Raw genomic sequence first — 53,684 nt, 5'->3', positions numbered from 1 at the left:
CTGTTAAATCGATGGTGCCACCGGCTTCAATCACCTCTGGCGTTACCGCTGGGGTGTAATCATCCTTTTGTGGCGTTTCTGGTGTTGTCACAGTTACAGGCACTTGAACAATTTCAGTTGAACCATCCGGATAAGTCACTTCTATAATGCCTGTGTACTTACCGGGTTTGTTTAGATCGATCGTTCCTTCTGGCGTAATGTCCTTAAGGATTGGGGCGCCTGGATGTTTTGGATCCACTACATAACCTGGAATCGTCACGTTGTCTGTTAAATCGATGGTGCCACCAGCTTCAATCACCTCTGGCGTTACCGCTGGGGTGTAATCATCTGTTTGAGGAATCTCTGGCTCAGTTACTGTCACAGGAACTTGAACGGTTTCAATTGAACCATCTGGATAAGTGATTCTTACAAGACCTGTGTATTTGCCAGGTTTTGTATTATCAATTGTGCCGGCAGGAGTAATATCCTCAAAAATTATATCTCCAGGGTATTTTGGATTCACTACATAATCAGGAATGCTAATATTATCTAGTAAGTCTGGTGTCCCTCCTATACCAATAATCTCAGGAGTAATTTGTGGAACAAAAACATCTGCTTGAGAAGCTTCCGGTGCTTTTACAGTAACTGGCACAAAAACAATTTCAGATGTCCCATCTGGATAAGTCACTTTAACTTTACCCGTATATTCTCCAGGAGTTGTATTATCAATCGCTCCAGGCGAAGTCACATCCTCAAAAAGAGGGACACCTGGATATTTGGGATCTTGAATATATGTGGGTATAATAACATTATCTATTATATTAGGGGTTTCTCCAATTTCTATAACTTCCGGTGTCACCGCTGGATCATATACATCTGATTTCTTATCGACTACTGTAACTGGTACATCAACAATCTCAAATGATTCATCTGGATAAGTCACTTTAACTTTACCTGTATATTCTCCAGGTTTTGTATTATCAATCGCTCCAGCCGATGTCACATCCTCAAATTTAGGGACACCGTTATGTTTTGGATCCTGCACATAGTTTGGAACAGTTACGTTATCTGCTAAATCAATCGTATCTCCTACTTTAATTATCTCCGGAGTTACATTTGGTTCATAAATTGAATCATGAGGAACGTCTGCAGCGGTTACCACTACAGGTACTTGAATAGTTTCAGAACTTCCGTCTTGGTAGGTTACTTTGACCGTACCCGTATATTCACCAGGTTTTGTATTATCTATCGAACCGGCAGAAGTAATATCCTCAAATGTTGGTTTTCCATTATAGTTAGGAACAGTCACATTGTCGATTAAGTTAACTGTCTCTCCTACTTTGATATTCTCAACAGTTGCAACGGGAGCAAATGTATCTGCTTCATTTTTTAACCTCGCGTAGAAATTATCAATGGCTATCACGTTTCCCGTATTTACCGTTTCTAATTGAGCAATATACATTGTTTCTCGTGGTAAATTAGCAGGTACATCAAATGCTTGATCTGGAAAAACTCCATTAGCTCCAACAGTAAAAGGGGTTCCTTCAAGAACTAATTTTGGAGCTTTTGATGAATCTTCAGGAACTTCATACCAACGAACAATGTATTCGACGTCCGGTACTGCTCCAGTAACTTTCGCATTAGCTTTATTACCAGGTGCTGCATAATTATCAGTTGAATCATAATTAGTGATATCAAGTGATGGGATAGTGTTTCTTAATACAAATTGGAAGCCAGCTCCTTTAAATTCATCTCTTCCTGAAGAATTCGTTTGAGAATATAATAAGGCTGTTGTAGGTTTACTTGAAGTAGCGAAATCTCTGAATTCAGAATCATATCTCGATACGAGAATGTAGCTTGGCGCATCAAGTCCTCCTGTATCATATTTAAGATTTTTCCCATTGTAAAATTGACCATCTAAAGTTGAATTGGAGAAGACTGAAACTTCTTTACCAAACTTATTCCCTTGAGGATCAGCTACTGACATATTCATAACAACTTGATGCCATAGAGAAGCATTCTTTCTTTGCTTAATTCCTAGCATCTCTCGGACATTAGCTATGTCAAACTTGAAATCGCCATATTGATTGGTTTTTGTTTTATAGGTAACCTTATTATTAGGATTCAAAACATCTTGAATAGTCAGATAGACGGTCATATCTTCAGCAAATTTATCACCGGTTTTTTCTTCATAAGCTGGATATTGTGAGGTAATTCCAGGTACATAACCAGCTTCCCAATAAACATTTCCAACAATTGTTTTATCATTTGCATAATTCGAATGATCGATATCAGTAGTTAATTTTTCTGTTTCAACAACTTTATTTTTATTATGTTGCGTTAATTGATCTTTAGGTTGTAAGACTACCGCTACATCTTGAATTTGCATGGTTGCAACGTCTTGCAAAATGGGTGTCCATATACCATTAATTCCTTGACTATAGCCTCCCCATTGGCCAGGGTTACCATTACTTGTCTGCACATTGTCATATTTATTAGTATTTAACCAATTTTGGTCCGCCCAAATACGGTATTTAAAAGCAGAATATAATACAGATTCCAACTGTTTACCCAGAAATTCGTGATTTGTTTTCGTTCCGTCAGGATTTTCAACTGTGAATACCCCTGGATTTACTGCAAAGTAACCATTATCATTTGATTTGAATGTATAAATCGGCGACAAAGTACCATCTCTATCCATCCATTGAATATATAAAGGTACGTTCCCCACTAAATAATCTTGATTATTAATCAAATTTTTATCATTAACCTGATGGTTATTTTGAGATTTAATGAGTTCTTTATCGCCATTATATATTCCTGTATTTCCTGCATTATCGACATACGTTCTGCCACTTAAATGATGTTTTAAGTACTTGAGATCATATTCTCCATTTTGCATTTTGTTTTCAATACCGATTACATTCTGATCTGCTGGCAGAATATTTGCTCGTGCAGCAAACGTTTCTGGAGTAGGCGTTGTTTCATCTTGAGAGGTATTGCTTAAAGCTTCCTCTGAATTCAAAGCTTTACTTTCAGTTACTACTGGTACATCTTCTTGATTAGTTGCAATTCCCTCTTCTGATCCCGTTTTTTCTGTTGCTGAACTTACTAGGCTGTCTTCTTTTATCGAATCTGCTAAAGACATAGCTTTATTTGCCAAGGTTTCAGCTTCAGTCGCTGAAGCTTGCGCAGCTTGAGCTGATGCTAAAGCCTTTGTTGTTCCAGCTTTATTTGCTGCTTCTTTAGCTGTTTCTGCTGCTGCCTGAGCCCTATTAAAGGCAGAGATAGCTTCGCCCGCTGCTTTTTCGGCTTCCATAGCACTTGTCGCTTTTGAAATTTTTTCAACGGCTATTTCTGCTTCTTTTGCGGCCAAAGCAGCTTCTATCGCTGCTTTTTCAGCAGCTATTTCTGAGGATAATGTATCAGCTGGTAACTCTTCTAATGAGACATCATCTTCTGATGTACTGGTTTCTTCTGATGTAGTCACTTCTTGTGAAGTCATTATCTCTTCGTTAATTATTTTATCTTCTGATTCATTTACTAAATCAAAAGATGCTGCTTCATTTAAATTATTTTCCTCGGTCAACTGGTTTTCTGCTGCTTCATCCGTCGGCACTTTTGATGAAACTTCTTCTGAAATATTTTGGGCAGAGACACTAATTTGACTACCACCTGCAAAAATAAAAAAAGATGAAATCAAAACAGAACAGGACCCAAACGCAAACTTTCTAATTGAATACTTGTTGTCCTTATTAGATAGCTTCCTCTGTTTTAAAAATTCATTATTTTTCCCAACCACAATATCACTCCTGCTTCTTTTTTTAATATTGCGACATCTTTTTCAGTATAGCGCCAATACTATAATAATATGCTATTATATCCTCTTGATTTAGTCAAACAATTACTGTATAATTATTTATTTATTTTTTGATAGAATATCAGATATAATATGAATGTTTGTACAGCAACTATTAAAAGCCTTTTTTAAAAGAATCATTTTTGAGGGTCTCTAAGATAGCAATTTGTCTATAAGCCATAATTTACATAGTCATTGAGATATTTTTCAATATTTATTAGTTTCATATAAGACATTTTTATCTAGAATATTTAAATTTTTCAGTGATGTTACTTTAACCTTCCTTTTATCTCATTCGATAAGTGCCTATTGTTGACGGCTTTTTTTTGATCCTTTTTTTCAAACTATGACTATAGGTTTTAGATTATAAAACTTCAACCTCCCCCTATAGTTGCCCACTTTGAAGTGGCTAATATAGGGAGAGGTTGCACTCGTAAATAAAGTCTTTTTTAATTGTTTTCTATTTAAAATCTGTGATTTTTTCAGCTGCTAAACGGACCGATTGATGACCCACTTCTTTTGCTTTTCCAATTGATAAGATTAATACAGGTACATAGCGTTCTTTATCTAAACCGAACGTTTCCGCTAACAGATCATCTTCAAAACCACCAATTGGATTTGTGTCATAGCCATGTGAACGAGCCACTAACATCAATTGCATAGCTGCTAAACTTGAATCAATCTTTACTACATCATTCATTTTTTGTTTTGTAAAACTCTTATAGTAAGGTATTATAAGTTCTAATTGCTGATCTTTTGTTTCAGCAGGCATTTTACCTTCTCTAACAGCTTGATTGTATATTTCTTCACCTAATTCATAACACTTCATATCACCAAAAATTAATATCATAGCCGATGAGGTGTCGTTTTGATTAGTATTAAAACGGATTAGGGGTTTTAATTTGGCCTTTTGCTCCTCACTTTCAACGACCACAAATCGCCAAGGTTGCATATTGACTGACGAAGGAGCTGTGGTAGCTTCTTGGATCATTTCCAACATCTCTTCATGACTAATTTTAAAGGTCTGATTATAATCGCGAATCGATTTTCTTCCAAAAGTAATTTCCGAAAAATTATTATTCACTACCTCTTTTGACATATCTTTCTCCTCTTCTAGTTGACTAATTTACTTAATAATTCCAATAATGTTCGAGCTTCGCTTTCGCTTAAAGCTAGCTCAAATCTTTTATTTGCTTGATAATGTTTCTCTTCACAACGTTTCAACGCTTCCAATGCCTCATTAGTAATTTGAACAAAAACTTGTCGGTTATTTTCTTTGTTTCTCTCACGAATAACAAAGTGGTTTGCTTCTAAAATTTGTAGGTGTCGCGTTATCGCTGCCCTGTCAATTTTCAGTTCTTTTTGTAAAGTGGTTTGAGAACAGGGGCCTTTTACTTTTAAAACCATCATTAATTCATATCGCGTGATACTAAAACATGTTTCATCTTCAAACTTAGTGATCATTTCTTGATTTGCCAATTTTAATTGGTAAAACAACTTGCTCACTTCTCTTAAGTTCATTGAAGCCTCCTTCCGATAATTGTTCTATCAATTGTTGACTAATCAAGTATAAACCATTTATTTAATTTTATAGAATATTTTGCTTTCAAATTCAAAAATGCTCTCCCTATCAGTCATAGAGAGAGCATATTTGAATTATTTAATGCACTATTTTATTTAAAATCTTTTAAGTTATAGAAAACTTTCTTGCCATTGTATTGAGCTAATTCGCTTAATTCATCCTCAATACGTAACAATTGATTATATTTTGCAATACGGTCTGTACGTGATAGAGAGCCAGTTTTAATTTGTCCCGCGTTGGTTGCCACCGCGATATCCGCAATGGTTGAGTCTTCTGTTTCTCCCGAACGATGAGAAATAACTGCTGTATAACCTGCACGTTTAGCCATTTCGATCGCATCAAAGGAAAGACCTCTTGTATATTTAAATCTATTTTAACTTAAAACATTTGCATAAATCAATAAGCATTTTACTTATGTACTATGTAATTAGAGACTGAATGTATTTAGTAATACATTCAAAAATACTTGTGACGCCGTAAATAAATATTCATGCTTATTCCCATCTTTCATTATATTTAAGTGCTTAAACAAAATTTAGTTTAACTTATAGCTTAATGGACAAATCGAAATATTTTATTTAGCAAAAGTAATTAAAATTCAAAATCAAGTTGTAACTCAATATAATATATTAGTTATTTTTAAAATAGTTGTTAGAAAACGTTATTAAACCTTCTCCATCTTCAAGTTCTATAAGGTTAACGGTGAATAATAAATCTTCATGAACAACTAAAAAAAATATGCCGTAATCATTTAGTTCAGGTCTTTTATTAGAAAGCTCAAAAATTTTTTCTCCTAAGTTGTATTTAATCTTAAATTCTTTAACTTTAATATACTCATGTCTATCTTTTGATTTATATTGTTCTTCGGCTAAAAATATAGTTCCGTCACTCTCAACTTGTAAGGTATCTAGACCTAGATCTTCATGTTCTCCATAATAATAATGTTGCGTAATTTTGTTTATTGATTCATATAGAATTGCACGCTGTCCTTCAACAGGTAATATATAAAAATCCTCAATAGTTTTGATGGACTCGTCAACTTCATAAATTTTTGATCTTTTATCTTTAATACTAACTTCATTGTATATACCATTTAAATCTGAAATATCATTGTTTTGGGCGTAAACTATTTTCGAAGTGTTAATAAATAAAATACTAAACCCAGTAACAATTAAGATTAATTTTTTCATATTGCACCTCTATTTTAGTTAATAATTAATTAATTTTGAATACTCATCATAGATTATATGACATTTTTTAAAAGAAAAGAAATTCTTAATTATATGAATCATTTCAATGTCCAAGTAAGTGTTGTAATTTACTGCACAAATTATTAGGCTGATAATTTATTTCTTAAATTTCTTTGTTTATTAGATACACTAATTTTCTAGTTACTTCGTCACCTTCATCTATTTCTAAATTGGTAATTTTTTAGTCGATTAATAATATTAAATTAAATTGCTCTCTTTTTTTCATAATTATACTTTGGCAAGCTACCTTTATAAACTCCTTAAGATTTAGCAGCCTCCATAACTGCCTTTGTCTATCTAACATTTTGTTTCAGCATCCGAAATATAGCTAAACAAAGAAGTTAACATATCAAACCAAACTTTATCTAGGTCTAATATCTAGTATTAAAGCTGAATAAAGGCTCATCATATATTATTATTTTTTCCCTTTATCTATTAAATAACTCTAATATTTTCATAATATTACTATATTTTAAACGCTCTACTAATATTTCTCTTTCTAATTCTACTAATTATCTTTCAATGATTTTCTTGAAATCTGTCGCAAGAGTATACTATTCTGGGAAATACAATTAATAGATTTAGTAAAATTATAGTCATCAGAATAATTGGAATTTCATAACAAACATGCCTTTCTTAATTTTTTTATAGTAATAATTATTTTAACATTAGAACAAGTTATTATAAATCATAGTAGTATCTTCTAAAAATTTATCAAAGACAGATTTTCTACAAATATACACTTCATTATTACTTCTCGTTAATGCAACATACAATTCATTAATTATTTTTTGCGATAAATCATCTGCATTAAAATCGTCCTTTAATAATTTTTCAAAAGTCCCTGTCAATATTATCAATACCCTTGGATAAGTATCTCCTTTTGAATATCCCCAATTTATTGCTGGTTTATATACCATTTTTTTACTATTTTTATTTACTAATTTAACGCAATTAATATCTACTAAAAGTTTATTTAATTTTTCACTATCTGTTACTTCTTCAAGAATTCCATCTACTGAATTATTAGATTCAATAGAAATATTCAACTTATTCTTTATTAACTGACATACTACGTTTGGAACTCTTATACTCTTTATTAATGAGTTTCTATCGATTGAAATATGCGCTGGTAAAGATTCAATATATTTTTCTTCACTAATATAAACATTATTTTTTTTAAAAGGATTATTACTTTTAAAATTATTCATTGAAACTGAATGTTGAAAAAAATCACCTACTGCAGTAATATTTATTAAGTTTGATTTTAATAACAACAACAAAATTTTGTAATCGTAACCTTTAAAATCTTGAAATTCATCAACATATATAATATCCAACAATGAATCTAATCTTTTCTCTACTGTCTTCCAAATATATTTTTTCTGTTTGAAAATTAACTTAGAAATTCTATCAGAATAATATTTATTATTAGCAGGGTTAATATAATGTTCAATTTTTGAATCTTTTATGTAGTATGGATTCCGTTTTTTTGTTACTGGATTGAAAGTGTTTTCTGGAGGTTTATTAAATATATCTACTCCCGAGCTTTTAACGTTTTCAAATGACAATAAAGGTTCAATAGGTCTTAATAGCCATGAATAAATGAATGAACTAAAAGTAGTCACTCTAATATTCTTTGGTATACTACCAGAAAATCTTTTTTCTAATTCTGAATATATATTTTTAACATTTTGTCTAGTAAATGTAATCAATAAAACTGATTTATTCTCCTCAAAATCATTAGCTATATAGTAAGTTTTACCTGAACCAGCTCTAGCTAGTACAATCTTTCCAGCCATTCTATCCCCTCTTTAATATATTTTGGAACTTCTAAATTAGCCATAACAACATCATCACTGATTATTTTCATTGCTGAATTTGTTTTTTGTTTTAACATACATGCTAAAGCTTTACTTTCTAATTTAACTTTTTTATAATCAAGTGATACTCGGCTATTTTGAAACAAACCGTCCAGTAATTCTTTATTTTCTTCATATAAAACTTTTTCAAATGTATATTCTTCAACAGAATTACAGCATTTAATATTAATATTTATACCCATATGTTTAAATTCTTCATTACATTTCTTAATTTCATCTATGCGTTCTTGATTACCATCATTGTCAGTAATTATTAAAATTTTCTTTTCTAACATTTTACCAATCTCAACGAAATTTTTATAAGTAATGCCAGACATTGAAATTACATGAATTCCTGATTTATCTATACTACTTTCAAATATTTTCTTATAAAACTCTGGTATGTAAATGTATTCAGTAGCCCCTTCAACAAGAATAACTTTACTAGACAATATAAACTCAAGTATAAATAAATTATCTGCTTTAAGAAAAAAATCAGACACTTCTTTACTCAAATTATTAAAACTTACGGCTGTTGTTTCATTTATCCAAATAGTATTCTTCAAATTCAATCTTGAAATCACTAATGGATTATGAGAACTAATTATCATTTGTAAATTATTTGAATGTTTTTTTATTTCCTCTATGAGTTTACGAGTATTTGTATGACTTAAGTGATTCTCAGGCTCCTCTATCATAATTAAATTAGCTTCGGTTTGAAGAGCAACTTCAGTTTTGACTAAATTCTCTTTACCTTTTCCCATATTCTGTATAGAAATATTATCTTCTTTTATATCAATTAGTTTTTCAATACTTGATTTTTTCTCATCAATTCCAATTGTCTGGTTTCCAAAAGATAATATTTTATTTTCTTCATCTAAAAATTCATTGAAATGCTGTTTCAATTTGTATGACAATTGTCTTTGATATTTATCGTCAATTCTAGATTCAAAAATCTGTTTTGCATAACTTCCATATATATCATGTCTTGACAGAGAGTTATCAATTAATAATGATTTTAAAGGGTTTTTTCTTTTTTTATACGTACTACCCTGGAAAGTTTTCCATTCCAATTTATATAATTCTATTGGAAGAATTGTATTAACAGAAAAATCAATGTTTTTAAAATCTTGTTCAAAATCACTATCAAATCTGTAAGCAAAACTAATTCCGCATTTCTGTTCCTTGCTATTCTTATAAAGCAATCCCATAAAATCTTGCTTTAATAGCTTATTCTCATCATCAAAGTTTATAAATATTTCAATTAATATTTCTGGCAGATTATTATAAATCGGATTATTTTTAAACTTATTTAATTTATTCTTATTGAAAATTTGTTCTGAATTCATAATCTCAAAATATCGTTGATTAATAACTAAATCAATAGCATTAATAATTGTACTTTTACCAGATTCATTTTCTCCAATTAAAACATTCATTTCTTTATTAAATTCAACACAATAATCATTAAACTTTTTATATCCGTCAATATAAACTTTTTCTATATACGCCATATTTATTTCCTTTCAATATCTGAAACTCTAAACTTTCTCAAAATACTTATTTATACTTTGAAAGTAAATTAATTTTTAATAATACATAATCCAAATTCATTTCATTGTGTTGCCGTATTTTGAATGTTCTTTAGATAAAATTATAATAGTTCATTATTAAATATATTTTACCTAGAAGTAACGGAACCGCTTTTTTATTTAATATGAAACTTTACCGCATAGTATTTACAAATATTTAATTTTAGCATTTTTAATCTATAATTCTCTTTTTAAGTAGAATTTAGTTGTTCTAAAACTTCATTTTTGAAAGTAACCGACATATTATTCTTCAAGTTTTAATTTTTATGAAATTTTATATCTCTTCTCTCAGAGTGTTTAAAATTAGCATTGATTTCTTCTTCAATATAATAATACTGTATATAGTTCATTTTATCGGTCTATGCGGCTCATAACAACTCTTCATTTTAAAAACGGATTGCGATTCCCATCGGAAAAAGTCCTATAAATTTAACAGTATATATTGATGTTAAAAAAACCTACTTTTTATCCTTAACATAGAAAATTTAGAACTAGAATGAAAGTTGTTTGAATACGATCTAATTTGAGTTCACGAGTTAATAACATCAATTTTATTTTAAATTTTTTCTTTTATGTTATAAAAGATCTCTTTTGATATATTTAACTAATTTGTTCAACTTATTTCAGACACGTAATAGAAATCTTATAGTGTTATCCAAATATTTAGTTAAGATGCTTTATGCCCTCACGTTTACAATTCATGATTTTTTTAATATTGTACACTTTTATTCCTTTTAGCAATGCAATTTTATAATTTATACAAATATTAAATAAAAATTTATTTCATCGAACGAATAAGGGTACTACATTGATGCGGAAATAATTATTAGTTAGTCTATGAGTTAATTATCCCCCACCTAAAATTAGTAATAAAAAAACCTAGAATTGAGAAAACTCGATTCAATAGAATTAATCTAAAGTATATTTTCTTAATGGAAATTCGTCATTTTAATTAAGCACAAAAACCTTTATTCTTTTTAACCATTCTTCAGACTATTGTCATTATCTATTTTTTTAATAGTTATTGAGACACTACCCCATATACCTAATCCATGAACTGCAACATTTATAACTTTAAAAATTAATTGTATATTTCATAAAAGAAAAAGAAAATTTTAATGAATTTAAAATTAGAGTTAGTAATGTTATATTCTATATAGATATATTTTAAAAGATATTATATAATACATATTGATTTCAAATTTTTCAAAAAGGTAAATTTATAAGATTTAGTCGCATAATGAAAAACTTTGATTTTAAAATATATTTATAAATTTAGGAGATGAGAATTAATAATGCTTTTAGAGATTGGTTGTCTTTTATCTATGTTCATAGTAGGGTTCTTTATGATAATTGCTTTTATGGGTGGTGGTGGTACTAGTGCATTAATAATTGGACTAGGTATTATAGGTTTAGCTATATACCTTATTTATGATTCAAAAAAAACAGAAAAAAGAAATGAAAAAGAAGAACTTGAGGAAGAAAACAGATTTTGGGTTGCTAAACGATCAGCTACTAAAGTTATTGAAGATCTTATTATAGATGAGTCTAAAAAACAATTTAGTTTCCGAAAATTATTGCCACAACATTTTTCCTTTTCATCATTAGATTCGGTAAAATTGTACACAGGTAGTAAACAAGAAGCAACATTCGAGAGGAGAAATTCCAACTCAATTTTACTTTCAGACCAATTGATTGATAAAGCTATAGATCCAAAATGGAATCAAATTGAGGGTCAAACCAGTGTAGAGATTGCTGAAAGTGTAATAGTTTCTTTTACTATACTAGAGAATAGTAATTTCAAAAGATATGAAGTTACTTGTGGAAAAGGATATTATGGAAAACCGGTAAATAGTCAAGAATATAGAGCTGCACTTGAAACAGGTGAAAGATATGTAAGAGAACTAACCAATATCATAAAGGACTACAGATAATATAGGTTTGTTTAAGTCAGAGATTTGACATATTCATTTACAGTAATATTCCTTCTAGATTCATTTAAAATGAATTTGAAGGGATATTTTTTTATTTTTTATTTATTACAATATCCCTATAATTGTTTTATTTAGCAAATTGTTTGAATGAAGAGAAGTATATAACCATTTGATTAGGATAGAGGGAAAATATTATTTTGGTATGTACAAAGTTTAAAATCATGAATTTTAGTTATTAAATCAGATTAAAACAAAGTTTTTATGGGTGCGAAAATGAAAGTAGAAAAAGAGAATACCTAAAAATATTACTTGAAAATTTCGAAGTCAAAAGTTTGTAGTCTTATTTACTGCAATAATAATAGCAAACAAATTGAAAAGTTGTTTTCAGAACCTATAGAAAATTTGGTGACAATGTGGATAGATACTTAAAAGTCTTTTGAATAAAGTCACTTGGATCATACCTAAAGACCAAACTCAAAATTAAATTGACTATATATGTATAAGCAAATCTATTAACTCATAAGTGTTATATTAATTAATGTAGAACACGGGGTGATATAATTGAAACTTATTCTTACAGAAAAAATAACAATATATAACGGAAATTTATTCGAAATCTTAACACAAATTGAGGATGACAGTATTGATGTAATAGCAACAGACCCTCCTTTCTTTTTATCCAATAGAGAAATAACTTGTCAAAATGGAAAGATGGTCTCAGTTGATAAAGGAGACTGGTATAAAACGACCTTCTCTATTGAGGAATTTTAACGAAACTTTTTAAAAGAAGCCAGAAGAGTTTAAAAAAAGATGGAACTATTTGGGGTTTTAGTACTATACACAATATAAATTATTTAGGTCATTTGCTTCGTGAACTTGAAATAAAAATTATTAAATAATATTACTTGGCAAAAATGCAATATTGCACCTGATCTATCATGTAGAATGTTCACTTATTACACTGAAACAGTTATCTGAGTAAAGAAAACTTTTCAAAGTAAACATTATTTTAATTATTAGTTAATGAAAGAAATTTATGGCAGAAAGCAAATGAAAGACGTTTGTATTACATCAACAATAATAAAATGCGAAAAGTTTTCGGAAAATATCCGACTCAAAAACCTCTAGCGTAATGCAACGAATTATTTTATCAAACAATAAAAAAAGGACATTATTCTAGATTGCTTTATGGGGACTGGAACTACTTTAGATGCAACAATTAGACACAATAGTTGATTTATATTTTAAAATATCCTGAATTAAAAAACTCAAGAGATTATTACTTAAGTTTAAGAGCAACCGATAGAGAAGAACGTTATGAATCAATGACTGAGATTGAAAATGTTGCTAGGTTAATTTACATGCTTATAGTTAATTTCAAAGGTCTTTATAGAGTGAATAGTTAAGGATAATTCAATATTCCATATGGAAAATAATAAAACCCGAAAATTGTTAATGAAAGTTTCTTAATAGCTATAAACTAATTCTTTAACAACTCGAACATTCAAATGCTTAATACTCAGTTTGTTAATGCATTAACCACGGTTAATCAAGGAGATTTCGATTACCTTGACCCTCCATACATACCATTATCAATTAGCAGTTTCGTTACATTATATACTAAAGAAGGTTTTATATCTCAAAACCAAATAAAATCACGAAATACCTTTATTGATTTGATAGTAAAGATGTAAACGTTATGTTGTCAAACTTAGAGCGTCCATTCATTTATAAGATATTCGATGATTACAAAGAAATTATTATGGTAATAAATGCTAATCGAATGATTAATGCAAATGCTAAAAAAAGAGGGGCTATTAATGAAGTTATAATTAAAAATTAGTAATTTATTAATAAAATCTAGTGTTGAAAATTAAAAAATAAGAATAGGCTATTAGTTAATAAGAATTTAATTAACTAATAGCCATTCAATTATACTTTATCATATTAATCAACTAGCATCTGTAAACTCTTCATTCTTTATTTTTCCAGAATTAACATTATCATCTTTAGTAACAAACCTTTTCATAAAGCTAGGTTTCTCAGCTAAAAGTTTATTCCATTCTTTTTCATTTTCTCTTGATATAATTTCAAAGCCATCTCTATTGACCTTATATAAATTAGAGTCAATTTCCAAGCTTTCGTCAAGTTGATTAGGTGTTAAATCTGATTCTTGGTATGGTATTATTCTTTTCACCTTAAGGTATGAATAATTTGGAGGAACACAATTTTCATCAAAGTAAGCAGAACACATAGAAACAAAATCGTTTAATTGCCTACTGTGATAATATTTTGAGTAATAATATGAAATTTTACTATCCTGATTGTCCCGCTGGACAGCTATTCTATTTAGAATTTTTAAATCTACAAGTTTTTTCGCATATTTTCCAAAAGTTTTTCTGTCAATGTGTGCTCTTTCTGCTTGTTTTGCATGAGATTCATAATTAATAACTTGCAAGAGACAATTAAATTTGGAGTAAGGACCTAGAACATCATCGACATAGTTATATTCTTTTTTATATGCGTTAATTCTGGAAGCTATTGTTGCATATGTCGCAAGTAGATAGAATTTTTCGTTATCTTTGAATTGATGACCATCTACTATTGAACTAAAATATGTTTGTCGCATTGAAGAGAAAACATGATTTTCTTCTTCACCATCTTTTCTTCTTTTTATATTACTAATATAAGATAATCTCTTGTCTTGATAAATTTTAATTAAAGAATGCTTTTCTAATTTTTTATTATCCTTCAATTTTTCCCCAGTGATACAATCTACAATAGATATTACCTTGTTCTTTCTTAAATTTTCTACAGACTCGAGAACCCTCTTATAATTTCTAGAAAGATTTCTGAATCCAAACCTTGAAGCAATCATAAATGGAGTTATCTGATGCGTATAAAGAGCAAATGAAGTAAAATCTTTTACATTAAAACTTGATATCACTACTAAAGTAGCAATATCTTCCATACATGTAAAAAGATTATAGTCTTTATTATTAATTATTTTTGATTCTAAAAAACCTTTCTGTCCTATCTCAAAATAATCGGTTCTGGTTGGATTGTCTGACGTAAGTGTATAACTTCTCATGGGAGCTGTAAAATTACTCTCTCTTTCCTTTCTTAACATTTTATTTCGATTTGTTTCTGCCAATTATCCTCTCTCCTTTATTTATTTTTTTAAATTTGTTAATAATATAATTTAGTAAAATTAGTATAATTTTAACTTGAATCCATTTTTTATTTGTGTTATAATAAAATTGGTTATTAATGTATAATTTATAGCAATTATAACATATTTGATGCGATTTGTCAAGTGGAATCGTATTTATTCTTCTTTGTCAAGCTTTACATTAAATTTTCAAACATTAAGATTTAAGTAGATATATAAATAGTAAATAAAAACAGTCCGCTAGAGCTGTTAAACTTATATTTCTATTTCTGGTACTCTTATTAAATAGGGTACTGTAATTTGAGTCCATTTTAAAACAATAGTATGCAGGACTTACTATCTCTTTATTCTAAAATGAAAATAATAAGCATTAAGGAACGTAGGTTGTTCTCTAATGCTTATTATTTTCATTTTACTTTTAAAGGTTATAATTTATAAGATTTTTAATATCTTGATATGAGTTAATTACGTTTCAATTTTTTTACCATTTGCATTAGAGGAGTGTTCTCTGACATATGATTAATTATTTCTTCATCTGTTAATGAATTTAAATACAATTGAGTAGTTTTTAAGTTTGAGTGACCTAGTAATCGACTTATTATATACATATTAGTTCCTGATTTTAATAAATTCTGAGCATAGTAATGTCGGAGACTATGACACGATTTTCTTTTGACTTCTTCTCTCACTCCTACTGAAATTGCTGCTTCTTTTACAACTAGTTCAAGCAATACATTTGAACGAATCATATTTCCAGATTTAGTGAGAAAAAGGAAATCATCTAACTCTCTCTGAACTCGCAAGTTTTTGAAATAATCATATTTAACACGTTTATACTTAATAATCCTTTTTCCTAAGTAAGGAGAAAGCGGTACAATTCTTTCTTTATTCCCTTTGCCGCATACAATTAAATATCCATCTTTCACTCTATTATTTCTTATTCCTCTTAATTCTGATGCCCTTAAACCTGTATCTGCAAACATTTCAATAATAAGTTTATTTCGAACTTTTAAGAAACCTTTCCCACTATAATAGTCTATCATTTTAATTACTTCTTCATCAGAAAATGTGGTTAAAACTAATTTTTCTTCTTTTAGTAGATTGACTTTTAACATAATATTTTCTGATATATATCTTTCTTCATATGCATATTTAAAGAGAACCTTAATAGATTTTAAAATTGTATTGATATAAGAAGTTTTTCTACCTGACTCCTTTAAATATAGAATTACTTCATTCATAGCTACCTTACTTACCTTCTCTACAGAGTATATCTCCTTGTTCTTTAACAAACTAATAACTATCGCTATATTTCTATCATAAGTTTCAATCGTTCTTGGAGAAAGATTCCTTATCTTACAATCTATTAAGAATTCCTCTTTCAAACTTTTTAATTCCACACAAAAAAACCTCCCGTTTATTTTTTAATAAACAAGAGGTTTTCTTAAAACTATTTGTACGTACTTTTAAATAGAAACATAATTAATTTTAGCAATACATACAAAAGCAAGTATCGTATATAAGATTTAAGTTAATATATAACTTCTTATTTAAAATCTTTTAAGTTATAGAAAACTTTCTTGCCATTGTATTGAGCTAATTCACTTAATTCGTCTTCAATACGTAACAATTGATTATATTTAGCAATACGGTCTGTACGTGATAGAGAGCCAGTTTTAATTTGTCCCGCGTTGGTTGCCACCGCGATATCCGCAATGGTTGAGTCTTCTGTTTCACCCGAACGGTGAGATATAACTGCTGTATAACCTGCACGCTTAGCCATTTCGATCGCATCAAAGGTTTCAGTTAAGGTACCAATTTGGTTCACTTTAATCAAGATTGAATTTCCAACACCTTCTTCAATTCCGCGTGAAAGGATTTCGGTATTAGTAACAAATAAATCATCTCCAACTAATTGGACTTTATCACCTAAACGTTCAGTTAATAACTTCCATCCTTCCCAATCATTTTCATCCATACCATCTTCAATTGAAATTATTGGGTATTTATTAACAAGCTCTTCAAGATAGTCAACTTGTTCTTGAGCTGAGCGTTTCTTACCGCCTTCTCCTTCAAACTTCGCATAATCATAAACACCATCAACATAAAATTCTGAAGCGGCACAGTCAAAACCTAAATAGATATCTTGACCTGGCTTATATCCAGCTTTTTCAATTGCTTTAAGAATTGTTTCAACGCCATCTTCAGTTCCTTCAAAACGAGGCGCAAAACCACCCTCATCACCTACTGAAGTTTCTAAACCACGTTCTTTAAGGATTGATTTTAAAGCATGGAAAACTTCTGCTCCCCAACGTAAACCTTCTTTAAAGTTTTCAGCTCCTACAGGTAAAATCATAAACTCTTGGAAAGCAATCGGAGCATCGGAGTGTGAGCCACCGTTGACAATATTCATCATAGGTACAGGTAACTCTTTAGTATTAAAACCACCCAAATATTGGTATAATGGGATATCTAAAAAATCAGCGGCTGCACGTGCAACAGCAATCGATACGCCTAAAATGGCATTAGCGCCTAATTTACCTTTATTTGGTGTCCCATCCATCTCAATCATCATTTGATCAATTGCTTGTTGTTGTAAAACATCAAACCCTAATAAAGCTTCCGCTAAAAAGTGGTTTACATTGTCGACCGCTTGGCTGACACCTTTACCACCATAGCGTGTTTCATCACCATCACGTAATTCTACTGCTTCATGTTCCCCAGTTGATGCCCCTGAAGGTACCATTCCGCGTCCAAAAGCACCACTTTCGGTATAAACTTCTACTTCAATAGTAGGGTTCCCTCTTGAGTCAAGAACTTCGCGTGCGTAAACATCTGTAATATATGGCATTTTATTCGCTCCTTTAGTTTGATTGAAACAGTCATCGTTTCAATCATATTTTATTGTTTTAAATCTATAAATTCAATCAAATCTCATTCATGTTTTATCAAACTCTTACTTGTCATTTCTTTCGGCTGCTCAATTTCAAGAAGTTCTAGCATTGTTGGTGCTAAATCAGATAAGATACCATCTTCTCTGAGTGTAAGGCCCTCTTTAGTCACAATTACTGGAACCGGATTGGTTGTATGAGCCGTCATCGGCTTTCCATCAAGTGTGGTTACTTCATCAGCGTTCCCATGGTCCGCTGTGATAATTGCTGCTCCACCTTTAGCAAGAATCAAGTCAACGATTTGACCTAAACATTCATCAACTGCTTCAATGGCTTTAACTGTAGGATCGAGCATACCGGAATGACCAACCATATCCGGGTTAGCAAAATTAAGAATGATTGCATCGATCGTATCTTCATTAATTTTATCTATCAATGCGTCCTTGACTTCATAAGCTGACATTTCAGGTTTTAAGTCATAAGTAGCTACTTTAGGAGAAGGAATTAAAATACGTTCTTCTCCCGGAAACGTTTCATGACGGCCACCTGACATAAAGAAAGTGACATGAGGAAACTTCTCAGTTTCTGCAATACGTAACTGCGTTTTGCCTGCTTTCGCTATCGCTTCTCCAATCGTATTCACTAAATCAACTTTCTTGAAAGCAATTTCGGCTAGAACATCTTTTGAATATTTAGTAAAGGTTACAAATTGTAAATTTTTTGGTCGAGTGGATGTGTCAAAACCGTCAAAAGCTGGATTACTTATAGCCGTTGATAGTTGAATTGCACGATCGGGGCGGAAATTATAATAAATGACGCTATCGCCTTCTTTAATGTGTCCTTCTGGATCTACCACAAAAGGTTGAACAAATTCATCATATACTTCTTGATCATAAGAAGCCTGAACTCCTGCTTCAGCAGAGGCATATTGAGGTCCTTGACCACTAACTAAAGCATCATAAGCTAATTTAACGCGGTCCCAACGCTTATCACGGTCCATTGCATAGTAACGTCCAGAGACCGTTGCAATTTCACCAATTCCTTTTTCTTTAATAAAACTTTCTGTATCTCTGATAAAACCAATCCCGGATTGAGGCCCAACATCACGTCCATCTAGAAAAGCGTGAATATACACTTTGTTTAAATCCATTTCTTTGGCTAACTCAATTAAACCGAAGAGGTGATTGATATGTGAATGAACACCACCGTTAGAAAGTAAACCCATTAAATGCAGTGCTCCACCATTTTGCTTAGCGTGCTCGATGGCCTTAGTGAGTTCAGGAATCTGTTTTATACTTCCATCTTGAATGGCCTTATTTATTCGTGTCAAGGATTGATAGACTATTCTTCCAGCTCCGATATTCATATGTCCTACTTCAGAATTACCCATTTGACCTTCCGGCAAACCTACATTTTCTCCTTCAGCTTCTATTTGTTGATGGGGAAATTGTTTCCAGTAACGATCAAAGTTGGGTTTATGAGCCGCTTTAACGGCATTCCCATAGGCTTCCTCGCGAATACCAAAACCATCGATAATAATTAAAGCAATAGGTGCTTTTGCCATTAGTTAATCGCCTCCAATAATGATAAGAAAGATTCAGGTTGCAAACTAGCTCCTCCCACTAAAGCTCCGTCAACATCTGGGCAAGCGAGGTACTCTGCAATGTTTTCTGGTTTAACTGATCCGCCATATTGAATACGAACCTGATCAGCTACCTCTTGGTTAAAGTTTTCTGCAACTATATGGCGAATGGTTTTACACATTTTCTGAGCATCATCTTTAGTTGCTGATTTACCTGTTCCAATAGCCCAAATTGGTTCATAAGCAATTACCAATGATTGTACTTGTCCTTCCGTTAATTCATTTAAAGCTGCCGTTATTTGTTGGCCTACAAATTCCTCAGCATTTCCGGCTTCGTAGGTTTCGAGCGTTTCTCCGCAACAAATAATCGGCTTCATTCCATTACGAAAGATAGCATGAGCTTTTTTATTAATCTCTTCATTGCTTTCGTGAAAATACTGGCGACGTTCAGAATGTCCGATAATTACATAATCAACCCCAAGATCTGATAACGTTTTCGGACTGCTTTCGCCCGTAAAAGCCCCTTCATCTTCCCAATAACAATTTTGCGCCGCTACTTGTAAATCAGTTCCCTGTACAGCTTCGGTCATAGCTTCTAAGAAAATAGCAGGAGCTCCGATCACTGCATCGACTAAATCATTTGAAGGGATATCTAACTTGACATCTTCAATAAAAGCCCGCGATTCTTTAGCTGTTTTATTCATTTTCCAGTTTCCAGCAATAATTGGTTTGCGTGACATAGTTTTCTCCTTTTCTAAATTATTTATCATTGATTGAATCCACGCCAGGTAATACTGCCCCTTCAAGATAAGTTAAGGAAGCTCCCCCACCTGTTGAAATATGCGTAAATTTGTCTTCGTAACCTAGTTGACTAACAGCGGCCGCAGAATCTCCACCTCCAACAATCGTTGTTGCATCTTCTAATTGTGCAATAGCCTCACAAACACCTATGGTTCCTTTCGAAAAGTTTTCCATTTCAAAAACACCCATCGGTCCATTCCAAACGACTGTTTTGGCTCCTGCTAGAGTTTCTTTGAATAATTCGACTGTCTCTGGTCCAATATCCATACCCATATAATCAGCAGGAATATCCTCCGAAGTGACGACTTTGGTTTCCGCATCGTTAGCAAATTTTTTAGCCACAACATTGTCAATCGGTAGTACTAATTTGCCGCCTGCTTTCGTCATAATTTCTTTAGCTAACTCAACACGGTCTGGTTCACAAATCGATTGTCCAATTTCAAAACCTTTAGCTTTGAAAAACGTATAAGCCATACCTCCACCAATAAGAATTTTATCCGCTCGGTCTAATAAGTTTTCAATCACCTTAATCTTATCAGAAACCTTGGCACCACCCAAAATAGCTACAAAAGGTCTTTGTGGCTGATCTACTGCTTCGCCTAAAAATTTAACTTCTTTTTCCATTAAGAAACCCACAGCTGATTCTAAGTGAGAAGCAATCCCCACGTTCGAAGCATGGGCACGGTGGGCTGTTCCAAAAGCGTCATTAACAAACAAATCACCTAAACTAGCCCAATACCTACCAAGCTCAGGGTCATTGCCGGATTCTTTTTTACCTTTTACATCTTCAAAGCGCGTATTTTGAACCAATAGTACCTGACCCTTTTGCAAGTCTTTAACCGCTGATTCTAATTTTTCACCACGTGTCTCTTCAACAAAAATAACCATTTGCCCTAATAATTCTGATAAACGATCTGCTACAGGTTTTAAGTTGCGATCTGCTTTATCCAAATCCTCTGCCGATTTGATCTTACCTAGATGTGAAAATAAAACAACCTTGGCTTGATGATCAATTAAATACTTGATTGTATCTAGAGCAGCTACAATTCGATTATCATCTGTAATCTTATCGCCATCCATCGGAACGTTAAAATCGACACGTACTAATACGGTTTTGTTTTCAACGTTTAAGTCTCTAACAGTTTTCTTAGCCATTCTTCTTCCTCCTTATGAAAAAAGCGGAGAAGCGCGTTTGCTTCCCCGCTGGTGTGGGTTTTTCGATTAGTTTAGTTCAACAAAATATTCTAAGGTTGAAATCATGTTTGCTGTAAAGCCGTACTCATTATCATACCATGATGCTGCCATGACGATTTGATCATCGCCTTCCCCCATTACTTTTGTAAGTGTTGCATCAAAGATTGATCCAGCTGGATAACCAATAATATCAGCAGAAACAATTTCATCTTCTTCATAGACAAAAGCATCTGATTCATATTTTTTCATCGCTGCATTGACTTCTTCAGCTGTTACTTCCTTATCTAAGACTGCGTATACCTCAGTTAAAGAGCCAGTAATTGTTGGAACACGTAAAGCTGCACCATCAATCTTGCCATTTAATTCAGGAATTACTTTTCCAATTGCTTTAGCAGCTCCAGTTGAAGCTGGGATAATTGAGAAGGCACCTGCACGGTTTTTACGTCCACCTGGTGAATCTTGCAATTTTTGAGTTGCTGTATAAGCATGGACAGTCACCATTTGGGCAGATTTTAGTCCGAATTCTTTGTGTAAAACATTCACCATCGGAGCTAAACAGTTCGTTGTACATGAAGCTGCTGAAACAATCACATCATCCGCTGTTAAAACTTCGTGATTTACACCGTATACAATTGTTTTCGTTTCAGGCGACTTAGCGGGCGCTGAGATTAAGACACGTTTAGCACCTGCATCGATATGGGCTTGAGCCTTTTCTGCTGAATTGTAAAAACCAGTACATTCTAAGACAAATTCAACCCCTAAATCTTTCCATGGTAATTTTGCTGCATCCGGTTCAGCAAAAGCTTTGATCTCTTTACCATCCACAACAATCACATCACCTTTAGCTTCTACAGAATATGGAAAGCGTCCTTGCGCTGAGTCATATTTTAATAAGTAAGCTAAATCTTCGTTATCTGTTAAATCATTAATTGCTACGACTTCTAAATCGGATCCTTTTTCTAAAATACGACGTAATGCTAAACGTCCAATTCGGCCGAAACCATTGATTGCGATTTTTGTTGACATATTGATAATTTCCCCCTTAGGATATTTTATTTAAATTGGGTAACCCCATTTAAAACAGCTTTAGCGAGACTTTCATCACAGATGAGCCAGGTTTGTTTTGGCATCATCTTGTAGAAAGCTCGGGTAGCAGAAGCTTTTTGTTCACCTGCTACTATGGTTAATAATAACGGAAACTTTATAACATCTTCAAGTTGTAAGCCTAGACGTGGAATAGAAAAAACAATTTTCCCATCAGCATCATAAAAAATACCAAATGCTTCACCCACTGCTTGACCTTCAATAATTTTCTTTTCTTGTTGATCAGTCAATTTTCTTCGATGTGACATAATCTGCGCAGCACCTACACTTAACAAAAGACAGTTAGCTGTTCGGCTTAAATCCAAGGCTTTTTTTATCGCTGGATCTTTAACAATCTCCTGGCTTAATTCATCAGTCAAACGATCTGGAACGTACAAGGGAACATAATCAGCTTGTGTTTCTTGAGCCATTATACCAGCAACCGTATTCGATTGAATATGGAAAGACCCTTCCATTCCGCCACGACTAGGTACGAATGATAAATGTCTATTTTGCGACAATTCTTTGGTAAAATACTGTCCTACATTTGCTAAGGTCGATCCGCCTGTAACAGCCACAACAGCTTCTTGCGGCAATTCTTGACCTAGAATCGTTTGTACCGCTTCAGCTAGCATTTGAAAGACTGTTGGGTCATTTTCGACATTGCCAGCCACTACCCAACAATTTTGAATTTCGAGCTCTTTCGCTAAGAACGCCTCATACTCTGGCAAACGATCCTGACCCATTCTTAATTGCTGAATAAGATGACCTACTCTTTGCCCCTCATCAGTAATCCGAATTCCTGCACGACTAACGTCTACCAGTTCTTGATCGCGTAAAACTTTTAAATTTGTTCTTAAAGTCCGCTCGGATAAATTGATTTGCTCCGCTAAAACCTTACGACCAATTCGTAATTGATGTTTAGATAAAGCCTTTAAGATATTTAGACGAATATCTAACATCTCATCTAATTCAGGCGCAAGTGTACCTAACACATCGATTAAATCCATCCCAAGCCTCCTATTGGTCGTTAAGCGACCTAAAATAACAAAAGAAGAAAAGCTTTTAATTCTTCTATATTGACTATTTTATCACTGTATACTCTAAATTACAATAAATACCCTTTGTTTTGTTGGTCGTATAATGTCCTGATTCGCTCTAAACTGGACCTAAATATATTTATCCGCTATCAAAAACAACAAATTTTTTTGTTAACCAAAAAGAGCAACTCTTATAAAAGACATCGGGTTACTATTAAGAGAAGACATTACCGCTTTTCTTTGCGATAAAACCAATAGGAAGCCATACTCACAACAATTACACCACCAAGCGTAATTACAAGAAAAGCCCATTCTTTAATGGCCGCTGGTAATAGAATTGTTAATATGATTAATGCACCCATTAAAACAAACACTTTACCTGCCAAACGGTGGGTATGATACCACACATGCTCATTCGCTAAGGTCCATGGGGTCCGAATGCCCATAAAATAATTAAATTTTATCTTAGGCATAAAATTACCTAAAATTATGAACAAAATCCCTAGACTACCTTCTATATAGGAAGGAAGTTGGTTAATCCAGTTCAAAATATAAGCTCCCATAACAATTTGAGTAAAAAGAAAGAAGAAATTCGTCGCAAAAATAATCAGATAAAAATGTTTTTCAAAACGCTGAAAATTTTCACGTTTTGGATCGATGTGTTTCAACATTTCTGCTAAAAGATTAAGCCCAATCATTAAACCAGGAAAGAATAAGAGACTTGTTTTGGAACCATATCTATCCACATTCCCCGCTATATCAAAATGCGTAGGAACGGTTTCAGGAGCATTTAAAAAGAAATAACCAGCAAGTATAATTGATATAAGTACAAGTAGCCAATTTTTTAAAATATATTTTGAAAAGCTATTCATCATAAGATCAGACCCCTTCTATTTTTCTAAATTAATTAACCATTGAATAACGCTATCTAAAACTGAAGTATTTAATTCATAATAGATAAATTGACCTTCTCTTTTATCAATTACTAAATCAGCTTGTTTTAAAATCGACAAATGCTTAGAAATTGTTGAACCAGCAGAGTTAAAGTGCCTGACAATCTCTCCAGCAGTTAACGGCCCAGGTCTCAATAGTTCAAGAATTTTCCTTCGATTGGGATCACTCAAAGCTTTAAAAAGCATCTGAAAACTCATTGATGTCACCTCCGACTTAATATTCTTTAATTTAGACATTTAGCTAAATAACTAATTATTATTTTAACATATTCCATCTTTAAAACAAGGATTCAAAAAAGCACTAGCAGATAGCTAGTGCTTTAAAAAATCATTAATTTTTAGTCTTTCTTATTTTTCTTATCTTTACGACTAGACATTACTTCATCCACTAAACCATAAGCTTTTGCTTCTTCAGCCGTCATAAAATTATCTCGGTCAGTATCTTTTTCAATTACTTCAAGTGGTTGGCCAGTCGCTTCACTCAAAATTTCATTTAAACGTGTTCTAGTCTTAAGGATATGACGAGCCGCAATTTCGATTTCAGTGGCTTGGCCTTGCGCTCCCCCTAATGGTTGATGAATCATTACTTCAGCGTTCGGTAAGGCAAAACGTTTGCCTTTGGTTCCTGCAGCTAATAGGACAGATCCCATTGACGCTGCTAGTCCAATCACGATTGTTTGGACGTCCGCTTTAATAAAGTTCATGGTATCATAAATGGCCAACCCAGCCGTAACACTACCACCTGGTGAGTTAATATATAAGTAAATATCTTTTTCAGGATCTTGAGCATCTAAGAATAACAATTGTGCAATAACTGAATTAGCCATGTGATCATCAACTGGACCTGATAACATAATAATTCGATCTTTTAACAAGCGCGAATATATGTCATAAGCGCGTTCTCCGCGTGAAGTTTGTTCTATTACTGTTGGTACTAAATTCATTATATGTCCTTCCTTTAATCAGAGTATTTCAATTTACTTCAATAGTATAACGGATTAGGTCAAGAATGGTCAAGTTTTATGATCTTCTACCTGATCATAAAATCATTCGCTGATTAGATTGGAAAGTAGAGATTTATCAGTATATCAGACCCCTTTGCTTCCAAATAAATTTGACCTCTTAATTTCTCAACAACTATTTTGATTATATTTAAGCCTAAGCCCGTATTTTGTTTTGTCCTCGACTGGTTGTTTTTAGGTTGATAGAAGCGATTCAACCAAGTATTAGGATCTTCATTAATTGGTTGTGAAAGTCGATTACAATAAATGATTCTAACGACATTTGCATTATCTGGTAAAACTTCTCGTTTTGTTTGATTAATTAAATCTTCTTGCTTAAGACTTGTTAATTCTTCCTCAACTTTATGGCCCGTCAATTTTATTTTTAAGTAATCCTTGCCATGATCTAACACATTTTTTACTAAATTATCTAGCGCGTGGTTCAACAGTCTGACATCCGATGTAATTAAAAAACCACCGTCCGATAAGTCCAGTTCAACTTCGATATTAGCCGTTTTTAACTGATCATAGAAAGACAAAACATGCTGAGTAATGATTTCATTTAAATTCAAGATTTCATTCTTGTATTCAAACTCTGTGTCTTGCAACCTCTCTAATAAGAAAAGCCGATCCAACAAATTTTTTAAATGATCGATTCTTTGATAGATAATCTGAAAATAGCGCCGCTTGTCATTCTCATCATCGCTTGTTTCCATTAATTGAAGATAACCCATAAGTGAGGTCAAAGGTGTCCTCACATCATGGGAAAGATTAATCATTAATTCTTGCTTTGAACGTTGCTCAATTTGCAATTCTCTATATATATTTCTTTCTTTAATTAATGCCAAATTTATCCTTTTAACAAGTTCATTCATTTCTGATGAAAAAATCTCTTGTGTCAACAATTGATTCGTAGGGGATTTACTGATAGCCTTTAATTGCTTCGTCAAATCAAACACTTGACGCCGATAGTAATAATGATAGCAAATTATAGCTAGAATTATCAAAATCAATAACAAATATATCATTGACGGTCCCTACTTTCTATGCTCTAATGTTCAAACTTAAAGTCTATTCGATAAATATACCACCTATTCAAGAGATAAAGTACCAATAGGTATATAACACCCATACTTACCACTGACATGGCTTGCTCTGCATAATTTGGACCCATTGACATTAGCTTAATAGAGAATAATTGTTTTGTAAGATCCAAACCAACAATATCCCCTATAAATCCAATGATTTGATTGTGAAAACCTGCTCCCATTAGGCAAGCTAAGACAATGATTGCCACTTTACTTTGTAGCAATAAACTTAAGGTTACTGTCACCGACATAATAATAAGGTACATAAGAGCTTGTGGCAATAGTAAAGCTAAATGATCTTGCCAATGAATAGGAAACTCTATTTGACCTGTCACACCGGCCATTAGGACTGAAAAAGCAATACAAACAACTTGAAATATGAAGAATATTAACAAGGCGACAAATAGTTTAGAAGTCACCCATTTCCATTTCGCTCCTTTAATAGCTAACATATTTTTTAAATAACCAGAAGAAAAATCACTTTCAATAAAAACAGCTGAAAGTATATAAACAAAAAGAAGGCTCAAGCTGTAATTAGCAATTAAACTATCGGAAAAACGATAGGCTTTTTTTTCTTCTTGAATACTTGTTTCGTACTCTTCCTCTGTTAAAATTTCTCCTTCTTGCATCGATTTTATTTCTAACTTAAAATTACCTTCTTCATTGCTTTCTTTCGAAGCCATTGATAGCTGATAGTCCTCGTAAGATTTGTGTGTTGTTACATAGCCGCCATAAGTTAATAAAGAGAATATCAACGATAGGATCAATAGCGTAATCCAAGTAGCGTTCATGTGCAACAACTTATAGGAATCAAAGCGAATAAAATTAACCATTATTGTGACCTCCTGTTAAGCGGATAAAGTAATCTTCTAAGCTCGCTCGTTCAACTACCAATTGTTCAAAAAGAATGCCTGAGCGAATTAATTCATGACTAATTAATGACGGATTATCTAAGTGTTCATATACACGCAGTTCTGAATCGCTCACTTGCTTCATTTGATGAAGATCAAATTTTTCTTGTAAATGTGCCATTATTTGGGCCTGATTGCCACCCTTAATCCGAATAAAATCTTGATTAATCTGATTTAATTCCTCCATATCTGCCTCTTTTAATAAGGTGCCTTCATTAATAATACCAATTCGAGTCGTGAGTTTCGCCAATTCACCCAAAATATGACTAGATATCACAACCGTAATATGACGTTCGCTATTCAATTTAAGAATCGTCTCGCGGAACTCACTAATACCTTGCGGATCCATTCCATTGGTAGGTTCATCTAACAACAAAATATCCGGATCTCCTACTAAAGCTAAAGCAAGACCTAATCGCTGTTTCATGCCCAATGAAAATTTTTTTACTTTCTTTTTCTTAACTTGACTAATGGGTAAACCTACTAAATTCAATAATTCTTCTATATAATTTGCACGACGAATTCCATACAATTTACATTTTAGTTCAAGGTTCTGCCCAGCTGTGAGTCCCATATAAAGTCCTGGCGCCTCAATTAAAGTGCCAATTCTTACTTGAAAATGGTCATTTTTAGCCATTTCTTGGTCTTGAATCCAAACCTTTCCACTAGTCGGTAGAATCTGACGATTAATGATCTTCATTAAGGTTGTTTTACCAGCTCCATTACGACCAATCAGACCATAGATATCACCCGATTGAACATTCATACTGACATTATTCAATGCAAACTGATTCTTATAAGCTTTACATAAATTTTCACTTTTAAGAATGCTTTCCATCTTCTTCCCTCCTTTGTTATCTATATTATAGCCTCCTTCAAAAATAAAATGGCAAAGGAAAAACAAAGAAAGTACTAAGAAAAGGTTAAGATACAAACATAAAAGAAAATAAAATAAATTGATATATTCAATACAATTTAACTATTTTTTATTTTCCAGCGAAATCAAACGGAAACCAATTCCCCAAACCGTTTCAATCCAAGGTCTTTTACTTATTTGATTTAATTTCTTGCGTAAATTTGACATATGAACAGTTAACGTCTTATCATCCGCCAAATAGTCTGCTCCCCAAGCATATTCATAAATTTCAAACTTTGAAAAAACCTTCTTTGGTTGACTTAATAATAATTCTAAGATCCTTCTTTCTTGAGGCGTTAAATTTAATTCCTGCCCTTGATAATTAATTGCTCGGGTCTCAAAATCAATCATTAACCCTTCGAAATTCAATCTCTTATCCGATGTTTTTTCCTCTAAACTAGTTTGATGGCGTTTAAGACATACTTGAATACGCGCTTTTAATTCTTTAAGATCAAACGGCTTCACCAAGTAGTCATCTGCTCCAGCTTGTAAAAGTTCTACCTTGTCATCAACTTGTTCCTTAGCTGAAATAACAATCACCGGAATGGATTTTTCCCCACGAATTATTTTAAGTAGGTCTAAACCTGATAACCCAGGTAACATTAAATCTAATAATATGAGATCAAAATTTGATAGCTCGAATAAAAGTTGACCTTCGCTCCCTGAATAAGCAGGAGTCACTAAGTATCCTTCCTTCGTCAAAGCTTCTAATAACATATTATTAATCTGTAAATCATCTTCAACAACTAAAATCGATACCATAAGCCTACCTCCTTCTTAAATAGTATATCAAAAAACTAAAATGTTGGTCTTATAATGTATAGCTAATTCTTTTATCCATATACGAGAAAGATATATTTCGAAAGATCATCCAAATTAAAAATACATTCCATATAAACTGAAAAGTTATATTAAAAAAAGCTTAACTTGATTTAAAAAACAAGTTAAGCTTTTTTTGATGAAAGAATGAAATTTCAAGGACATTTTAAACGCTATTTATTTATCTTTCGTATTATAACGAGACTAATTAAAACTAACAGCTTTTATTAATTTTTTTACTATATTCAGGTACCATTCCTTTAAACAAAATTATCTTTCTTGCTTACACTTCTTTGATATAAACCTAGTCCACCAAGCAATGTTAAAACAGATGCTGAAAAAATTAAATATGGATCGTTTTCACCTGTCTTAGGCAAAGATGTACTAAGAATAGCTGATTTCGTAACCTTTGTGCTTTCATCACCATTTTTCACACCATCATTAGGGCTACTGTCGGCGGGAGTACCCTCACTCGGAGTGCTGTCGTCTGGCGTCTCTTCATCCGGAGTGCCATCATCTGGCATCTCTTCATCCGGAGTACCGTCATCTGGCGTCTCTTCATCCGGAGTACCGTCATCTGGCATCTCTTCATCCGGAGTACCGTCATCTGGCGTCTCTTCATCCGGAGTGCCGTCATCTGGCGTCTCTTCATCCGGAGTGCCGTCATCTGGCATCTCTTCATCCGGAGTGCCGTCATCTGGCATCTCTTCATCCGGAGTGCCATCATCCGGAGTGCTGTCGTCTGGCGTCTCTTCATCCGGAGTGCCATCATCCGGAGTGCTGTCGTCTGGCGTCTCTTCATCCGGAGTGCCATCATCCGGAGTGCTGTCGTCTGGCGTCTCTTCATCCGGAGTGCCGTCATCTGGCATCTCTTCATCCGGAGTACCGTCATCTGGCGTCTCTTCATCCGGAGTGCCATCATCTGGCGTCTCTTCATCCGGAGTACCGTCATCTGGCGTCTCGTCGTCAAGATTAATTAAAATATTTTCTTCCTTAAATCCTAATTCCACCATTTTATTTTTGATGTTATCTGAAGCAACTTCTATTTTAACAGTACCTTTTATATTATCCGAAAGGTTAAAACTATCCTCTGCAAAAGTGGCATTTTTCGCCTTAATTATAATTTTTTTCAATGATCCAAGAGGACCAGCAATAGTACTATTTGAAAATTCTTTGACTCCTTCTCCAAAAATAATAGTTGTTAAAGAATCTAAGCCATAAAAAGGATTCCTTCCTAAACTATTTAACGATTTTGGTAATTCAACGCTCTCTAAAGATGGCATATAATAAAAGGCCAACCTGCCAATTTCTTCAAGTCCCTCATTTAGTTTAATTTTTTCTAACTTATCTGCATTTTTAAACGCAAAATCTCCTATTCTTTTAACATTTTTCCCGAATATTAACTCTTTAAGATTATCATTATTGTCAAAAGCATAATCGGCTATAGACATTACTTTTTCAGGAATCTCATAGTTTCTTTCTACTTTACTTGACGGATATTTTATAAGATTTTTTTCATCTTTATCAAACAAAATTCCATCTATATCTTTAAAATTATTATTTGATGAACTCACCCTTATTTCTTCTAAATCAGAAGTTGTTATAAAAGCTTCTTCTCCTATTGAGGTAACCCCTTTAGGAATGTAAAGTCGCTTCAATTTTTTGTTTGAAGAGAAGGCGCTCTTACCAATAGTCTTTAAATTAGAAGCTTCTCCAATTTCTAAATCTGTTAGATTCTCATTAAATGAAAAAGCTTTATCTCCGATTGTTTCAACAGAATCCGGAATTTTTATATGTTTTAGATTTGAGAAATAAAAAGCTTCTTTTCCTATATGCTTTAAGTTAGACTTTGGCAAAAACTCAACATTTCTGACGGTTTCAGCTGAAAAAAATGCTCGATCTTGGATCTTCAAGATTGAGTTGGGTATGATAACCTTTGAAACATTCGGACCCATTCTCTGACCAGATACTTCTTCAATTACACTATAGAATGCATTGCTAGCAATTTCCGTTACTGTAAATGTACCTTTTTCATTTTGAATAACATCAGAAATTCTTAAGGTATCATCATTCCATATGAGACTTTTTTCACCATCACCTAATTGAACAGTTCCTACTCCGTCTTTATATGATAAGATTTTATAAACTAGATTCTGGTTATCTGTAATAATACTTCCTAGGATTTGAGCGTTTTGATCATTCACGTAGGTTGATTTTAAATTCTCTTTCGAAAGATTAGTGTCAGTTTCTGAATAACTCTCCAAACTATTATCAGATTCTCTTGAGGTCGTAGGCGCAAGTATTTCTGACGACTTATTACCTTCAAACTCTGTTTCTTTATCTTTAGAAACATTTATTGGTTTTTTAAGACCAGAATCTAATAATTTTTCTCGGTCTTCATTATTGATAATACTATCCTTATTTTCATTTTTTATATCGTTTTTATCAGAGCTTTTGTTTAAATCGTCTTGATTTTTTTCGTCAAGAGTCTCTATTTGATGTCCCTCTGAAACCAGAACATCTTTTAACTCGCTTCTTACAGTATCGCTTTCAGATGAAGCAACTTTATTATGTATATTCTCTATAGATACCTCTATATTACTTTCATCTTCAGCAAATATCGCAGACTGCGAAACCAAAACAAAACTACTTATTGTTAACATGCTACCGATTAAGAATTTATTTTTATTCATAAATTTCCTCCAAAATCTATATTTTAGGTTAACCTAAATAAATAATTAGGTAAAACTAAAGATAGCATTCCTATTAAATTTTGTCAACGAGTGAATGATAAGTTCTCTCAAATTTATAACCTGATCCTGAGCTTTAGGCTAATTTGTGCTCTCTAAAAAGATTCTTTCCATAAATGTTTTATAACTTTATGGAAAGAATCTTTTTTAAACATCTAACTACCACAAAAATTATATACTCTTATAACATTGTTGGGTTTATAACTGTCACACCATTTATATTTTATCCATAATCAAGCTTTAGCAAACGGAATATCTCTATTTTGTTAAAGCAAGTACCATTTTGCTACTGAAATATTATCTTATTTTTTACTCTATCAATATTTCTATTCATAAACTATCAGACTATTTTGAGGATTACACTAATTTCTTTTAGCAACAGTGACACACTTTGCTTTTCTAATTTAATTTTTTTTAATAAGCAATAAATTAGTGTTCCAATAACACACAATTTTTCTTGCTTATTAGAAACGTCTACATAAGTCTCACCCTCTGAAAATCGAGGATATGTTATCATGATATTCATTGACTCATATTTGATTATCAAAAGTTAACTACCCATTTCGAGATCCATTGTCTCTTTATTCAAGCCTGATTCGAAACGAATATGTTCATTCTAATATCCATTCTAAGTAACTGGATAATGGAATCCTTTTGCTCCATCACGAATAGTTGTATATGGGGCTTTTTGAGAATAATCACCAGTTTCTGAGAGATCCTAATAATAATGGGTTGTATTTATATCTAACTCTTCAGCGATCGCTTTATATAGATATTCAATAACATCATCTAAGGTCATTGGGCCTTTAGCCTCCTGATGTCAATTTTGACCCAGAAAGTTTCTTATCCGTTTAATAACCGTTAACTTTTGGTTCTCGTTTCTCTTCTTCTGGCTGAGAAGAAGTTTACCAATTGAAAGCCGTTTGAATAGTTGGATTAACCTGTTTGAATGTGATTAGGCGGCAACTTGCTCATTTTTAATAATATCAACAACAGCAGGGTTTTCTGATAAGAGCTCACTTTCTTGGGTTGAACTAACAATCAGACTCAGTAGTTGACTGGCAAATAATAAAGAATCAAATAATGGTTCAATCAGCTCTTCTTTAAATAAAAAAAAGACCGGTTTCCCGATCTTCGTTGTTATTATTTGGCTGTTTCTTCTACATTTTTTCCTGCGTAGAAACCACAATTTCCGCATACACGGTGGCTCAATTTCATTTCTCCGCACTCAGGGCAAGCATTCATGCCTGGAACACTTAATTTGAAGTGAGTACGACGCTTTCTTTTGACTGCTTTAGATGTTCTTCTTTTTGGTACTGCCATTATTTACACCTCCTGGTAGTTGATGACCTTTAATTATCTTGGTCTGTTAATAACGTTTTTAAGGCTGCAAATCGTGGATCAATTTGATCCTCTTCTGCTTGGTTTTGAAAATTATATTCTTCTTCGGGTATGACTGCCCAATCTTTACCTGAAGGAAGATGGATATCATCCTCTGCAATGACTTGTTTTGGTATATTCAAAAGAATATTATCAACAGCTGACGTTGCAAGGTCAATATAGTCATGTTCAAGAACAATAGTTGTTTCTTCATAATCTTGGGCATTAAAGTCTAAGCTTCTATCAACGTAGCGTTCTCTTACATTGATAGACAAGGGAACTACTACTGGCTTTAAACTACGAGTAGAAGGCAAGGTTACATCCACATCAAATTGACAGTGGAGCACAAACTCTTCATCACGCAAAAGGAAATATCCTTTAGCATGAACTTCATCTATATCGATTATATCCGACTTACGTTCACTCATTTGGGATTGAATATCCATTCGCTCATCAAAGGAATAAATACCATCACGACAAACTTCACGTAATTGACGAAGGGTCCATTTCATATATATCACCTCTAAAACGACAAAATAAATTATACTTAAGAAAAGACAACTTGTCAATCACAATAATCAATTCGAACCCATGAATAGTATAACTGATTAACTCATTGAATACTAGCTTACGATTCATAGTGTTTTTTTAAATATATAGGATGCTTACCGTTCACCTGCTCCTCGATATTCTTTATTGGATTGGCTTGAAACACTCGATCTAAGCGCAAGGTTAAATGGTAAGAATTAATTATATCTTTAGATAAATTTGAAAAAAGTCTTATATTTTCAGATTCAAAACCACTTAGAAATTGTCGACCTGCTTGATTGAAAGCCAGAATCCGGATAACTTGCTGATCTTGGCTCTTATCGAGGTAAGCTTGCCAAGTAGTTTGATCAATATTTAGTAATACCATCATTAATAATCGTTGCACAGCTGATCGCGTCCAACGTGTTGAAGTAAGGCTATCCACTAAATCACTCCAAGAATGGGTTCGAAGATTTTGTTTATAGATAGCAAATTCCATTCCTTCTACCATCCCTTGAATCTTTGCAAGGCCCTCTGTTCCCAGTACTAAAATGGCATAATTGAGTAATTGATAATAATCTTGCCATTCAACTAAGGAATGTTGGAGTTTTTGCCAGGTCATTATAGGAACATTAACTGGGTTCAGCGTTCCTGTTTGGGCTTCTTTTCTAATTTGGCTACCTGAAAGCATACTAATTGGTTGCAGTTCATAAGGTAGGTGAACCCATTTAATAAGTTCTTGACTTGCTTTAAGACGCGGTATAACCAAGGGCTTAATATCCGATCCTTCTAGCGCTTTTAAATATTGTAACCCTAGCATGTGATTCCCTGCCGAAAGATTAAAATTAAATTTTTTATTTTTCTTCTTTAACTCATGATTTACAGCGTCATGATAAGCTGCAGGATAGGCTTTTCCCTCCTTGAGTCTGACACGAATTTCTTTTTGTAAATCACTATCGACTGATTCTAAAAAATCCAGATACGCTTGTAAATTTTCTAATTGAGCAGACTCTGTTCCAAAAGTTAAATAATCAACCTTTAAATGCTTCATTATCTCGACGGCAAAAGACCCAAAATAATCCGCTGACTGAAGACTCGATTTAAGAGGCAGTTCGAGCACTAAGTCAGCACCATTTTGAAGAGCTAAATCGGCTCTTTGCCACTTATCAAGAATGGGGAATTCGCCTCTTTGTACTACGTTGCCGCTCATCAAGACAATCACACAATCTGATTGGGTCAAAGACCTTGCTTTTTTTAGTTGGTAAAAGTGTCCATAATGAAAGGGGTTGTATTCTGCTATAATACCTATGGTTTTCAAGGCTTATTCCCCCTTTTGACACACAAAGAACCAGCGATCTGCTTGCTGATCTTGAAACTCATGGTAAAGTCGTTCACCAAATTGCACCCTAACTTGTATCTGTTGAGATAAAAAACCAGCTTCATTTAAATACTTTATATAAGTCGTCAAAGGATAGGTTCTTTCTTCTAAATCCACTTCATGACGCGTATACAAGGCTTGTCTACCTTCAAAGTGGGAGTAATTATAGACTGTCAGTTCATGAGTAACTTTTAACTCATCGGGATCTGTGAAAGAAGTCCATAAAAGAGCGCCGTTTTCATCCTCGTCATGATAAGAAAATTGATCAAACCCTTGACTCAGTTGATAAGGCGTCCAAACATCAAAAAGCAATCGTCCGCCGGGTTTTAAACAATTAGCCATTGAAAAAAGAGCTTGCTTAAGCTCTTCTTCATTTGCCAAAAAACATAACGAATCAGCATAACAAGTCACTAGGTCATATTTGCCTTGTTCTGCTTGGAGATTCAACATATTCCCTTGTTGAAAAACAAGATTATCCAAAATATTTTTTGAATGCTCTTTAGCTTCTGTAATCATTGCTTCATTTAAATCGATACCCTTTACCTGTGGAAAGTGTTGTACTAATAGACGTGTAAAATAACCTGTTCCACAAGCAACATCTAAAACAGCTTTAACCTCTTTCCCTCCACATTCTTGAGTAAAAGCCAACCAATGATCATATGCACTTAAATCATTAAAACGGTCATAAATCAAAGCTACTTCGGTAAAGCCCATTAAGGATTCACCCATTCAGAAATATCAACTAATGGCGCGTCTCGCCAAATTTTTTCCAAATTATAATGGCTTCGCTCTTCATAATGGAAGACATGAACAACTATTTCGTAAATATCAATTAAAATCCATCTTCCCCCATCTTTGCCTTCAGAACCTTTAATATTAATCTTTGCCTGATGACATTTCTCAATGATTTCATCCACAATCGCATTCAATTGGCGATCATTTTTAGCATGCATAATCACAAAATATTCAGCTAAAGGAGTCATTTCACTAACATCTAAAGCCATTATATCTTGTCCCATACGGTCATCGGCAGCCTTTACAATCACTTCTAATTTTTCTTTACTTGATAACGTCATAGTTCCTCCTAAATAACTTTATTTTCTTGATAATGCTTGATCCAACTATTATAAACTTCAATCTGTAAAGGAAAAAGATATTCTTGTTTCTTCATCAAGCGTTTAACCGTCATTCGCATTTTTAATAAGCAAGCTTTGTCTAAATCAATAAGGCTCAATTTTCTAACTTTATTGACGCCTTTAAAATCACGACCTTCTTCCGTATAGTCAGCAATGTAAAGAATTTTAGCAATTTGTGACATTTGATGCCAACCTGTTGTATGAGCAGCTACCGCCTGAATAACCTCTTCATCCTGACATGCTAAATCTCTTTTTAAAATTTGTGCTGCGGCGAAACCATGCCAAATCCCTTCATTCGCTTCATCCAATCGGTCATCTGACCAAAATTCTTTAGCTAAGAGTAACATCGTGTTTGCATCAATCTCTTTGGCATAATCGTGCATCAAGGCCACGATTGAGGTTTTTTCTATATCTGCTCCATATAATTCAGCTAACTCAAGCGCTTTTTTCTCAACTCTCATAACATGATTAAACCGACTTTTAGATAAGCGCTTGTCTAATTGATTAATTAGTTCCTGTCGGCTCATATTAATGAGATTTTGTTGATATATCAATTCTTCTATCATAAATGCTCCTCTTTCAACTAATCCAATCGACGATAAAGATTATGTTGATGAATATATTCCATCACAGTTTCAGGTACTTGATAACGAATCGATTGTTCCAGATAAACTCTCAAACGTATTTCTGTTGAAGAAAGTTCTACCAAAGGACTGTCTACCCAAATAATTGGATAAGATCCGCCATATACTTCTTCATTTGGACGTCGAACCCCTACAAATTGAACGATTGAAGCGAGTTCACTGATATCGCGCCATGTATCTAAATCATTAGCTGAATCGCTTCCGATAATAAAATAAAAGTCACTTTCAGGATATTTTTTAATGAAATGTTTCATCGTATCCACCGTATAGTTTTTGCCACCGCGATTCACTTCATAAGCTTGTAACTTAAAAAGCGGATTCCCTTCAATGGCTCTTTGAACCATTTGTATACGGTGTTGCGAAGCAATCGTTTGTTTACCTGGGGCATGAGGGGGTTTGGCAGTAGGCATGAACCAAACCTCATCTAAATCCAATTGCCTTCCCACTTGCTCAGCCATTAATAAATGTCCTAAATGTGGCGGATTAAAGGTTCCGCCTAAAATGCCAATGCGTTGGCGATCATGGTCGGATGATAAAACTTCTATCTGCCCTAAAGTCGCGAAGGCACATTCTCTCTCTAGGGTTAAAATCGTTTGCTCGCTAATGATCGTCCGCATGAAGGTCTCCTTTCTATTGGATGTTTGCTATTTCTTCACTCAGTCGCTGATATTTTTCTTTGCGCGAAGGGCGATAAAGAATGGCGGTATGCCCCACTGTTTGAATTATCACCGCATCAATGGACTCCGCAATTTGTTCAGCAGCTTGGTTAATTTCTTCATCTGAATTTTGTAAGATATTAAATTTAACAAGCTCTCGTTTCTCAATTGCCTCATTGACTTGTTGAATAAAAACATCTGTTACTCCTAATTTACCGACTTGAAAGATTGGTTTTTCCTTTTGAGCTTTCTTCCTTAGAAACTTAATTTGTTTTTTATTTAATACGGTCATTTTGACTCCTTTTCTAGTTAAAAAACTTATTAATATTTAAATTATACTTTCTCTTTGTGAAATTTGAACATTTTGAGGTGCCCAAACTCTAATTTGAACGGGTTCATTTACGGTAAACCAACCTAAACCTGCAATTGCTATGTCTTGATTTGGGTTTAATTGGAAATCACGTCCCTGTAATTTTGGAAAATCACTTAGCTGATCTTGATAAGGGGGGCTCAATAGTTGGCCCTTATGCTTTTGATAAAAATCATCAGCTTTTTCAGTTTTAGTTCGATGAATATAGGCATCATTTGATACGTAAAAAGTAAAAGCCGTCTTCTGACCTGCCGAAAAGTCTATGCGACTTACTCCTGCTAAAAAGAGCGTTTGTCCCGGATTTAATTGGAAAATCCTAGGTTTAATCGGTTGACTAGGCAATAAATTTTTCACACCTTTGCGATCTAAATAATGAGCCATTTGATTTTCTTTAATAATACCGGGAGTATCGATAATACCTGTTGTTTCCGTCAAAGGAATGCGAATCATATCAAGTGTCGTCCCTGGATGATCCGAGGTAGTGATAATTTCTTTTTCTCCACCATAATGGCGTAGCAATTGATTAATCAAGGTTGACTTTCCAACATTGGTGACTCCCACGATATAGACATTGTGTTGCCGTACTTCTTGGTCAATACGGTCGATTAAAGCTTTCAAACTGGCTGGTTTATTTGCAGAAAGTAAATAGACTTCTTCTGGTTTCAAACCATTTTCAAAGAAACGCTGTTTTAACCAGTGAGTAATACGCGCTAGCTTAATTGATTTAGGTAACAAGTCCGCCTTATTTGCTACTAAAACAAAAGGTTGAGAACCGATAAAACGTTGTAATCCTGTTAACATACTCCCTTCAACATCAAATATATCAATCACATTCACAACAAAAGCGTCATCTTCTGCAATGGAAGAAAGTCGATCTAAGAATAAGTCATCCGATAATTGAATATCTTGCAACTCATTATAATGACGCAATCTAAAGCAACGCTGACAATAAAAGTTCCCCTCTATTTTTTTCTTTTCTAGCGTAGAGGCTGGTAAATACCCCATCTCTTCTGGATTTTCACTTTGGATTTCAGCTCCACAGCCAATACACTGGTAGTTTTCTTCTAAATTATTCACTTCTTTCAAGCTGGTCCCCCCAATCTCCGTGGCGATCAATCCCTATCCATTTAAGCGCCATTTTTTCTAGATTTCGATTAACTAAAGTATATATATTATCATTATTAACAATTGGTTTCACTAAGAGTACTTTTAAGCCTAAACTCCTTGCGCCTATTACATCAGTCATAATTTGATCACCTACAACTAAGACATTCTCTGGATCAACTTGCATCGCTTTCATAGCTAGTTGAAAACTGCGCCTCAAAGGTTTTAAGGCATGACCTAAATATGGTATTTTTAAAGGATTAGCCACCCGGTGAACTCGTTCAGGATGATTATTCGATAAAACAAATAATTTTATCCCAGCTTCTTTCATACTTGTAACCCATAAGGCTAATTCTTGTGTATGATCTAAACAATTCCATGCCAGTAATGTGTTGTCAAGGTCAACAATTAATCCTTTAATTTGTTGGTTCATTAAATCAGAAGGTGTTAAACGGTAAATTGAATTAAGACACCATGTGGGTTGAATCAAATTTTTCATGATTCCTCCTATACCTTTATATTTTCTACATTGATAACTTTCGTTTGTTCATTCTTAAAATCATTATAGCATATTCTTTGTAGCTTATACGCATGATTCACTAGGTCTGTTCAGGTATATTTGTCATTCGACTCTCAATAACCTTTGTAATTTCACCTGGCAGTTTGTTCATCTGATAAAAGCATCTAACTAAAATAAAAGAGGCCTGAGGTTTAATTGTCCTCAGGCCTCTTTTCTAATCATTAAATTTAACCTAGCAGATCAAAAATTTCAATGGCTACTAAATCAACATTATCAAAACGGAAAACGGTTCCCGTCTTAGATTCTGTCATTTCAAAAGCATCATCATTTGGCAAATAAGTAACTTGGCATTTTTCAATCCCATCTAATTCAAATCGACGAACTTCAACTTCATCTTTTGACTTAGCCATTGTTTCTAATCGTTGGATAATTCCAGTAAGTACAGATGCTTTCATGATTTCCTCCATTCTTCACCACGAAGATAATATTTATTATACATGGTATAGTAACAAACTGAAATGAAATTGCAAGAAAAAAATCTTGGTAAATACCCATAGAATAAAGCTGAAGATCGCTATTCTTGATCCCACCATAGTTTAATCAAGGCTTGTGTTCCCTCATTTTCATGCCCTTCACTGGCGAGCTCTCGGTATAAATCATAAGCAAGGCTCGTGCCTGGTAAATCTAAATGAGCTTTTTCTGCTTCTTCAAGCGCTATCCCCAAGTCTTTTATATAATGTTTAACAAAAAAGCCTGGTGAATAATCTGCTTTTAATATACGCGGTCCATAATTAGCTAAAGACCAATTTTTAGCAGCACCTCCTGTTAAGGTAGCAATTACTTTTTCTAGATCTAGACCGTTTGCCTTAGCATATCTTAACGTTTCAACCATACCAGTCATAGTACCAGCGATCATAATTTGATTACTAGCCTTAGCGTGTTGTCCTGAGCCTGCAGGTCCATGATGTTGAATACTTGCACTAAATGTTTCTAGAACCGGGCGCACTTCATCAAGAGTCGAAGCATCTCCGCCCACCATCGCGGTTAATCGACCTGCTTTAGCGCCCAAATCCCCGCCGGAAACTGGGGCATCCAAAACGGTTACGCCAATAGCCTTGCCTTTTGCTGTCAATTCTTGAGCCAAACTTGGACGTGAAGTAGTTAAATCGATAAAGACTTGACCTGAGCGTGCTCCTTCAAACAATCCATTTTCACCTAGATATACCGCTTCAACATCAGCAGGATATCCAACAATTGTTAAAACGAGATCACATACTTGAGCAATTTCTTGGGGTGTATTTTGCCAGACAGCACCAAGTTCAACCAGTTTATCAGACTTGGACTTAGTACGATTATATACATAAAGTGGATAACCCGCTTTCAAAATATGCTCAGCCATCGACTGTCCCATTACGCCTAAACCAATAAAACCTACTTTAATATTTTGATACATTATACTTTCCCTCCAATGACAATTTCACGAATAATATTTTTTACTTTACCAAAAACCCGATCAAAAATACCGTTTTCTTCTTCAATATAACGCTCAATTATTTCTTGATAGAATGCCAAAACTTGGTCACCAAACTTTTCAGCTGATATTTCATAAAGATTTTCTGGATTGATTGGACGCATTTGATTGGAATCTACCCTTTCTAAGAAATCTTTAGTCGCCTCAACCATTGGATATTCCTCGGTATACAATTTTCCAAAAGCTTCCTCTTGCATGACCGTCTTAAGATAATCATTGCTTTTAGCAATAATAGGACAACGATTGACAATCGCTTCTAAATAAGTTAACCCTTGAGACTCCGACTCTGAAGCATTTAAATACAAATCAGCCATTTGATAATAACGCCAAACTTCTTCGTGGTCGACAAATCCAACAAACCGTACATCTAATTCGTGCTTCCGACTAAATTGTTCTAAGTTTTCTCTTTCTGGACCGTCGCCAGCAATAACTAGCTTTAAACGAGGATCATTTTCTTTCAATTCACAAAAGGCCTGCAAAACTTCGAGTATATTTTTTTCTTTGGATAAACGAGATAAAGATAACAATATACGATCATCATCCTTAAACCCAAGCTCCTTCTTGAAGCTATTAGCTTCTTCCGGTTTAAAAGTTGGAATGTTTACTCCTGTAGCTATGATTTTGATTGGAACATGAATACCATAAGACCTTAATGTATCCTTCGTTAATTGGCTAGGGGCAATGACTGCATTCGATTGATTACAATATTGCCGTGAAATTACTCGAACATGGCTGGCTTGAACTAAAAGTCCATCTAAAATGTAATGGGTATAATTTTCATACATAGTATGATACGTATGTATATTAGGAATTCTCAAACGATTTGCTACATATTTCCCAGCCAATCCCATACTAAATTCAGTATGTGTATGAATAATATCCAAATTCATAGAACGTGCGATTTTTAAACAGCGATCAAAGCCTCGGTATGCAATTCTTCGATCAGAAAAACTTAAAAAAGGGATACTCGAGATTCTAACAACATCTGCTTCGGCCTCTGCATTCGGGTCAGTCGTGGTAAAAATAACCACTTCATGCCCTCTTGCCCTTAGTTCTTTCGTTAATATTTTGATTGAAGTTGATACACCACTTAATTGAGGAAAGTATGTATCCGTAAACATGCCTATCTTCATAATGCTTCCTTCCTAAAAAGCTTATTTCTATTCACATCTATTATAGTAAATGTTTTTCAAACTTAACAGGAATTTTTTTACTTTAAAAAAAGACCCGGCTTGATCATCTGTATCATAAACATTCTTAAATGTTCAAATAACACAAATTATCAATTGGGTCTCAAGCCAGTTTTAGATCTACTTAAAGATTTCTACTGCGCTAAATAATTCTTAACTAAGTCTAGTACTTCTTCGGATGAACTACATTCCTTAGTAACACGCTCAGCCAACTCTTTCATCATTTGGCTATCAAGACGCGAAACTAACTGACGTGTCCTTAAGATAGAAGAAGCAGACATTGAAAACTCATCCAATCCCATACCAACTAAAATAGGCACTGCCATCTGATCGCCTGCCATTTCACCACACATACCCACCCATTTACCTTCTTGATGAGCCGAATCAATCACAAATTTTACTAACCGCAGGATTGAAGGATTATATGGCTGATACAAATAAGAAACTTGTTCATTCATACGATCAGCAGCCATTGAATACTGAATTAAATCATTGGTTCCGATAGAAAAGAAATCTACTTCTTTAGCAAATTGATCAGCTAAAACTGCTGCTGCCGGAATTTCTACCATAATTCCAACTTCGATTTTATCAGAGTATGCTATTTGAGCTTGTGCGAGTTCTTCTTTGGCTTCTTCCAATATGGCTTTAGCTTGGTGAAATTCTGATAAAGTGGCTATCATAGGAAACATTATTTTTAGATCGCCATGAACAGATGCTCGCAAAAGAGCCCTCAACTGTGTTTTAAACATTTCTTGTTTATCTAGAGAGATCCGAATGGCGCGATACCCCAAAAAAGGATTCAACTCTTGCGGTAATGTCATATAAGGGAGATGTTTATCGCCGCCTATATCCATTGTTCGCACAACGACTCCTTTTCCATCAACCGCTTCAAGCACTTGACGGTAAGCTTGATATTGGTCATCTTCACTTGGGAAATCTGAAGAATTCATATAAAGAAACTCTGTCCGATAAAGACCAATTCCATCCGCACCATTTGCAATAACTCCCTCAACATCCTGAGGTGTACCTATATTGGCTGCAATTTCTAACGATTTCCCGTCACTAGTTAAAGAGGAAGCAGATACTAATTTTTTTAGTTCTTCCTTATTTTGTCTTAAAAGTGCTGATTTATCTTGATATTCTTTCAGCTCAGACTCGGTGGGTTGTAAAATAACACTACCTTCTATCGCGTCAACAATAATTTTTTGCCCTTGAGTTACGGCTTCAGACACACCTTTAATACCCACGATAGCTGGAATTTCTAAAGACCTAGCCATAATGGCCGAATGAGAAGTGCGGCCTCCTATTTCTGTTACAAAAGCTTTAACATACTTTTTGTTTAATTGAGCGGTATCACTCGGTGTTAAGTCCCTGGCTACCACTATTACTTCATGATCGATCGTTGCAGGAGTTGGTAATTCAACTCCTAATAAGGCTGCCATTAACCTTTGCTTTACGTCTCGTATATCCGCAGCGCGTTCTTGCATATATGGATTATCCTCCATTGCTTCAAACGTAGCGATGAACATATCTGCCACTTTTTGCAAGCTCGCCTCTGCATTCATTTTTTCATCTTCAATTAGATTTTTTATTTGGGCTAGAAATTCTGGATCCGATAGCACTAAAAGATGGGCATCAAAAACTTGTGCCTCTGCTTCGCCTAATTGAGTAGAAGCTAATTGGCGAATTTTTTCCAGTTCCGCTTTTGCTTGATCAACAGCGATAGACAAACGCACAAGTTCTTGTTCGCAATCTTCAATTATCTTTTCTTCAAAACTTAAATCTGGATCCACTAATAAATAAACGGGAGCGATTGCAATCCCGTCACTAGCCGCAATGCCAGTTAGTTTATTAGTCATTATTCAGATAAGCCCTCTTTCTTCATAGTCTCAGCTACCATCTCAATCGCTTCCTTCTCGTCAGAGCCGTCAGCAGTGATAGTTACATCTGATCCTTGACCAACGCCAAGTGACATAACACCCATTATAGATTTTAAGTTTACTGATTTACCCTTATATTCAAGGTTAATATCTGAAGAAAACTTACTTGCTGCTTGCACTAACAAAGTTGCAGGTCTTGCGTGAATCCCTGTCTCAGCAATTACGTGAAATTCTTTTTTTTCCATATTATCGTCTCCTTATAAAACATTTACTTACGTACATTATGACATAATTTTCTTAGCTCATCTTTCTAGGTCTTTGTAAACCCTAGGCAAACGCTATCATTATTATACACAAAACCCCAATTAAAAGCTAAGATTATATTATATAATAACTTCACTCAAACACATAGAAAGAAATTACATTAATTTCTTAAGTCTAACTTCCGGATGCTTATCTTTAAACCAATTTTCTGCAAATTGATTTTCAAAAAGAAAAACAGGCTGACCAAAGCGGTCTTTTGCTAATAAATTCCGCGAAGAAGACATTTTCGGATCGAGATCCTCTTCATCAATCCAGCGCGCAATTTTAGAACCCATGGGTGTCATTTCTACTTCTGCATTATATTCGTTCAATAACCGATATTGAAACACTTCAAACTGTAATTGACCTACTGCGCCTAAAATATATTCTTCCGTATGATACGTTTTGTAAAGTTGAATAGCCCCTTCTTGAACCAATTGCTCGATTCCTTTATGGAATGATTTTTGTTTCATAACATTCTTTGGAGCAACCTTCATAAAAATTTCAGGGGTAAACTGAGGCAACTCTTCAAACTGTACGGACTGATTTCCGGCATAGATCGTGTCCCCAATTTGAAAGTTCCCCGTATCATAAAGACCAATTATATCTCCAGCAAAAGCATCTTGAACTTCCTCACGACTATCAGCCATAAATTGGGTCGTATGAGCCATCCGAATTGTTTTACCAGTACGATTCAAAGTCACTGTCATTCCTTTTTCAAAACGTCCCGACACAATTCGAACAAAAGCAATTCGGTCGCGATGGGCGGGATTCATATTCGCTTGAATTTTAAAGATAAAACCGGTAAAACGTTCATCAGTTGGGTGAATATACTCATCAGCCACTGTGAGAGCAGGAGCTGGCTCGTGCGATAAATCAACGAAAGCATCGAGAAAAGTTTGGACTCCAAACCCCGTTAAAGCTGAACCAAAGAAAACGGGTGTCAGTTTCCCCTGTGAAATAGCTTCCCGATCAAAACTATTCCCTGCTTCATGCAAAAGTTGAGCGTCGTCAAGAGCTTGACTATAAATGGAAGAGGATTTAAAAGCATGCTCTCCTTGAGCATGACCTTCTTCGTCAAGAGGTATAAAGTAATCTTCATCATCAGATCGACGTATTTCTACGCGCTTATTATAGAGATCATACAATCCTAATAAAGTTTTGCCCATTCCCATCGGCCAGTTCATAGGATAGGCATCGATTCCTAAAACTTCTTCTAACTCAGCCACCAAATCCATCGGTTCTCGCCCATCACGGTCTAATTTATTCATAAAAGTAAAAATGGGAATCCCTCGTTTAGAAACCACTTCAAAAAGCTTTTTAGTTTGAGGCTCGATCCCTTTACCTGAATCTACTACCATAACAGCTGCATCAACTGCCATAAGTGTCCGATAAGTATCTTCTGAAAAATCCTCATGTCCTGGGGTATCAAGGATATTCACTTGATAACCATCATAGTCAACTTGCATAACCGAAGAGGTTACAGAAATACCACGTTGTTTTTCAATATCCATCCAGTCTGATTTAGCAAATTTATTCGATTTCTTTCCTTTGGCTTTTACTGTTCCAGCCTCACGAATTGCGCCTGAAAACAATAGGAGTTGCTCTGTTATTGTTGTTTTACCAGCATCCGGATGCGATATAATAGCAAACGTTCTTCTACGCTGGACTTCATTTTCTATATTTTTTATCATTAATTTCCCTCATTTCTAATTCTAACTTAAGGACAAGAAAAGCCGGGATGGCCCCAGCCTGTTTCTCATCATTTAGTTAACCATGAGCTTTCTTGAAGTCAACAAGTTTTTTATCTTTCGTCTTTGCTACTGCATCTTCATTTTGAATAACATCTTGAATTAGGCGCTGTAACTCCGCTTTTTCTTTATCAGATAATTGTTTTTCTGCTGAAAAATTTCTAGGATGGTTCGTTACTTGCAGGTCATCTTGCTCATAATCTGCAATTTGATTCATAAAACGATCCACTTGTTTACTAGGGAAAATCTCATCAAAATTTGTCGCTGATACAAATTTTTCATAATCTGAAATCATGTCTAACATTTGTGATTGCATCATTTTCAGCTGATCTTTAAGATCTGTTCCTGTATTAGCTAGTTCTTTACTATAGTATGCAAAATTCTCTTTATATTGCGTAACTTGCTCATTCGTTCGATTGATAAGTTTTTCAGCTTCTGCTTCTGAATCTGCGATAATCTCATTCCCCGTCTTACGAGCATCTACTAGACCATCTTTTAAAGCAGCTTCAATCGATTGGAAATATACAATTTTCTCTTCTAAAGATTGAACTTTCTGGTTTAAATTTGCTAATTCTTTTTCTAAGGATTTGATTTTTTCGTCCTTATGTTCTACCAATTGGTTGACTTGTTTGCGATTATAGCCAAATAGATTCACAGACACTTCGCTGATACGGTCCATTTAGTCACCTCATAACTTTCTTTTCCATCTATTAATTTTAACAAAAATCACCCGCTTTGAATAGGATAATATAACAATTTAACTTTAGATCTCTATGACATCACTGATTCAAAATAAAAAAATCTGAATTTTCTCTTAGTGAGAAAAATTCAGATTACAATTCTAGCTTAAAATTTTACTCAACCATATCTGATTCTAGATAATTTTTTATTAAATCATAGGTTGCTTGCACAGAAGTAATATGCGTTCTTTCAAAGGCATGACTCGCATCAATTCCTGCACCGAAAAGACCATGACGAACATCGGCACCCGCGCGCATGGCTGCAGACGCATCGGATCCATAATATGGATAAATATCGATCTTATAAGGAATCTCATTTTCTTCACATAAAGCAACTAATTGGTTGCGCAATCCTACATGGTATGGACCAGAAGCATCCTTTGCACAGATAGATACTGTATATTCATCAGAAGTTTGGTCATCTCCAAGTGCTCCCATATCAACGGCAATATATTCTTCTACCTCTGGAACAATATTAGAATTTCCTCCATAACCAATTTCTTCATTATTAGAAATATAAAAATGTGTCGTATGACCTAAAGTGAGATCGCCTGCCTTTATAGCTTCAATAGCCTCTAATAACAGTGAAACGCTAACCTTGTCATCTAAATGACGAGATTTTAGATAACCTGAATTCGTAATTTCTGCACGTGGATGGAATGAAATGAAATCCCCAACTTCAATTCCTAATTCAGCTACGTCTTCTGGATTAAAGACAGGGTGATCTAAACGAACTTCCATATTCTCTTGATTCCGCTCCAAGGATCCTGCATTTCGATAAACATGAACAGATGTTTGATGCATCAAAATGGTACCGTCGAAAACTTTACCTGTTTTAGCAGAATGAATTTTACAATATACACCTTCTAAAGAATTATAAACAAATCCACCTATTAAATCTAACTTCAAACGGCCATCTGCTTTAACGGCACGGACCATGGCACCTAATGTGTCAACATGGGCAGTAATAAAGCGTTGACGCTCTCTATTCTTACCTTTTAATGTAACCAACAACCCACCCTTTGGTGTTTTAGAGTATTCCACATTATCCTGATCGAATTTATTCATTAAATGGGACATAATTTCACCGGTATAGCCAGTTGGTGAAGCGATTTCAGTTAATTGCTTCACTCGCTCTAAGCGCACACGATCTGTTTCTGATAATTGATAATTCAATTCTACCATTGTTTTCTCTCCTTTGTATGAATAATCTAAAAAGATCAATCTTTGTAATCGCTTGATTCTACTATACAACACTTACTAAAATTTTCAAAAGCAAATTGATAGATTTTTTAAAAAATACATTTGGAAATTTTGACCCTTTGTTAAATGGTAGAAATTTTTAGAGCAAGAGTAGCCATACAGAAAATAAAAACTTTGTATCCATTTAGGATAGATAAGATAAAAACATTCTGGCAATAGTAAAGTAAATAAAAACAGAAGTTAAGTCACTCAGCGTAGAAATAAAAGGGCCACTAGCCACTGCAGGATCAAAGCCCAATTTCAACATTAACTTAGGAATGAGAGCACCAGCTAAATTGGCAACTACAATCGCACAAGCCATCGCAATCCCTATGATTAATCCTAAAAAGAGATTTCCCTTCCAGATACCTGCAACCAAAGCAATAGTTATTCCGACAACTATGCCCGTCACAACTCCCGTTAAGAGTTCAAAACCAAAGGAGTCGAAAAACTGATCGTCTTCTGATTTATTAGTGAGTTTGCGCACAGCCACCGCTAAAGATTGTGTCCCAGCGTTTCCTGCCGTTCCTGTAATCAAAGTTACAAAGCTAGATAAAACTGGCACTGAAGATATGAGACCTTCAAATTGAGAAATTAAAGTAGCCGTTCCCATCCCCATAAATAAAAGAGTCACTAACCATGGTAGACGACTTTTTGAAGCCTTAATAGGCGTGGTATGTATCTCATTAACATCAACCGCAGCCAAACCAGAATAATCACTATCTGCCTCTTCTTGAATAACATCCAAAACATCATCAACAGTAATGATGCCTAATAATTCGCGATCAAATCCGACAACCGGTAAGGCTAACAAGTCATAATCTTGCACCATCTTTGCAACTTCAACTTGATCATCATTGACTTCTACAGTAATCAAACGCGGATTCAAAATCTCTGAGATTAACGTTTGGTCATCATGAACAATTAAGTCTCTTAATGAGATCACACCTTTGAGACGACTATCTTCATCAATAACATAAACATAGTAAATGGTTTCAGCTTGTGCAGCTGCTAATTTTAAATGTTCATAGGCTTGTTTGACCGTGTATTCTTCTTTCACTGTGACAAATTCGGTGGTCATAATGGATCCGGCTGTTTCATCGATATAGTTAATCAAACGCGAAATTTCACGTGCAGAAGTATTGGGCATCAGATGCATATACATATTTACTTTTTCTTTATTATCAATATTATTTAAAATATCGACTGCATTATCAGCATACATCTCACCAAGAACAATCGCAGCGTAAGCATTTTCCATTTCCAAAAAATACTCTTCACTTAAATGAAGAATATCCGATTCAAAAGCATCAAAGACATCTGCTAATTCATTCGGGGCAAGGTATTGATAAACCTTTTTGCGTTCAGAACTTGCAAATTCAGTAAAAATTTTTGCCTGATCATAATTATGCAAGGCTAAAAACTCAGTCCGAAAACGTGTCATACGATTGCTTTGCAACATAGCTTTAAAACTAATAACACTTTCTTCAAAGCTTCTTTCAAATACTTCCATAGCTCTTCCTCCCTTGGTCAATTTCTTGGGCTTGCATCCAATTTTGCATATCTTGTGGTAGAGGTATTATAAAATGTAAAGGCTCTTGTGTAATCGGATGAATAAATTTTAATTCTCCACAGTGAAGTGCTTGGCGTTGAATAGAATTCGTTAATGGTCCTCCATACAAATCATCTCCAATTAAAGGACCCTTCATATGCATTAAATGTACTCGAATTTGATGAGTTCGTCCTGTATGGAGCCTCAATCTTAGATAAGCTCCATCAGGATAAATTTGCTGACACCAATACTCCGTCTTGGCATATTTACCACTTTCATGAACCCGGCGTGTAATGATGGAAGCTTCAGTACGAGCGATAGGAGCTTCAATCACACCATGGTCTGGCCACTGATTACGACTGGTTAAGGCATGATAATATTTTAATACTTGGCCAGCTCGTACTTGCTGATCGAGCAAAGCATGTGCCAAACGATGCTTAGCAATCAACATTAGCCCCGATGTATCACGATCCAACCTTGTCACTATATGAATCACTTGGTCAGAATAACCTTGTCTTTGATAGTAGCCTCTTACCCGATTAGCAATTGAACCAGCGGGATTAGCTAATGAAGGGATCGAAACAACCCCTACCTGTTTATTGAGAATTAATAAATCTTGATCTTCATAGATAATGTTTATCGGCTCTTGCGAAGGTGGAACGGTGTCATGTCCCCTCTCTACTGGAGCAATTAATCGAAGATGATCGCCCTTTCGAATATTATAACGCATCGGAACACGAAGATGATTAAGCAATATGTCACCATCAAATTTAACTGTTTTTAGAAATGCTTTAGGCAAATTCTGCTGAGCTAAGAATTCTTTGATAGTTATTTCTTGATCCTGATTATAAATCCATTCTAGCTCCATCTTTAACCTCACAAGTTTTTATTTATAGTTTGAATCATTTTTTAAATTAGCAATAAAGGAAGACTCTACTCGATTCCAGTAGTGCATATGTTTAAAACTGGCGAAGTGAATACGTTCTTTGGCTAGTTCTAGTCGTATCGATTCAATCGTCTGATCTGCCCAAAAAAGATGATCCGTTGTGATATCAATCCACTCATTGGAAGGATCGGGCTTTAAAATTAACCACTCATCTGCTGGCAGTATAATTGGCGAAGCTAAAGAACGATAGACTCGATTATTCACTGAGGCCATTTCAGTCATTTGGAAAGCCTCAATTCTTGGATGCATGACCGCACCACCCAAAGATTTATTTAATCCAGTTGACCCCGTTGGCGTGGCGATACAGAGTCCATCTCCACGAAAAGTCTCAAAAAACTGCCCTTTAATTTCCACATCACAAACCATTGTTTTGCGATGCGATCGCACGCTACACTCATTAAGTGCTAGAATATGATGTTTTTGACCATTAGCCAAAGAAATATCTACGGAAAGAAGAGGATAAGAAACGGAGTCTGCTTCATTTTCCAAGATCCCTTGTAACACTTGATCAATTTGAGATCCTAACCAATCCGTATAAAAACCTAAATGCCCTGTATGAATACCGATAAATTGTATCTGATCAATCGATGACTGGAATTGGTGAAAAGCTGAAAGGAGTGTTCCGTCTCCACCAACTGAAATAACATAGTCAGGCGTTTCACCTACTGATATCTCTGTTAAACCATATAAAGGCAGTTTTGCTTTTAATTGTTGAGCATAAGATATAGACAGCGGTTTTTGATTATATACTATTCCTATTTTTTTCATAAAATTCTCCTCACTGCTTGAGAATTACTTGGAATCAAAAAGCTTTGTTGCTTCATGGATCTCTTCACGAATCTGACTCATTTCTTCATCTAATAAAAAGGCTGCTTCCGATGCTCTTTGTAGTCTTTCTAAAATTTCTACTGGATATTTTCCATCATATTTATAATTTAAAGAGTGTTCGATTGTCGCCCAAAAGTTCATGGCTAATGTTCTAATTTGAACCTCGACAATAACAGAGATATTTCCTTCAATACGCTCAACAGGATATTCAAGAATCATATGATAAGATCGATAACCACTTGGTTTGTGATTCTTAATATAGTCTCTAATCATAATCACTTTGAAATCTGTTCTCTTTAACAACAGTTCTGCAACTTCATAGATATCTTCTACAAATTGGCACATTACTCTTACACCAGCAATATCTTGCACGCCATAAAGAAAATTTTTTGCTTCAATCTTTCTGACAGCCATCTTTTCAAGAATGCTTTCGGGTGTTTTCACCCTTCCGGTAACGAATTCAATAGGGGCATGTTTATCTAGATCAATATACTCCTGACGAATACTTTTGAGTTTTAATTTTAATTCTTCAACTGCTTGTCCATAGGGTGCCAAAAAAAGTGGCCAATCATCAACTAAAGGTATTTCTTTTTCGAACTGCTCTCCCATGATTCCCTCCTTCACTTCGTCAACCCAATTGAACAATATAGTATAACTGAGATTAACTTTCAATTCTTATATTTCATACAGATATTATTTTACCATAATTAAGACCTTTGCCGTATACATAAAAATACTTGAAATTTCTCTTAAATTAAGGCATACTATTTAATTGTGAAGATTTTTCAAAATGCGTATCATTATAATTTGCTAACAGAGTATGTTAATCTGATAATAGTAGGAACAGAACTATAGATAAGGAGGAATAGTAATGGAGAATTATTTAATTGATTATCATTTTAATGGTCATGCGAAATATTTTGACTTCTACTTATTCGTCAATCCGCTCGGTAGAAAATGCTACTATTCCGAACAAGAAATAAATAAAGCAAAGAAAATCATTTCGTCGAAGGTTGATATTAATATTCTTTGTATTCATAACGAAGACATCTTAAATGATTTTATGAAAAGATTAGGTATCTATAAACCGAGCTTAGCTGTGCGCAATGAACTTTATTGTAAGCTTTACACAGCTGCTCTAGCAGTAAAAGCTGCTCACTTCCAAGGCAAAAGAAAAGGTCGCCACTTCTTAAAAGATCTTCAACGAAATATTTATTATGATCTTTCTATACTAGATAAAAAGTTGCTCTTAGATGTAGCCGAAAAAAATGGACTCGATCTTGATCTTTTTGTTGATGACTTTCATTCTGACTATACAAAAGAACTCTATTTTGATGATTTAAAAATAGCCGATGCCATGGGAGTAAAATTGACACCCAGTCTCGTTATCTTTGATTCAAGTACAGAAGATGAAGGCATTTTATTGGAAGATGAAGTTACCTATGATGCAGTGCTTGATCATTTAGATCTACTTTTTCTATCACAATACCGTGAACACTCGAACAATTCAAAAACCCACCTTAATGTTATTAAATAATAAATTTTTTTAAGAATATTTAAAAGCCAGCATCTAAGTGTATCCAATAGATGCTGGCTTTTTTAGGTTCTATAATAAATAGGGTTGATGGAAGAAAAATACTTCCTTCAACCCTATTTTTTGGTACACAAAAACACAGAAGTCCGATATATTAAAAGCGCTAACCAAAATAGAAAGGACTCTGTGCTATGACTCATGATATACGAAAA

Annotated in this window: 47 protein-coding genes and 2 pseudogenes; 3 read left to right on the top strand and 46 right to left on the bottom strand. The window is 34.0% G+C overall.

Translation table 11 applies throughout. The features are described 5' to 3' along the window. The 7 genes and pseudogenes from HF969_RS10135 to HF969_RS08455 all read right to left on the bottom strand — a co-directional run. Positions 1–3,781: Rib/alpha-like domain-containing protein (locus tag HF969_RS10135; protein ID WP_168427197.1), on the bottom strand; the 3,781-nt coding region annotated here is incomplete at its 3' end. Between the two features lie 517 nt (positions 3,782–4,298). Continuing rightward, on the bottom strand, positions 4,299–4,937 hold the full coding sequence (locus HF969_RS08480) for a nitroreductase family protein (protein ID WP_090290310.1): 639 nt from the start codon (positions 4,935–4,937) through the stop codon (positions 4,299–4,301). Positions 4,938–4,951: 14 nt separating this feature from the next. Further along, entirely contained in the window at positions 4,952–5,359 is a 408-nt protein-coding gene (locus HF969_RS08475) for a MarR family winged helix-turn-helix transcriptional regulator (protein ID WP_090290311.1), read from the bottom strand. 152 nt (positions 5,360–5,511) lie between these two features. Beyond that, a pseudogene (gene eno, locus HF969_RS08470) lies at positions 5,512–5,766 on the bottom strand (phosphopyruvate hydratase); the annotation flags it as partial. A 283-nt stretch (positions 5,767–6,049) separates the two neighbouring features. Continuing rightward, positions 6,050–6,610 carry a hypothetical protein gene (locus tag HF969_RS08465; RefSeq protein ID WP_090290312.1) on the bottom strand — a complete coding sequence of 187 codons (561 nt, stop codon included), beginning with the start codon at positions 6,608–6,610 and terminating at the stop codon, positions 6,050–6,052. A gap of 728 nt (positions 6,611–7,338) precedes the next feature. Next, entirely contained in the window at positions 7,339–8,472 is a 1,134-nt protein-coding gene (locus tag HF969_RS08460; protein WP_090290313.1) for an AAA family ATPase, read from the bottom strand. Next, positions 8,451–10,046: an ATP-dependent nuclease gene (locus HF969_RS08455; RefSeq protein WP_090290314.1), complete on the bottom strand. Its 1,596-nt coding sequence runs from the start codon at positions 10,044–10,046 to the stop codon at positions 8,451–8,453. Before HF969_RS08455 ends, HF969_RS08460 begins: the two co-directional genes overlap by 22 nt. Positions 10,047–11,419: 1,373 nt before the next feature. On the opposite strand from HF969_RS08455, the gene HF969_RS08450 reads away from it, so the two are divergent. Together HF969_RS08450 and HF969_RS10205 are read left to right on the top strand one after the other, a co-directional pair. Further along, on the top strand, positions 11,420–12,058 hold the full coding sequence (locus HF969_RS08450; RefSeq protein WP_090290315.1) for a hypothetical protein: 639 nt from the start codon (positions 11,420–11,422) through the stop codon (positions 12,056–12,058). Positions 12,059–13,290: 1,232 nt separating this feature from the next. Next, positions 13,291–13,752: pseudogene (locus tag HF969_RS10205) on the top strand (DNA adenine methylase). Between the two features lie 257 nt (positions 13,753–14,009). Here the strand turns inward: HF969_RS10205 and HF969_RS08435 are convergent. From HF969_RS08435 to HF969_RS08245, 39 genes are all read right to left on the bottom strand, one after another. After that, entirely contained in the window at positions 14,010–15,212 is a 1,203-nt protein-coding gene (locus tag HF969_RS08435; RefSeq protein WP_090290318.1) for a hypothetical protein, read from the bottom strand. 479 nt (positions 15,213–15,691) lie between these two features. Beyond that, positions 15,692–16,630 carry a tyrosine-type recombinase/integrase gene (locus HF969_RS08430; RefSeq protein ID WP_090290319.1) on the bottom strand — a complete coding sequence of 313 codons (939 nt, stop codon included), beginning with the start codon at positions 16,628–16,630 and terminating at the stop codon, positions 15,692–15,694. 146 nt (positions 16,631–16,776) lie between these two features. Next, positions 16,777–18,081: a phosphopyruvate hydratase gene (eno, locus tag HF969_RS08425; protein ID WP_090290320.1), complete on the bottom strand. Its 1,305-nt coding sequence runs from the start codon at positions 18,079–18,081 to the stop codon at positions 16,777–16,779. Between the two features lie 83 nt (positions 18,082–18,164). Then, the gene (gpmI, locus tag HF969_RS08420) at positions 18,165–19,685 is read right to left on the bottom strand and encodes a 2,3-bisphosphoglycerate-independent phosphoglycerate mutase (protein ID WP_090290321.1); all 1,521 of its coding nucleotides are present in this window, start codon (positions 19,683–19,685) and stop codon (positions 18,165–18,167) included. Next, a complete protein-coding gene (gene tpiA, locus HF969_RS08415; RefSeq protein ID WP_090290322.1) occupies positions 19,685–20,443 on the bottom strand; it encodes a triose-phosphate isomerase in 759 nt (252 codons plus the stop codon). The genes gpmI and tpiA overlap by 1 nt, the downstream gene beginning before the upstream one ends. Before the next feature lie 19 nt (positions 20,444–20,462). Further along, a complete protein-coding gene (locus tag HF969_RS08410) occupies positions 20,463–21,659 on the bottom strand; it encodes a phosphoglycerate kinase (protein WP_090290323.1) in 1,197 nt (398 codons plus the stop codon). A 66-nt stretch (positions 21,660–21,725) separates the two neighbouring features. Next, positions 21,726–22,724 (bottom strand): type I glyceraldehyde-3-phosphate dehydrogenase, encoded by a 999-nt coding sequence (gene gap, locus HF969_RS08405; RefSeq protein WP_090290324.1) that lies wholly within the window; start codon positions 22,722–22,724, stop codon positions 21,726–21,728. Positions 22,725–22,750: 26 nt separating this feature from the next. Then, entirely contained in the window at positions 22,751–23,791 is a 1,041-nt protein-coding gene (locus tag HF969_RS08400; protein ID WP_090290325.1) for a sugar-binding transcriptional regulator, read from the bottom strand. A 257-nt stretch (positions 23,792–24,048) separates the two neighbouring features. Further along, entirely contained in the window at positions 24,049–24,696 is a 648-nt protein-coding gene (locus HF969_RS08395) for an SdpI family protein (protein WP_090290326.1), read from the bottom strand. 15 nt (positions 24,697–24,711) lie between these two features. Next, entirely contained in the window at positions 24,712–24,972 is a 261-nt protein-coding gene (locus HF969_RS08390; protein ID WP_090290327.1) for an autorepressor SdpR family transcription factor, read from the bottom strand. 140 nt (positions 24,973–25,112) lie between these two features. Further along, the gene (clpP, locus tag HF969_RS08385; RefSeq protein ID WP_090290328.1) at positions 25,113–25,718 is read right to left on the bottom strand and encodes an ATP-dependent Clp endopeptidase proteolytic subunit ClpP; all 606 of its coding nucleotides are present in this window, start codon (positions 25,716–25,718) and stop codon (positions 25,113–25,115) included. Positions 25,719–25,831: 113 nt separating this feature from the next. Further along, positions 25,832–26,803 (bottom strand): sensor histidine kinase, encoded by a 972-nt coding sequence (locus tag HF969_RS08380; protein ID WP_090290329.1) that lies wholly within the window; start codon positions 26,801–26,803, stop codon positions 25,832–25,834. Between the two features lie 23 nt (positions 26,804–26,826). Further along, positions 26,827–27,696: an ABC-2 family transporter permease gene (locus tag HF969_RS08375; RefSeq protein ID WP_090290330.1), complete on the bottom strand. Its 870-nt coding sequence runs from the start codon at positions 27,694–27,696 to the stop codon at positions 26,827–26,829. After that, positions 27,689–28,612 (bottom strand): ATP-binding cassette domain-containing protein, encoded by a 924-nt coding sequence (locus HF969_RS08370; protein WP_090290331.1) that lies wholly within the window; start codon positions 28,610–28,612, stop codon positions 27,689–27,691. The genes HF969_RS08375 and HF969_RS08370 overlap by 8 nt, the downstream gene beginning before the upstream one ends. A gap of 141 nt (positions 28,613–28,753) precedes the next feature. After that, positions 28,754–29,452: a response regulator transcription factor gene (locus tag HF969_RS08365; RefSeq protein ID WP_090290332.1), complete on the bottom strand. Its 699-nt coding sequence runs from the start codon at positions 29,450–29,452 to the stop codon at positions 28,754–28,756. Positions 29,453–29,769: 317 nt separating this feature from the next. Next, positions 29,770–32,202 (bottom strand): leucine-rich repeat protein, encoded by a 2,433-nt coding sequence (locus HF969_RS08360; protein ID WP_090290333.1) that lies wholly within the window; start codon positions 32,200–32,202, stop codon positions 29,770–29,772. Between the two features lie 1,012 nt (positions 32,203–33,214). Beyond that, positions 33,215–33,457: a hypothetical protein gene (locus tag HF969_RS08355; RefSeq protein WP_168427196.1), complete on the bottom strand. Its 243-nt coding sequence runs from the start codon at positions 33,455–33,457 to the stop codon at positions 33,215–33,217. Next, positions 33,403–33,582 (bottom strand): 50S ribosomal protein L32, encoded by a 180-nt coding sequence (gene rpmF, locus HF969_RS08350; protein WP_090290334.1) that lies wholly within the window; start codon positions 33,580–33,582, stop codon positions 33,403–33,405. The genes HF969_RS08355 and rpmF overlap by 55 nt, the downstream gene beginning before the upstream one ends. Before the next feature lie 29 nt (positions 33,583–33,611). Then, positions 33,612–34,151, bottom strand: a complete 540-nt coding sequence (locus tag HF969_RS08345) for a YceD family protein (protein ID WP_090290335.1) — start codon at positions 34,149–34,151, stop codon at positions 33,612–33,614. Positions 34,152–34,267: 116 nt separating this feature from the next. Beyond that, on the bottom strand, positions 34,268–35,485 hold the full coding sequence (locus HF969_RS08340) for a tRNA(Met) cytidine acetate ligase (protein WP_090290336.1): 1,218 nt from the start codon (positions 35,483–35,485) through the stop codon (positions 34,268–34,270). Positions 35,486–35,488: 3 nt separating this feature from the next. Then, positions 35,489–36,259, bottom strand: a complete 771-nt coding sequence (locus HF969_RS08335) for a class I SAM-dependent methyltransferase (RefSeq protein ID WP_168427195.1) — start codon at positions 36,257–36,259, stop codon at positions 35,489–35,491. Then, entirely contained in the window at positions 36,259–36,621 is a 363-nt protein-coding gene (gene rsfS, locus HF969_RS08330) for a ribosome silencing factor (protein ID WP_090290338.1), read from the bottom strand. Before rsfS ends, HF969_RS08335 begins: the two co-directional genes overlap by 1 nt. 8 nt (positions 36,622–36,629) lie before the next feature. Continuing rightward, positions 36,630–37,247 carry a bis(5'-nucleosyl)-tetraphosphatase (symmetrical) YqeK gene (yqeK, locus tag HF969_RS08325; protein ID WP_090290339.1) on the bottom strand — a complete coding sequence of 206 codons (618 nt, stop codon included), beginning with the start codon at positions 37,245–37,247 and terminating at the stop codon, positions 36,630–36,632. Positions 37,248–37,264: 17 nt separating this feature from the next. Then, a complete protein-coding gene (locus tag HF969_RS08320; RefSeq protein WP_090290340.1) occupies positions 37,265–37,942 on the bottom strand; it encodes a nicotinate-nucleotide adenylyltransferase in 678 nt (225 codons plus the stop codon). A 13-nt stretch (positions 37,943–37,955) separates the two neighbouring features. Next, positions 37,956–38,273, bottom strand: coding sequence for a ribosome assembly RNA-binding protein YhbY (yhbY, locus tag HF969_RS08315; RefSeq protein WP_090290341.1), 318 nt, complete (start codon positions 38,271–38,273; stop codon positions 37,956–37,958). A 36-nt stretch (positions 38,274–38,309) separates the two neighbouring features. Then, positions 38,310–39,437 (bottom strand): ribosome biogenesis GTPase YqeH, encoded by a 1,128-nt coding sequence (yqeH, locus tag HF969_RS08310; RefSeq protein WP_090290342.1) that lies wholly within the window; start codon positions 39,435–39,437, stop codon positions 38,310–38,312. Continuing rightward, complete coding sequence (locus HF969_RS08305) at positions 39,421–39,954, bottom strand: YqeG family HAD IIIA-type phosphatase (RefSeq protein WP_090290343.1); 534 nt, start codon at positions 39,952–39,954, stop codon at positions 39,421–39,423. The genes yqeH and HF969_RS08305 overlap by 17 nt, the downstream gene beginning before the upstream one ends. Before the next feature lie 248 nt (positions 39,955–40,202). After that, positions 40,203–40,430 carry a YkuJ family protein gene (locus HF969_RS08300; RefSeq protein WP_090290344.1) on the bottom strand — a complete coding sequence of 76 codons (228 nt, stop codon included), beginning with the start codon at positions 40,428–40,430 and terminating at the stop codon, positions 40,203–40,205. Between the two features lie 119 nt (positions 40,431–40,549). After that, on the bottom strand, positions 40,550–41,416 hold the full coding sequence (locus HF969_RS08295; protein WP_180363675.1) for an NAD(P)-dependent oxidoreductase: 867 nt from the start codon (positions 41,414–41,416) through the stop codon (positions 40,550–40,552). Positions 41,417–41,427: 11 nt separating this feature from the next. Continuing rightward, positions 41,428–42,639, bottom strand: coding sequence for a glycosyltransferase family 4 protein (locus tag HF969_RS08290; protein ID WP_090290346.1), 1,212 nt, complete (start codon positions 42,637–42,639; stop codon positions 41,428–41,430). A gap of 191 nt (positions 42,640–42,830) precedes the next feature. Next, positions 42,831–44,555, bottom strand: a complete 1,725-nt coding sequence (gene ptsP, locus HF969_RS08285; RefSeq protein ID WP_090290347.1) for a phosphoenolpyruvate--protein phosphotransferase — start codon at positions 44,553–44,555, stop codon at positions 42,831–42,833. Beyond that, entirely contained in the window at positions 44,555–44,821 is a 267-nt protein-coding gene (locus HF969_RS08280; RefSeq protein ID WP_090290348.1) for a phosphocarrier protein HPr, read from the bottom strand. The genes ptsP and HF969_RS08280 overlap by 1 nt, the downstream gene beginning before the upstream one ends. A 174-nt stretch (positions 44,822–44,995) precedes the next feature. After that, entirely contained in the window at positions 44,996–46,573 is a 1,578-nt protein-coding gene (locus tag HF969_RS08275) for a peptide chain release factor 3 (protein WP_090290349.1), read from the bottom strand. 76 nt (positions 46,574–46,649) lie between these two features. Continuing rightward, positions 46,650–47,309, bottom strand: a complete 660-nt coding sequence (locus HF969_RS08270) for a DivIVA domain-containing protein (protein ID WP_090290350.1) — start codon at positions 47,307–47,309, stop codon at positions 46,650–46,652. A 175-nt stretch (positions 47,310–47,484) separates the two neighbouring features. Further along, on the bottom strand, positions 47,485–48,555 hold the full coding sequence (locus HF969_RS08265) for a M42 family metallopeptidase (protein ID WP_090290351.1): 1,071 nt from the start codon (positions 48,553–48,555) through the stop codon (positions 47,485–47,487). 202 nt (positions 48,556–48,757) lie between these two features. Then, positions 48,758–50,125 carry a magnesium transporter gene (mgtE, locus tag HF969_RS08260; protein ID WP_090290352.1) on the bottom strand — a complete coding sequence of 456 codons (1,368 nt, stop codon included), beginning with the start codon at positions 50,123–50,125 and terminating at the stop codon, positions 48,758–48,760. Beyond that, positions 50,112–51,032, bottom strand: coding sequence for an RluA family pseudouridine synthase (locus HF969_RS08255; protein WP_090290353.1), 921 nt, complete (start codon positions 51,030–51,032; stop codon positions 50,112–50,114). The genes mgtE and HF969_RS08255 overlap by 14 nt, the downstream gene beginning before the upstream one ends. Before the next feature lie 18 nt (positions 51,033–51,050). Next, positions 51,051–51,878, bottom strand: coding sequence for an NAD kinase (locus HF969_RS08250; protein ID WP_090290354.1), 828 nt, complete (start codon positions 51,876–51,878; stop codon positions 51,051–51,053). A gap of 24 nt (positions 51,879–51,902) precedes the next feature. Next, positions 51,903–52,547 carry a GTP pyrophosphokinase gene (locus HF969_RS08245; protein ID WP_090290355.1) on the bottom strand — a complete coding sequence of 215 codons (645 nt, stop codon included), beginning with the start codon at positions 52,545–52,547 and terminating at the stop codon, positions 51,903–51,905. 262 nt (positions 52,548–52,809) lie between these two features. On the opposite strand from HF969_RS08245, the gene HF969_RS08240 reads away from it, so the two are divergent. Next, entirely contained in the window at positions 52,810–53,475 is a 666-nt protein-coding gene (locus HF969_RS08240; protein ID WP_090290356.1) for a DsbA family protein, read from the top strand. Positions 53,476–53,684: the final 209 nt, after the last annotated feature.

It is taken from the genome of Facklamia miroungae (assembly GCF_012396555.1).
Taxonomy (GTDB): Bacteria; Bacillota; Bacilli; order Lactobacillales; family Aerococcaceae; genus Facklamia; species Facklamia miroungae.
The sequence above is the reverse complement of the archived record's forward strand: the minus strand, read 5'-3'. Positions and strand labels throughout refer to the sequence as shown.

What these genes read in the sequence shown, in the direction of transcription:
- HF969_RS08480 (WP_090290310.1), bottom strand. Translation starts at nt 4,937, where the DNA reads ATGTCAAAAGAGGTAGTGAATAATAATTTTTCGGAAATTACTTTTGGA.
- HF969_RS08475 (WP_090290311.1), bottom strand. Translation starts at nt 5,359, where the DNA reads ATGAACTTAAGAGAAGTGAGCAAGTTGTTTTACCAATTAAAATTGGCA.
- HF969_RS08465 (WP_090290312.1), bottom strand. Translation starts at nt 6,610, where the DNA reads ATGAAAAAATTAATCTTAATTGTTACTGGGTTTAGTATTTTATTTATT.
- HF969_RS08460 (WP_090290313.1), bottom strand. Translation starts at nt 8,472, where the DNA reads ATGGCTGGAAAGATTGTACTAGCTAGAGCTGGTTCAGGTAAAACTTAC.
- HF969_RS08455 (WP_090290314.1), bottom strand. Translation starts at nt 10,046, where the DNA reads ATGGCGTATATAGAAAAAGTTTATATTGACGGATATAAAAAGTTTAAT.
- HF969_RS08450 (WP_090290315.1), top strand. Translation starts at nt 11,420, where the DNA reads ATGCTTTTAGAGATTGGTTGTCTTTTATCTATGTTCATAGTAGGGTTC.
- eno (WP_090290320.1), bottom strand. Translation starts at nt 18,081, where the DNA reads ATGCCATATATTACAGATGTTTACGCACGCGAAGTTCTTGACTCAAGA.
- gpmI (WP_090290321.1), bottom strand. Translation starts at nt 19,685, where the DNA reads ATGGCAAAAGCACCTATTGCTTTAATTATTATCGATGGTTTTGGTATT.
- tpiA (WP_090290322.1), bottom strand. Translation starts at nt 20,443, where the DNA reads ATGTCACGCAAACCAATTATTGCTGGAAACTGGAAAATGAATAAAACA.
- HF969_RS08410 (WP_090290323.1), bottom strand. Translation starts at nt 21,659, where the DNA reads ATGGCTAAGAAAACTGTTAGAGACTTAAACGTTGAAAACAAAACCGTA.
- gap (WP_090290324.1), bottom strand. Translation starts at nt 22,724, where the DNA reads ATGTCAACAAAAATCGCAATCAATGGTTTCGGCCGAATTGGACGTTTA.
- HF969_RS08400 (WP_090290325.1), bottom strand. Translation starts at nt 23,791, where the DNA reads ATGGATTTAATCGATGTGTTAGGTACACTTGCGCCTGAATTAGATGAG.
- HF969_RS08395 (WP_090290326.1), bottom strand. Translation starts at nt 24,696, where the DNA reads ATGATGAATAGCTTTTCAAAATATATTTTAAAAAATTGGCTACTTGTA.
- HF969_RS08390 (WP_090290327.1), bottom strand. Translation starts at nt 24,972, where the DNA reads ATGAGTTTTCAGATGCTTTTTAAAGCTTTGAGTGATCCCAATCGAAGG.
- clpP (WP_090290328.1), bottom strand. Translation starts at nt 25,718, where the DNA reads ATGAATTTAGTACCAACAGTAATAGAACAAACTTCACGCGGAGAACGC.
- HF969_RS08380 (WP_090290329.1), bottom strand. Translation starts at nt 26,803, where the DNA reads ATGATATATTTGTTATTGATTTTGATAATTCTAGCTATAATTTGCTAT.
- HF969_RS08375 (WP_090290330.1), bottom strand. Translation starts at nt 27,696, where the DNA reads ATGGTTAATTTTATTCGCTTTGATTCCTATAAGTTGTTGCACATGAAC.
- HF969_RS08370 (WP_090290331.1), bottom strand. Translation starts at nt 28,612, where the DNA reads ATGGAAAGCATTCTTAAAAGTGAAAATTTATGTAAAGCTTATAAGAAT.
- HF969_RS08365 (WP_090290332.1), bottom strand. Translation starts at nt 29,452, where the DNA reads ATGGTATCGATTTTAGTTGTTGAAGATGATTTACAGATTAATAATATG.
- HF969_RS08360 (WP_090290333.1), bottom strand. Translation starts at nt 32,202, where the DNA reads ATGAATAAAAATAAATTCTTAATCGGTAGCATGTTAACAATAAGTAGT.
- HF969_RS08355 (WP_168427196.1), bottom strand. Translation starts at nt 33,457, where the DNA reads ATGCGGAAATTGTGGTTTCTACGCAGGAAAAAATGTAGAAGAAACAGC.
- rpmF (WP_090290334.1), bottom strand. Translation starts at nt 33,582, where the DNA reads ATGGCAGTACCAAAAAGAAGAACATCTAAAGCAGTCAAAAGAAAGCGT.
- HF969_RS08345 (WP_090290335.1), bottom strand. Translation starts at nt 34,151, where the DNA reads ATGAAATGGACCCTTCGTCAATTACGTGAAGTTTGTCGTGATGGTATT.
- HF969_RS08335 (WP_168427195.1), bottom strand. Translation starts at nt 36,259, where the DNA reads ATGGGCTTTACCGAAGTAGCTTTGATTTATGACCGTTTTAATGATTTA.
- rsfS (WP_090290338.1), bottom strand. Translation starts at nt 36,621, where the DNA reads ATGACGTTATCAAGTAAAGAAAAATTAGAAGTGATTGTAAAGGCTGCC.
- yqeK (WP_090290339.1), bottom strand. Translation starts at nt 37,247, where the DNA reads ATGATAGAAGAATTGATATATCAACAAAATCTCATTAATATGAGCCGA.
- HF969_RS08320 (WP_090290340.1), bottom strand. Translation starts at nt 37,942, where the DNA reads ATGCGGACGATCATTAGCGAGCAAACGATTTTAACCCTAGAGAGAGAA.
- yhbY (WP_090290341.1), bottom strand. Translation starts at nt 38,273, where the DNA reads ATGACCGTATTAAATAAAAAACAAATTAAGTTTCTAAGGAAGAAAGCT.
- HF969_RS08305 (WP_090290343.1), bottom strand. Translation starts at nt 39,954, where the DNA reads ATGAAAAATTTGATTCAACCCACATGGTGTCTTAATTCAATTTACCGT.
- HF969_RS08300 (WP_090290344.1), bottom strand. Translation starts at nt 40,430, where the DNA reads ATGAAAGCATCTGTACTTACTGGAATTATCCAACGATTAGAAACAATG.
- HF969_RS08290 (WP_090290346.1), bottom strand. Translation starts at nt 42,639, where the DNA reads ATGAAGATAGGCATGTTTACGGATACATACTTTCCTCAATTAAGTGGT.
- ptsP (WP_090290347.1), bottom strand. Translation starts at nt 44,555, where the DNA reads ATGACTAATAAACTAACTGGCATTGCGGCTAGTGACGGGATTGCAATC.
- HF969_RS08280 (WP_090290348.1), bottom strand. Translation starts at nt 44,821, where the DNA reads ATGGAAAAAAAAGAATTTCACGTAATTGCTGAGACAGGGATTCACGCA.
- HF969_RS08275 (WP_090290349.1), bottom strand. Translation starts at nt 46,573, where the DNA reads ATGATAAAAAATATAGAAAATGAAGTCCAGCGTAGAAGAACGTTTGCT.
- HF969_RS08270 (WP_090290350.1), bottom strand. Translation starts at nt 47,309, where the DNA reads ATGGACCGTATCAGCGAAGTGTCTGTGAATCTATTTGGCTATAATCGC.
- HF969_RS08265 (WP_090290351.1), bottom strand. Translation starts at nt 48,555, where the DNA reads ATGGTAGAATTGAATTATCAATTATCAGAAACAGATCGTGTGCGCTTA.
- mgtE (WP_090290352.1), bottom strand. Translation starts at nt 50,125, where the DNA reads ATGGAAGTATTTGAAAGAAGCTTTGAAGAAAGTGTTATTAGTTTTAAA.
- HF969_RS08255 (WP_090290353.1), bottom strand. Translation starts at nt 51,032, where the DNA reads ATGGAGCTAGAATGGATTTATAATCAGGATCAAGAAATAACTATCAAA.
- HF969_RS08250 (WP_090290354.1), bottom strand. Translation starts at nt 51,878, where the DNA reads ATGAAAAAAATAGGAATAGTATATAATCAAAAACCGCTGTCTATATCT.
- HF969_RS08245 (WP_090290355.1), bottom strand. Translation starts at nt 52,547, where the DNA reads ATGGGAGAGCAGTTCGAAAAAGAAATACCTTTAGTTGATGATTGGCCA.
- HF969_RS08240 (WP_090290356.1), top strand. Translation starts at nt 52,810, where the DNA reads ATGGAGAATTATTTAATTGATTATCATTTTAATGGTCATGCGAAATAT.